A 57,671-nucleotide genomic window follows, 5' to 3' on the forward strand; every position below is an offset into this window, starting at 1 on the left:
ATTACATAGTCATGTCTGCTTCGTTTTTAAAGTGAATAATCAGAATGAAGCCTCAAGCATTAGGAACCCCCCACAGTTGCCAACTGCGATCCTGTTTCCTTTGGGCGCGCCTCTTGCTTTGGAACGTTCCGTATTTTCCATTGGAGCGTTTTGTTTAACTTCGCCTCCCATTTGTCCTTGGACTTCCACCCTGGGGCGGTCCCAGCCGAAATGCCGAGTTAATATCGGCTATGTCTACAAGATCAATCTTGCTCTCGCTTGCTTTCCATATCTCAAACGCTTCGTCCGCCTTGGGTCTCGTTGCCTTGCCATTACATCATCACCACCTCCGTAGAGAGTTAATAATTCTTCTAAAATGCCGATAAAACTATTAAATATAGGGAGGTCAATTATGAGTCAGGAGCGAGTAAAGGAAATCGAAAAATATTTAATGTCAAAAAAGAAGAAATCCCCAACCCCACACGATGTTAGTTTTGCTCGAACCCATTTGATGCTTATCAAGGACGAAATAGGAGATGAGGAATTAATAAACATAAAAATCCTCTACCAAAGTAAATTGGCTGGCTCTCCTTTCACTTCAAATCATTTAGCAATAATTGCCATGCTTGTTTCTATTATCATATTCATGCTTAGCACTCTTTCCTTAACATCTATAGTAGACAAGATATTTTTCGCAGTGGTTACTTTCATAATGCTTACACTTATGACTTATATGCAATTTTCGAATGTAAAAAACGCAAATAAAAATTTCGTGTACACAATTATCATAAATTTGATTGATGAGACTCTACTTAAGAAGTAATTGTATAGTTGTTCCAAATTCCTAACTGAACCTTGACGTCGACGCGGGAAAAGAGCTGCCTTAATGCCCTGCTATCCCTCGATGTATAAAACGGTAACCTTAGGGAATTAATGATTATGGTCACAAAAATAAAAAGGAGAGACTCACATGAAACGATCCGTTCACCTCGAAATTTTCGTAATGGGTGTAAAGATTGTCGTGTGGTTCAACTCTGAAAAATCAAGTTGAATTCGCCCGAGTAGGGGAAGTTTTTGCCCCTACTCGGTTTTAAATAAATATAATAAAATGAATGAGCCATAAAGTTGGCTCTTTTTTTATTTTACATTTATCGATGAGGATGTTTGTGTTGAAGCAAAGGCCGCCCCCGGCGCTTGCTTCGGCCGATTCGCTGAAAACTCGCCTACAAAAAACAAAAGCCCGGATTAGTACTTCGGACTTTCGATTGATCGACGTATGTGATTATGCCGTCTGGCGGCGGTTGTCCCCACTTGCATATTGTTGCGGTGACAGATGCACAAATCATATCGTTGCTGAGGTGTAGCGATTCGTTTCGGAAGATCGTACACTCCCAGGCTCGCAGCCCGTCGTCGCGGATGCCCGACCAAGTTGCCCACACTACATGACCGGCTGCCGTCGAAGGTCATGGTAACGGCCGGGGCGTCTGATCATCTGTACACCAACGTGCTGCCGTGTATAATGCCGATCGGCGAGAAGTGGCAAGTACGGTCACCTTTATGCGTTACTAGCCACGGACCGTAATCAAGTTTAAGGTCACTTTCCAAGTAAGATGGCTAAGCTCCACAAGCTCATTTGATGAAGAGATTCCAAAAGGAGAAGCTTTCAGCTCTAATGAAACCTTCCTTAGTGTTGAAGATAGTCTTGTCTTTAGCTCGAAATAATCATCAACAATACCCTTGATTTCATCACGCCAATCCATATCAAACACCGCCTTCCAACATCAATTCGATATCAGGAAGGACTTTCCTGCTTTACACACCACTGTTTGCTGCAGAACTGCTTCATCCCGGTCTATGACCCCCATATACAGCCTTTGCACTTCCTCGGCTGCTTCGGCACATATCGAGTGCCTCAGTTTATTACGTTTGCCGGCCATGTCTCCACTCATCCCGGTTCATCGCCGCACTCATGCAACTGTGCGTATCATTCCCGTTTTTCCCATGTTTATAACTACTACGAAAATCCTTCACATGGTGTTCAACTTGTGGTCATATTGTATCCAAATTATATCAGCTTAGGGTTCATGTACTGATAAATAACCCTTTCTGTTTAAATTTCAGATAGGTTAATATGCTTACGGCTGATTACTTCACTTAACAAGACCCCTTTTTGTTTTGCACGTAAAACTCCACATTATCTTGCGCTCAAAAAATCCCATCAAATTTATTACACTTACATGAGTTAACCCCTGCGCCGCTCCATCAAATTAATGCCGATCCCCATGCAGACCACGGCTATGATGCACAGCTTAGCCATCGACGGAAATATGTCCAGCCAACCTTTATCGTAAATCGCAATTCCCGTCAAAGCATTCAAAGCGTGCTTCAAGGGGAATATTTCGGATATTCCCAGCAGGAATGGATTCGTGATCGTCCCCGGCGGCATGTAGCCGCCGCTGATGAGGGGCATGATTGGAATTAGAGATGGAAACACCATGTTAAATTGCTCGGGAGTCCGTACAATTCCGGCGAGCAGCATACAAAAGGCCACGATGGTCAAAGTGTACAGCGCCACGACCAAGATCAGCATTCCAAAATGGTTCCCTATATTGAATCCAATAACATAACGGAACAGCAGCAGAACGACTAAAATTTGCACAAAACCGATCAACATGCTGTAGAGCAAATGTCCAAGGTACATCTCCGACTTGCGGATCGGTGATAATATCATGCGGCTCCAGATACCGGATGCTTTCTCCATCGTAATGGCGTTGACCTTGAAGCCAACCGTAAAGGCCGCGAGAAATAACGTAAACGTAAACAGCAGCTGCAGGCCCATGTCGTACTGGACCAGTTCACTTCCGTCGGTTGCTCTAAGCTGCACGGTGATCGGCGGCTGCTCCATATAGCGTTCGACCTCCTCCCGGAAGCCTTTCGCATCTTCAACACGTTCCATTGCTGCCCGCAATTGAAGCTCTTCCATAAATACGCTGTGTACATGCCGTTCCACGATCTCTACATTCGGGTTCTCAATGGACGCGATCAACCGATAGTCGTTCTCTGTCACTTGAAGCGCCGCGTCGGCCCGGCCCCCGCGCACGTCGGAACGCGCCCCTTGTTCGTCCTGCAGGAAAAATTCAATCGCATCGCCTTCATTTAAGAGTTCAATCCACTGCTTTGTTGTGGAGGACTCTACGCCATGCGCCGGAAAAACGCCGATTTTGATTTTATTGTCCATGCCAAACCCAAACAGCAGCGTAGCAAGTATGCTCAGACCGCAGAATGCGAGAACCATGATCGGAGAACGCTTCTCCTTCATCCATTGCGCCAAAAATATCGGATTCATCAGATACGCCCCCTTCTCGGAAACAGCCAAATGGCCAAGCCGACTGCAGCCAAAGCAAAAGTGGCAAGCTTAATCAGCGGCAGAGTCAGGCTTGTGTTCGTTTCCGTCTGCAGCCATTCCAGAAGCACTGCCAGAGACAGCCCGTTCGGCGTCCATTCTCCTGCGGCTTTTAGCCACCCCGGCAGCACGTAGATCGGCGCGAAGCTGCCGCCAATCGTCCCTGCTATTAGAATGACAAGAAAAGAAAGGCCGCTCGCCACGGAGTCTTTTTGCCGAAACACTAGGGCAGTGAACAGGGCAGCCAGCGCGCCCACACATAGTGAGAAAAGAACCAGTACACAGAACATGCCTAGCCAAAAATGCAGCGAACGCCCCGGGAATATGCCCAAAGCTAAATGCGACACCAGTAAAATTACTGCAAGCTGAAGCATAGATAAGCAGAAGGTTGAGCCCATTTTCCCTGATAAATACTTCACCGGATGCGAGCCTGTAAGCAGAATGCGCTGCAGGGTATGCTCCCTTTTCTCTGCCATGGCTTTCGTGGATGCTGCAGTGGATAACATCAAAGCAAACACGATGCTGATCGCCAAAGCAAAATATTGAAACGAGGTCACTGTCTCGGCTCCGGGTATGACCTCACGGCCGCCCAAACCGCCCACTTCGACCAAATCCGCTGAAGCTGCGGCAGCCAATTTCTCGCCCCCCACATGCTGCAATGCAGATTGGAAATTCATTGAATGCATAAGTCCTGTAATCAATTCCCTGAGCACATCGATCTGGAGCGAAGCTTCTCTGGCCGTCACTTGAAGCGCGGTCCCTTCACCTTCGTTCAGCAGCATTTTATGAAATGCCGCCAACGTAAATCCATCCGGAATGGTGATGATTGCCTCGATCTTCTCCTCCTCAAGCTGCCCGAGTGCCTCCTCGCTGCTAAGCTGCTGCACTTGAACGAGACTACCTACCTCTTCGGATTGGAGCAGCCCGGTTAAAGCTTGAATGGGCGACATCCACTCCGTATCCGGACCAAGGCCCAGCTCGCTCTGAATTTGCTGTACAGCGGCTGCTTCATCATCCAGGTTCACGAGAGCAACCTTCATCTCGAGTGATTTCGCCGGATTCTCAATCCAGCCCGGCAAAGCGAAGCCTAACACAGCAATCAGAATGAGCGGCATGACAAGCGAAATCGTCAGCTCTTTCCTATTCCTCCAAAATACAAGTAAATCCTTCTTCAAAAATGGGATCACTTTAAGCTCCCCCCTAGTCTCTTAACGTCCGCCCGGTCAGATGGAGGAAGACATCCTCCAAGCTTGGCGTCTGTACATGTATGCTAGTAATTTGGACATGATGCCGTTCGGCCGCTTGGACGACCTGGGACAACAGATTGCTTTGCTTGGCGGCAATCAGCTTGAGTCCGTTCTCCGTCTCATCGACCTGCCGGATCGGCGGAAGCAATCGCAGCTCCTGAACCAGCTCTTTGCTTGACTTATCAAGCTGCAGCAGCAGCGTGTCCTCCCCAGACAAAATCCGTCGCAGCTCTTCCTTTGTCCCTGAGGCGATAATCCGGCCATGATCCATGATGTAAATCCGGCTGCACAGCTGCTCGACTTCTTCAATGTAATGGCTCGTGTATAAAACCGTCGTTCCTCTCTCGCGATTCAATAATCTGACGGTCTCCAGGATGTGGTTCCGGGATTGCGGATCAATGCCCACCGTCGGCTCATCCATGATTACGATCTTCGGATCGTGCAGCAGGGCTGCGGCGATATTGATCCGTCTTTTCATTCCGCCGGAATATGTCTTAATCAGCTCCTTCTGCCGATCGCGCAGCCCGACGATCTCCAGCAGCTCCTGGATTTTCGTCTCCAGCTGTTTGCCCTTCAGGCGGTACAGACCACCGAAAAATCTCAAGTTCTCATAAGCGCTCAGCTCCTGATAAAGCGCGATTTCCTGCGGCACGACACCAAGCACCTGGCGAATAAGCTGCGGCTTGCCGATGACGCTAGTTCCGTTCAGTCTCACATCTCCCGCATTCGGTTTTAATAGAGAAGAAATCATGGAAATCGTCGTCGATTTCCCCGCGCCATTCGGTCCTAGCAGGCCAACGGATTCTCCCTCGTCCAAATAGAAGCTTACCTCGTCTACAGCGGTTTTCCCTTTGAATGTCTTTCTAAGCTCCAAGGCTTCAATCATTTCCCCTGCCTCCTTCAATTCCGCAATTCCGTATGCAAATCCTTAACTTATGGCTCAGTATACAAACAAAAAGACAGTGCTCACACTGTCCATCGTCATCAATTCACGCTCTACCCATGACTGCAGTCATATATGTAAAAAATACACTTTTATTCTTCATTATTTCTATACGACATTATGCCGGATCGCATAAATAGCAAGCTGAGTCCTATCGCGCAGTTCCAGCTTATCCATCAGCTGGCTCATGTGATTTTTCACCGTTCCGACGGACAGCCCCAGTTCCTCGGAAATTTCCCGATTACTGCGTCCTTCGCCGACAAGCTTGAGAATATCCAGCTCTCGCGGCGTGATGGCAGGATCGATGGAACGCTCTTCCTCCTCTTCAGTTCGGCGGAGCAGCCGTGGAATCACCTTGGCCGCCACGTCGTCCTGCAAAGATAATCCTCCAGTCATGCAGCTGTGAATAGAGCGAATCAAAGCTTCGGGCTCGGCGTCCTTGAGCAGGTATCCGCTCGCACCGCTTTTCAGCGCGTCCAGCGCATACTCATCATCGTTGAACGTAGTGAGCATCAGTACCTTCCGCTCAGGCCATCTGCTGCGAATAATTCGCGCCGCCTCGAGACCGTCCATAACCGGCATCTGGATATCTAGAATCACCAAATCGAACAAATGCCCTTCGTTCAAATCAACCGCCTCCCGTCCGTTGGCGGCTTCCCCCGTGACACGAAGCTGTTCATCTGTCTCTATCATCATTTTTAAGCCTTGGCGAACCATCGCCTGATCCTCGGCCAGTAATATTCTGATCATCCAGTCGTCTCTCCTCGGGTCATATATAAGTTTAGCGGCAGTACGCCGCTCACAATAAAACGGTCATGGTGCTGGAGGATCTCCAGCCGGCCTTGATGGCTCTCGATCCGCTCCCGCATCGATTGCAGGCCAAAGCCTTCACGAAAATGGTCGATTGGAGCGCCGGGGTTCGCAATCTCAAAGCGGAAAACGCTTCCCCCGGGCGCTTCAAAGGTGACCTCGGCCTCCCGGGACCTGCTGTGCTTCATAATATTCGTCAGAGCTTCCTGTACGGCTCGAAATACCGCAATCGACTGCTCATTCGTTAACGGCGCGGACATCGCCCCATGCTTGACGGTAAAATGTATTTTGATTAGGCTCTCCGCCTCCAGCTTGCGGATCAGCCTCATGATCGCCGGCAATCCGCCAGGCTCACTCCTCTTCAGAGCCTTGACAGCGCTTCTCGTCTCCTCTAGACTCTCCCGCGCTAGCTCCTTCAGCTGTCGGGCCTGCACCTGGGTCTCGCCCTCAGCCTGCATGCGGAATACTTCGAGCTGCATCAGCAGAGCTGTCAGCTTATGGCCGACCGAATCATGAATTTCCCGGCCAATCTGCGCGCGCTCTTCCTGCCGGGCCAGTTCCTCATCGGATGCAACGCGCCGCTTCAGTTTGCGGTACTCGCTTAGCAAGGCTTCGTTTCGCGCCTCCGCCTCTTCTCCCCGCTTCCAGCTTATGCGAAAGACAATCAGCCCAGCCGCGAGCATGGCCGCATACAAAGCGAGATAGACGGGAGGCAAGGATGGATATTGCGCCGCTCTAGGAGCAATGGCGCTTAGAACAATGATGATGCCTACGATCCAGGCATGTGCCTGCGGCAGTCTAAAAACAGCTTTTCCGGCGAGCAGAGAGAACACTAGGATCGTGTAAGGATTAGCCGTACCCGAAAACTCTGGCCAGAATACGGCACTCGCCACGATCGAGGCAGCGCTCAGATTGATCATTAGCAGGAGCGGTTTCGCCCGCAGAAGCGGAGATATGAAATAAGCCGCAAAGAAAAAGGCGCTACCCATCAATCTTGGAGCGAACATCGCCGTGTTCGAAGATACTTGCAAAAGGGCGCAAACCCAAGCTGCGCCTAATAAAACCAACCAAGCCCAATATGTACGCATAAACTGCTCCTAATTTGAGAAATGAATTATTTTAAGTTTAGCATACCGCCCTTCGAATGCAGAAGATCAAATATAAACGATGCAACGCAAAAAAGGGCTTGCGATCAAGCCCCTTTCCGCAGTCCCCTGCTTCTTTCTATATTCACTTCATTATCTGCGTTACGAACGAACTGTATGGTTCTCACGTGCCGCAATACGTCCGATATGGACGATGAGATGGTTCCGGCAGCGTACAATATTCTGCCTGCTCTTCCGTGTGCGCATAAGGATTCGCGAGCGCGCCAAGCAACCGCTCCATCACGCTGTAATCCCCTTCTGTCTCTGCCGCTTCAAGCGCCTCTTCTACCCGATGATTGCGCGGGATGACTGCAGGATTGCTGTTTCGCATCAGCTGATGTGAAGCTTCCTGCGTTTCCTCCTGCCTGCCTAATCTCGCCTGCCACCGCTGAAGCCACGGCTCGAATTCCGCGTCCTCGGCCAAGGACATCCCCTGCCATTGCCCAAAGGTTAAAGCCCGAAACGTATTCGTGTAGTCCTCACGGTGCTTGTGCATCAGCTTAAGAAGCTCTTTAATGAGCGTTTCATCCTCCGGCTCCGCATGAAACAGCCCAAGCTTCGCCCTCATCCCCCCCAGCCAGTGGCCATGGAACTGTTCCGTGAAACCAGCAATCGCCTCTTCCGCCAGCTTAAGAGCTTGCTCCTCATCTTCATGCAGCAGGGGAAGCAGCGCTTCAGCTAATCTGGCGAGGTTCCATGCGCCGATATAAGGCTGGTTGCCATAGGCATAACGGCCCTGACTATCAATGGAGCTGAAGACGGTCGCCGGATCGTAAGTATCCATGAAGGCGCAAGGCCCATAGTCAATCGTCTCTCCGCTGATCGTCATGTTGTCTGTATTCATCACCCCGTGAATGAAACCGACCAGCTGCCATTTCGCGATCAGCTCGGCCTGGCGGCGAATGACCTGGCGCAGCAGAGCCAGATAGCGGTTCCCGCCTGCCGTATCCTCTTCCGTTTCGGGATAATGCCTCTCTATCGCGTAATCCGCCAATGCCCGAAGCTCTTCGCCCTCTCCACGCTGCGCGGCAAATTGAAACGTGCCAACACGTAAATGGCTGGCCGCGATGCGGGTCAATATTGCGCCGGTCTGCTCCGACTCGCGCATGACGGGCTGCCCCGTCGTGACCACCGCGAGGCTGCGTGTCGTCGGGATACCAAGCGCATGCATCGCTTCGCTAATAATATATTCGCGCAGCATCGGCCCAAGCACCGCACGGCCGTCTCCACCGCGGGAATACGGCGTTCGTCCCGAACCTTTCAGCTGAATATCCACCCGCTGCCCTTCCGGCGTGATCTGTTCGCCGATCAGCACGGCCCGGCCGTCGCCCAGCATGGTGAAATACCCGAATTGATGCCCGGCATAAGCCTGAGCAAGCGGCAAAGCTCCTTCAGGAATCTCATTGCCAGCGAACACAGCCGCGCCTTCGCTGCCTTGCAGCATTTGGGCATTCAAGCCAAGGGCTGCCGCAAGCGTCTCATTAAGCACGGCCAGCTTTGGTTCGCGCACCGGCACCGGTTTTTGCAAAGTATAAAATATTTCAGGAAGCCGAGCGTAACTGTTATCCAAATTCCATCCTGCTTCTGCGATTGTTTTTTTCTCTGTCATCGTATCTCCACTTTTCACGTTAGTTATCGTATTCTAGCCGATCCAGGCTAAGGATGATTCCCCGTTTAGTTTGCTCCTATGCTCTGTAATGTATGTCCGTGTTTATAACAATCGAAGCGTACTATGTCGGTATTTTTAAATATAGCGCAGATTAGTACCAAGGGCAAAGAAAAGACCAACTGCCCTATTGAAGCCGCCATCTATTCCTTAAAAGCTACCCTCAACATAAAAACAAGCCCTTACGGGCTTGTTAACTTTGCTCAGTCACTGAATCCAACAACTGCTCCTGCCGCCCCTGAGCAGCAAAATACTGCTGGATCACATCCGCACCCCGCTGGCTTCCACCGCCATGGTGCAGAATCGACTGCATGGAGCGCACGCCCTCGCGAATTGCAGGAGCAGCGAGGATTTCCTCTGCCTTTGCTCGCAGCAGGCCTGGCGTCAGTGTCTCGAAGTCCTGTTTTTTGCCTAAGTTAAGCTCCTCGGCCCGGGCGGCTACTAGCGGTTGATCGGAGCTTTGCGGCACCATCAGGAGGGGAACGCCATACCACAGCGACTCCATCACCGAATTCATCCCGCCATGAGAGATGAACAGAGCGGCATGCTGCAATATTTTCACTTGAGGGACGAACGGATAGATTAAGAAATTATCAGGAACCTGCTGTGGCCGTGTCTTGGAGACCATAACTACTTTCCAGCGGCTGCCCGCAAATGCTTCCAAGCAAATATCATAAAATTGAGGATTGTTAATAATGCTGCCAAGAGAAATGTATATCGTGGGATATCCGGCGATCTCTTCGATCGGAAAGTCCTGATCCGTCCCCCTGTCCACGATGGACGGGCCAATAAATTCAAAGCCTTCTCCTAAATACGCTGAATCTGGCTGGAACTGCCTCGGGATCGGTGCGAGCATGAGCGGCTCGCGCTTCAGGAACATATTCGTGATGATTTCGGGAATATCTCCGTCAAACAACTGGGAAAAATAGTTGAATACAGGAGAGTCAGCCGTTACGGCAATCCCTGAGAAGAACAGCGCCCGCGGCAGTTTAAGCCGCTCCGCCACAGTGCGTCCCCACAGGCACATTGGATCACATATGACACCGTCCGCCTTCTCCTTTTGCACCTGTTCCAGCAGTTCGGAGGCTAGAGCTACATGACGGTTCAGATTGTCTACATAAAAATCTGCATTTCGCAGCGAAGCCGCCAAAGGCTGCTTATCTGGCTCCTCCATGAAGAAACCGAATTCCCGGCCAACGAGGCGAAGCTCGGCACCGATGCCCTCCACTTTTCCCGCAAACTCCTCTGTCGTGTAATACACAACCTGCTCGCCGCGGCGCACAAGCTCCTCTGCCACAGATAATGTCGGATTAATATGGCCATGATACGGCATCATGAAGAACAATAACTTCATTCCTGATCCTTCTCCTCTCCAAAATAGCTTTTATCTCTATAAACAGATTGTATGCAGTAAAATTTGTATTTTTCATGATTATTTTCCTCAAATTGGTTTTTACACAAAAAAAGGCCCTCACTCGCCTTATATACAAGGTGTGAGGGTATTTATGCTTTAAGCATTCGCTTTTCTTTTTTTTAATAAGAGTGACAGCGGTACGGCAAAAATAAGAACAGCGGTTGCCGCAAGGAACGTATCGTTCGAGCCGTAGAGAAAAGCGGCCTGTTTCAAAGTCTCGCCGACTTTCTCTCCGCTTAATTCTGTAAGATGCGCTCCCGTTCTGACCGCGAGAATTGAGCTGAAGATCGCAATCGCGAGCGCCGCAACAGCTTGGCGCAACCAGTTCGAGATCGATGTCGCCGAACCGACATGCTCTGCCGGAATATGGCTCATGGATATATTCGTCACCGGGGAAGTCGCAAGGCCTACCCCGATATAACGCAGGATCATCCAGACCATCACGTATCCGATGGAGGATTGCATCGTGAGTCGGCTGAATTCCCAGGAAGCGATGCAGAGCAGCAATACGCCGGCCACTACGAACCATACCGGGTCGAATTTGCCGTACAGCTTGCCCGTCGCCATCGTCACCAGAATCATGATGATCGCCCCTGGAAGCATGATCAGTCCGCTGGTGAAGGATGAAGCTCCCTGGGCCTCCTCCAGAAATAAAGGAATGAGAAATACACTGGAGTACAGTCCTACTGAAATGAGGCAATTCAAGAAGGTACCCATCGCATATTTCGGATATTGAAATACGCGGATATTCAGCAGCGGCTCCTTCGCGGTTAATTCCCTCCAAATAAAGGCCGCAATGCCTGCAAGGCCTAATAGCAATAAAGCGATGGCCGGAGCCGAGAACCAGCCCCAATCGCTCCCTTTGGTGAAATACATCAACAGGGAGACATTTCCAACCACGACGGTGACCAGTCCCCAGGCATCGAGGGAAACGCTAGCGGAGCCCTTGCGGTTAGGCAGGCAAAGCACAGCGCACAGGATGGCTATGATGCCTACAGGCACATTGGCATAAAATAAGGCCTTCCATCCCCATGCGTTGGTGATCAAACCGCCCAGAGTAGGCCCAATGGCCGGAGCGACCATGACCGATACCGTCCAGAGACTGATGGCCATCGACTGCTTTTCCTTCGATACGGATTGATAAATAATCGTCATCGTGGAGATTTGGATCATTCCTGCGCAGATGCCTTGAATCACCCGGAACGCGATCAGCGATCCAATATTCCAAGAGATGCCGCAGAGCGCGGAAGAAATCGTCAAACCGATCAATCCCGCGACATATAGTCTTTTGTACCCCGCCTTGGCCCCTAGAAACCCAACTACGGGAGCAATCGTGCCGATCGCCAGCATAAAACCCGTGACGATCCATTGGACGGAATTTATATTCGTATGCAAATCCTTCATGATCGAAGGAAGGGCGATATTTACAGTGCCCGAATTCACAAAGGCCAGAAAGTTCCCTAAAAATACGGCCAAAATAATAAAAGAAAATCCATCATTTTGTTTTTTGAATGCCACTTTTACATCTCCTTACGATAATCATAATAAATAATATAAATATAATCGCAAGTGATGTAAAATTATTGTTTTTAATGTTAACATAAGCTTAACTAATACAAGGGAGATTTCTGATTTATGAACCTTGAACAAATGGAATACATCAAAGCCATTGTACACGCCAAATCGATCTCCGTTGCCGCAGAGCAGCTTCACGTATCCCAGTCTGCCGTCAGCCAGTCGATTGCTGCGCTGGAGCAGGAACTGGGTCTTCGGTTATTCCAAAGATCCAGATCAGGCACCACCCCTACGGAGGAGGGACGAAGCATTATCAATAAAGCATTAATCATCGTCGATACGATGCAGCGCATCAAAGAGGATGCCCAAACAATCACCTCCTCCTATACCGGAGAATTAAAGATCGCCGCGATCTCGAGTCTCATGACTTTTTTGCCGCAGATTCTGTCCCGGTTTAATAAGGATTTTCCGCTGCTGAAAGTAACGATCCTCGAAATGGAGAGCAAGAAAATTATCCCCCGCATCAAACAGCACACGGTGGATATTGGCTATATCACAATCTCGAAATCACAGCAACAGTCATTGCCCGAACATATCCTCTTCAAGAAACTGGACTATGACGCGGATATTAAAGTGATCGTCCCCAAAGATTCGCCTTTTGCGTTCCAGAGCTCGCTTAAGCTTCAGGATTTGGCGGATTACCCGATCGTTATGTATGCCAGCCAATTTTGGGAAAACTTCAGTCATTCTTTTGCCGAGAAATACGGCCCCTTGAACATCCTTTTTTACAGTTCCAATTCAGAAGTCATCAAGAAGACGGTTGCCGAGGGTCTTGCCATCAGCTTGTTATCCGGCTACAGCTTAAATGATGATCCTTACGTGGAGAGCGGCCGCATCATTCCCGTACATTTAAGCGACAATCTAATCATCTCCGATCTCTCCTTCGGCTGCCTGATCTCCGAGCAGAATCCCCGCTATGCCGTCATCCAAAGACTGCTGGAAGATTACACGCACCTCAAATAACCCTGCAAAGTCCGTGCACGAAATGTCGGGAAAGCCATATCACTTATCTGCTAACGTATGGATCAAGGAGGTCATCCCATGGATTTGCTTAAAAGTATGAATGACGCAATGCAGTACATTGAAGAGCATCTGGCCGAAGATATCGACTTTAAAGAAGTCGCAATGCGAGCGGCCTGCTCGGAATATCATTTCAAGCGCATGTTTTCCTTCCTCGCAGGCGTTCCGTTATCGGAATACGTCCGCCGCAGACGGCTTACTTCCGCAGCTTTCGAGCTTCGAGACGGCGAAGCGAAGGTGATCGATGTGGCGATGAAATACGGTTACAGCTCACCGGATGCTTTTGCCCGTGCTTTTCAGAGCCTGCATGGCATCACGCCGTCTGAAGCGAGGCTGAGCGGACATTCTCTTAAAGCATACCCGCGTATGACCTTCCAACTATCCATTCAAGGAGGAAGCGAAATGAACTACCGTATAGTAAATAAGGATGCTTTCAGCATTGTCGGCTTGATGAAACGCGTCCCAATCGTGTTTGAAGGCGTCAATCCGGAAATAGCTTCGATGTGGGAAAGCCTGGATGCCGAATTAATCGGGCAGTTGAAAGCTATGTCCGATATTGAACCTAACGGGCTGATCAGCGCCTCGGCGAACTTCTCGGAAGGCAGGATGGAGGAAAGAGGCGAGCTGGATCACTACATTGGCGTTGCGACAACCCGGGCATGTCCAGATCATCTGGCACAACTTCCAGTCCCGGCCTCGACATGGGCGGTGTTCGAAGCGGTCGGACCGTTTCCAGATACGCTTCAAAATGTGTGGGGACGTATATATTCGGAGTGGTTCCCCTCCTCAAGCTATGAGCTCGCGCCGGGCCCGGAAATATTGTGGAACGAGAGTAAGGACGTTACATCTCAGGCGTATAAGAGTGAAATATGGATTCCAGTATTGAGAAAGTAACTGCCTACCTCTTATCTGGGATCGTTTCTATCCTCTCATCAATAACACGGGTCATATGGTGAAAGAGAATATATGTCTCTGAATCAAGAATCATTTAAGTATCCATTTTAACTGTTCAACTGATATAAGTGGATTTATAGTAGTTAGTTTCGGCAGCAAAGAAAGAAAAGTAGATTTAAATGTATTTCATGTCGTTAGAAGATGGTGGATGGCCATCATAGGCTGGATTCTTGATTTTATGTGCATAAAATCCATCTAATCCTCCGAAGTATTCGTTTAGAGCATAATTAGATACATGAATTCCATTTAGTGTTCGACTGCTTAGTGCACGACAGCTTTATTTAAGTTGAGCTAAAAAAAGGGGCGCCCCGCGGTCATCTATGATGACTGAGGGGACAGCCCCTTGTTCAATGCAACTACACTTCGATCATTCTTAACTCCTATGCGCCTATGCTTCTGAGCACTTAAGCGATATACCCCTTATCCTTCAAAGCCTCGTAAGCTGCGCTCTCTTGCTCTTCTTTGATTTGGTACTCCAGGGTTCCTTCGACGATTTTGGCACAGCGTCCGCCAAAGGGTTTGAGAGATTCTTTGATTTCCTTCAAATCGGCCGTTTCTGATAATGGATAACTAACTTTCATGCGCAATCCACCTCCTATAGAAGGGATAACAAAATAAGAGGGGCTGCGCTATGAGAAGGATCACATGACGTTATTTTAAATTGTTGATCGGAAACGGCTCAAGCGGGTCTGCAGGCGTGAAGCCTAATATTTGCGAGTAAAAATACAGCTCCGCTTCAAGTGACTTTTTAATGTTTGCCGCTATGCGAAAGCCATGCTGCTCATGAGGGTAGTAGAAGGCCGCCACGGGAACTCCGCGCTGATTCAAGGACGCCACGATCCCTTCCGTTTGCTCCGGCGGGACGATGGGATCCTCGAGGCCTTGAAAAAAGATGGCCGGATTCGTAATTCGCTCAGCATGGTATGCTGGCGAACGTTCCCGGTACAGATCCGCTTGTTCGGGATATGGCCCGATCAGCTTAAACGGATACTGTGCTTCCAGCTTATCGCTGTTCACCACGATTTTCTCCAAATCGGAGACGCCATAGTAGCTGGCTCCCGCCCGGCAAATCGTCGAGAAAGCCAGCAAGCACAGCGTCGTAAATCCGCCTGCGCTGCCACCGCGGGCCAAGATGCGCTCGCCGTCGATCCCTCCCCTCTGCTCCAGGAACTTAGCAGCGCTGATGCAATCCTCTTTATCGTAAATGCCCCAATTGCCATATAAGGACAGCCGATAATTACGCCCGTAACCCGAGCTTCCCCGATAATTCACATCGACGACGGCGAAGCCGCGGCTCGTGAAATATTGTATCTCCAAGTCAAGTGCAGTTGAGGCTGCCGACGTAGGCCCGCCATGACTCTTAATTATTAGCGGAGGCTTCTCTTGCTCTGGGATGCCAAAATCAGGATGATGCGGCGGATAGTAGAAGGCATATGCCGACTCATTCCCGCTCGTCACAAAGGTGATCGGCTCAGGCTTTGAGACATAAGGAAGTAACTTCTCATAATTCGTCAAAGAGGATTTAATCACCGTCTCCTGCATCGTATCCAGCGAGAGCTTGACGACGGAGAGAGGTGAATCATGGGCCCCTCCCAAAAAAGCAACGAAATTCGTCCCCGCGCGCAAATGACTGATTTCCGTGTATCGCGACGGAATGTCCGTAAACTTATTGCTGTGCAGGTCAATGACAGCAAGCCTCCAGGCTCCTTGTTCTACATAAGAGCAGATGATCCGGCCATCTGGGACGAAATCGTACTGAGCCATGCGCAAAGTCCATTGAGGCGCACCGAAATCCGCCGCTTTCTGGTAGACAGTGACCGCCTTATCGCCGTCCCAACGGTAAAGATTCCACCAATTCGTGCGATCCGAGATGAAGAACAGCTCCCCCTGCGGCGACCATTCAGGCTGAAAAATCGCTTCCTCGGTTCCGCCCGCAATTTGCTTCGCATTGCTTAGCGTGCCATCACCGTGTACATCGGCCACCCAGAGCTCACTTCCATCCCACGGCATACTCGGGTAGTTCCATGTAAGCCAACACAAGCGTTTGCCATCGGGGGATAAGCGCGGAGCCGCGTAGAAATCGTTCCCGTAGGCCAGCATTTCTTGCTGGCCGTTCACCGGATCGATCGATACGAGTGATTGCATTCCTTGTCCGTGGAGGGTTAGCTGCCCGTCCTCCCGGACGCTGATCAAGCGGCCCCGCTGCTGATCGTAGACGCCGTCGGCATAACAGACTGACAGCGTATCCGTTAGCGCCTCAGGGGTACTTCCCTCCTTCTGGCGGAACAGCCGCTGATCATGATATTTAGCATAGGGCGTCTCTCCTGAGCTGGCAACGAAATTAGAGAAGTAGACCGTCCCGCCCGAGAGTGTAAAAGACCCGCCCCCGTACGAGTTAACCAGCGTTCGAGCACTGTATCCCGGCAGAGTAACGTCGGACATATTTCCGTCCTCATCCGCCCTGACGATCACATATCGCCCCTGCTCCGTCGGTCTGGATTCGACCCAATAAATCGTATCTTGATCGACAAGAATCTCTTGGAAGGAAATTCGGCTCTGAGCGATATCCTGTGCTGTGATGGGAGACTTCCAGCTGCCGCAAGGCGACAATGTTGGCTTTGCCATGACTTAAACACCTCCTTGGATGTTCATAAACTATGGATTTACTTTGATATTCTCAATCGCCTTAAACACTGTCTCACGCAAAGCTTCAATCAAAACTGGAATGAAATTGCCTTCCGCCGTGTCGGTCAGGAACGGACTCATTGTCGTAGACAGCAGGAAATTGACCGGTTCATCGTCTCCGCCGTTTAATCCTAACCGCTGCTTATAAGCATCCACGAAACCATGGCCGTACGTGTTGGGATCAAATGCCGACTGCGTTATGAACATCGGTGTATTACTGACTTCATGTCTGTCCGGAGACAAGCTGAGCATTTTAAAGATTTCGAGGTTAAGCCGGTTCACGAGAGCAAGATCCGAGTTCAAGCCGTCTGCCGTCTTTAGATTGAAGGTATACGGTACGATAGACTGATCGGAGCCAAGCTGGCGGAACAGCTCCATCGTTTGCTCGTTTTTGATAATTTCGTCATTCGTTTTATCCACGATAAATTCCTTAATGTAGGCCAACTGTTCCTTAATTTCCTCCTCCGTTGCTCCCTCCCGCTCCGCCGGGATCCGGTGGAACGGAACTACGATAAAGGGATCATCCTCGCGCGTCATCGTTAAAATGGCAGCATATAAGCGTTTGCTGTTAAACAGTGTTTTGCCGAGCAGCTTGCCGTACCCGCTCTGATCGGTGCGAATGACCCGGTGGCTGAGGTAGACACCGGCAGCTGCCGCACCCGGCTTCGACCCTTCGATCCCGTAAATACCGACTGTCGGATCGATGCCCCCGTGATAAACGACCGGAGCCTGAAAACTGACTACATCGCGCATCGATGAATTGCGATAACATAAACCGCCTGCCGGGTAAGGAATATATCCTGCCTTATGCGGGTCAATCGTAATAGAATCCGCGTCCTTCAATGCTTCGTACTGCGCGGTGACGTATTCATTCATCGTCATGGCTGGCGTATAGGGCCGCTTTCCTGCCATTAGCAAGGTTTTGTAAGTATCGTCCCTTAGGATCGACGCGAAGTAGCCTCCCCAAGCGGCGTCCGCGTGGATGACAAATTCCAGCCCCCGCTCGCGGTATTCCTCTCGCAATTTGATCACGTCTGCAATCGGGTCAACGGCACTCTCTTCGGTACTGCCGATGACGCAGACGGTCATCAGCACAGGCTGCTTGATCGCTAGGCATTGATCAAGCCGTTTGCGCAGCTCGCTGATTTCCATGCGAGCATCCATATTGACAGGCACAGGAATAATGCTGCTGGCCCCCATGCCGAGCACTGCCGCAGATTTCGGCCAGGAATAGTGCATCGTGGATGTAACGAGGATGGCCGCTGGTTCCATCACATCATTTAAATATTTGCGCGAGAATTCTTCAAAGCCCAGCGTTTGCAGTGTATATTTGCTCAAAGCCTGGTTGACGGTCTCTGCCTCATCCCTGCCCGTTCCCTGGCTCAACACCTGCGCGATTCGGTCCGGCAGCGCGAGTACATCGTCCATTTTAAGATTTAATAGCGTCCATGTATCTAGCTCGGTCACCACCCCGCTCTGACCGCTCAGCAAGGGAATGGAAATCTGGCGCGCCGGTGCCAACTCCTCCTCGTTCTTCAACGCCTCAGCGGCGGAAATGACATAATATTTCAAATTTCTCGCCGCCCACATCGCCTCCAAATTGGCCACCGAGCCGTCGCAAGTAATATGACTCCATGGCCTGATTGCCCCCTGCTCTACTTCTTCGTCGGAAGGAATCGTGTACCCGAGCATCTCGCATAGATCATCCCCCGTCAGCATTTCCAGCACGGTCGTTACGGGTGAGGATTCCGCAGCTACATTGTTCTGGTTATACAGCATGGCCGCAAAATATCCGAGCAGCCCTGGCATCGTTAAATCCCAGTTCATATGAGCCTGATAACGGTAGCTGTAAAAAGGGACCGACCCGCTCAGTTGCTCCAGCAGCTTGCTATAGTTCTCGGTCAGTACGTCAACACTATTTTTGTATGCAGGCGAGTTTTTGATCTCGTCCGTTATATAAAGCGGGTCATCTGGAAAATATTCGCGGCGGTCGTTGCAAATCTGCTTCACGGCCTGCTGGATCAGATCACTAAATAATTCCTCGTTTTCGGCCTTCGGGCCGATAAACCAGCTTTCCAGAGCGGAACTGCCTGGTCCTGCCAAATCCAATCTCTCTTGCTCGTTCTGCGATTCCAAATGCTGCTCTAATTGTTCGGCAAAGAGCTTTGCGCTGAGCTTCGTCTTTTTACCCATGCGTGCTTCACTCCATTCTCGAATATGGTTACATGCCGTGGTTAATCTCTTCATCATCAAACCAAATGCTCTTGCCCATACGGATGGCATACAGCGGAGATTGTCCCTGGAATTGCACATGATATTCCGGAACAGTCAGAGGATTTTCTGCAAAGGGAGTACTGCCCGGGATGTGAGGGAAATTGATCAGGCTGCCGATTTCCAGCAGCTCAGGATGAAGCCAGTCCGGTGCCTCGGCGAGTTCCATAATATGATGGAAGTCTGGAGCGATCGAAAGATATTGGGAAATGTATGCATTCTTGCCTTGCCCAAATAGAATATAGGTTAAGCTTTTGGGGTAATCAATATTTTCGGCAAAGTGCCGGAAATGGACGACTCTTTCAATGGCAACGGTAACATTATGAATCACAGGGATGTCCTTGGCCGGGTCTTGCGGCACGCCGCAGAACACATCGGCAGCAAATGAAGTGATCTGGCCCAGCCCGATCTGCGCCAAGGTAAATAAATTCGTTTGCACGTTTCCAAGAATAAAGGCTTTGTCAGGGTTTTGCCGGCTTGCTTGGACGTAGGTATTCATGGCATCGGGAGGAAGACTTGCCTTGAGGATGACTTGATATCTGTGGTTTTCCATATGAAACATAGGTAAATGGTCGAGAAAAAGCTCCTCCGTTCCCATCATGACGAACCCATGAAGATCCGGTGTATTCTCGGGTGACTGCTCATGGGCGTGCGTACCGTGGATTACAGTCCTGTAGTACATTTCATGAATTACCTCCTTCAAATTTGATGCTTTATTGTAATTAAATACCATACTATCTATTGTAATCCAACGGTCCTGCTATGCCTACTATTTTTTCCAAGTGAGGATTGCCTCATAGCAAAAAGCCTTCCAAATCCATATTCCATGGCCGGAGGGCTTTACGTTATTAAGTGAAATATTCTAGCTTTGCCTTTGGAAAAAATTTCTCCATGTAGCCTTGAAGATGAGTTTTCAAATCCGCTTCCTCTTCTTTAGGATAAATATACTTGCCAATGCCGTATTTACCCCATTTATATCTTCGCTTATGCTCGTCCAATTCCAGTTTGGTCATCGGGTAATTTTTCTCAATAATCCGCTTCGCCGGCTTCGTAAATCGATGCTGAATGAATTCGAACGTAATATCCTCCCTTGCATCCTCCGGCAATTCGGCATCCAGACGCTCAAACATGTGGTAGTAGCCTTCTTCCCAACCTTCATGCAAATAGATCGGAGCTACGATAAAGCCCAGCGGGTACCCGGCTCTTGCCACTTTGCCAGCCGCCTCGATTCTTTGCGCTAAAGGCGATGTTCCGGGTTCAAAATTGTTGATGACATAGTCGGCATTAACGCTGAAGCGAAAGCGCGTTTTGCCGTTATGCTTCGCATCAAGCAAGTGATCAACGTGATGAAACTTTGTAACGAACCTCAATTTGCCGTATTCGGATTGGCCGAAATGCTCAATGGCCCGCTTGAGCGTATGTGTCAGATGATCGATGCCAACGATATCGGAGGTACAGGAGGCCTCAAATCGGGTCGGTTCAGGCGCACGCTCCTCCATATATTTATCCGCAGCCTCCAAAATCTCTTCCACATTGACATAGGTGCGGATATAGGGCTTGCTGCCCATCGTCGTCTGCAAATAACAGTAATGGCAGTGTCCCATACAGCCTGTAGCAAAGGGGATTGCGTACTCCGCCGAGGGCTTGGACGTGTCAAACTTCAGTGTTTTGCGGATGCCCACGACTAGCGTAGACTTCGCCACCCGATATCTTTGAAAATCATTGTCTCCCGGCAGGTTCCTGACCTGATTATGCGAAGTCGTATAGCGGATTTCGACGTCCATATTAGCGAATTTATCATACAGCTCTTTACCGAGCGGATATTCCAAGGCATCCGGTTCGAAGTAGACGAGCTTCGGCGTAAATGGCTTGATCATTCGAAGCTCCCTTCCGAAGCAGTCCCGAAATAGTATTGATAGGCCTGCTCCGCCTCCTCTTCCGTGGCATACACGGCCATTTCCTGAGTGAGCGGGTAGTAGGTTTCGTATAGGAACATGGCTAACTCCTGCGGGTTATCCGGGTTATTCACGACCGCGGCCTGCTGAATATGGGCCACATCCTGCGTATGCGGGTTGCGGTAAAAGACATAGACGATATCTCCAGGCTTATAGGCTTCAGACTGTTGGTTGATTTCCATGCCATCCCCTTCTTTTCAATAAAGTAGTCAGAACTAATCCGAGTTATTGTTAAAATATTCCCGCGAGTCCTCATTATTATGTACTACAACCAAAGAAAAAGAAGGCGCCCATGTCTTCTAGACCTGGACACCTTCTTGAAGAAGGATATAACAACTTATACCGGTTTTGTGCTTATCTTAATGAGACTCACTGAGGTGGCGTGTTACCAAGCAGCTTCCATGGCCCATATTGTCCTGTAGTGCCTGGCTCTTGGCCTTGCGTCCACCACAGCGCTTCCCAGAACTGTCCGTTATGGGACACGACGTCACCCGTATTGTAGATTCGGATCGCATTCCAGACCAAATATTCGCCGAAACGATTCGGATCGCCAGGGAATCCTGGCTGTGGAGTCGTCGGCGCATTTGGATTGATGCTCAAATTCACGTCCATGACTTGATAGAAGGCGTTTGGCGTATCCGCGATATCCCAGACAGCGACAATTACGTAATAGCCTTGGCGGTCGTTCGGAATGAAGCAATCATTGTAGACATCGTCCGGCGGAATCGCTCCATCGTCGATGTATCTGCAGAACAGCTCCAGATCCGAGCGCTTAAGCGGCTTGTTCGGATCCCAGCCTTTCTTGGTAATATAATAATCCCAAGTATTCGTGCTGTGGTTCGCCACGATTTTCCAATGGAACGTATGCTCCCCGCCCGTCATATTCACTTTCTTCCAGCGCGTGGATGTCTGCTCGTCCAGCTCAAGGAATTTACCGCCACTAGCAATTTGCCCGTCAGGTACGCCGAACTCAGGGAAATCCCCTCGTCCTTCAATACTGAAAGGCTCATAAATAATTCTGCCGCAGTTCACGTTCTCTCCCTTCGCGCATAAATCAGCACGGCTATCGACCACATGTCCGTGCGCGGAAGCGCTATCAGCAAATAGCGTGGAACAGGCCAGCATAACGAGCATCGTTCCCGCAGCGACCAGGAACATTTTAACTTTGGAATATTTACGATCTATCATAACCTCGGCTGTCATTTCATCTTCCTCCTTTAAATTTGGATAGGATAGGATTGCATCACGTCCGACTCTACTACGCTACTAATTTCTTAAACCACCTCTTTCAAACATAGATTTGCTGGTTCCCGCGCTTGACAAGAAACGGCGTCCTCCTTTCTTCAAGCTTTTATTATCAAGTCCTGAAGAGAAATGTCGATTTCCTTGAGGTTGCGGTTCAGGAATTGATGACAGAGATTAGATAATAAAGAATAGAATACTGGTACGTTCATTAAGGAGATACATACGAGGTATCCATTTGATAGATGGAATATTATGGATTTATTTCATATTAAATTAAAATACTATATTTGTCAATTTTATGACAAATATAGAAATATAATTCTAATTTCATATAAAAAAAGCACCTTTCGGTGCTTGGGGCTAAGAATTATAGGGATTGCGAACATATTCTCTACTAAAGCTGCCGATGTTGCCGAAATAAATCGAGATGAGCTTAGCCGGGTCGGTGGCTAATTCTCCGCCTTTCAACTGACCGCCGTCGTCCTTGTCATCCCAGGCCCAGGGAGCATTAGCGCCGCCCGTGCCGTTATTGCCGTTGAACGCCCCCCAGCTGGAGAAGGTTTGCGGATCAAACCTGTGATCCCACATCCCATTAGGCGCAAATATATCTACGAGCTTATATTTTACATCGCGATCATTGCCTCCCTTTGGCACGCCGGCAACATCTCTGCTCGGATAATAATAGATCACATCGGTATTCGCATAGCTGGTTCCGTCCCATGCCTTGATCCCATGACCTTTAGCTTCCTGGAACGTTACCGGATGATTCATCCCGTCATAGCTGAGATAGCGAACCGTCCCGTCTATCGTCTCCTGGCCGTTCGTGTACGCGCTATCGCTAGGCTTGAACGAGTAGAAATCCTTGTGGAATACCGTTACCATTGCCTCCAGCCGGCCATACTCCGTGCCATCTTTGCGAACAACCGTCAGAACGCCCTCCAAATCATTCTCATGCTCATCGAGGCCAAAGAAGGGAAAATCCGTCCAATCGCGGGGATGATAAAAGGCGTATAAGATAAACCAGTGAGTCGAAGTTTCCACGATCGAATAATAGGCTGTACCTTTGAGGCGGCCGGGATCAACGGATTGGTTCTCCCAATTGTTCGAGGTGTTCCAATCGCCATCAAAATCGATGGCCGTCAGATAATCTGCGTCATAATCGCTGCTATCCGTATCCTGAATGTGCACCGGCGCCCAGCGGTAAGCCAAATCCAAATCACTCGCCGCCGCCGCCCTTCCGGCCGGAATTATCGTGTTCGTGAGCATGAGCGCAAACATCAAGACAACTAAAAATATGGCCCTGCCCCGCTTTCCCCGTCCAAGCTTCTTCTTATTCACAGAATAGTATGGTTGATCATGATTGACCCGGTTCATTTCGTTCATTTGTTTCTGTCCTCCTCCTCATCTTTTATCTTACTTGGTTACCTTCACACAAAGGATGTTAAACCATTTTTGTAAAATATATACAGTTATATTATTTTTTCTGATGGCTGTTTCCGTAATAAATTCCGTCGATGATGCTTAATTTTGTAAACTAGTAAGCCCCAGCCCGGGGATTAACGGGAATTCCGGCTCGAAACGGAAATCGGTGCTTGACCAGAGGAGCAGATGCGCGGGCGTAAAAGCGGGCGTAAGTCGCGGGGGGAAAAATCTAATGGTTGTGAGCGACGCTATTTGGGTAAAATTGGGGGTTTACAAAATGTAACGGTTGCCAGAGGGCCTATTTCCCGTTTTTTCATAGGCAGAGGGGCTGATTCGACCAAATAAGCGCGCATACAACCGTTAGAAAAGAAACGTCCGTTTTTGGGGCCAATTAAGCGCTATGACAACCGTTAGCGTAGCAATGCTCCAAACATGGTGGCTCGTTCGAGGCTACCCCATTGGTCAAGCATCGATTTCTAGGTTGAGCCGAAAATCCTCCAACTAATCACTTGTTAATTGCGAGCTGATGTTTTATATTGACATAATAGTAGGTCAAAAATAAAAGAGGTGAACGGACGAGATGACCCCACGCACGAAGGAACAGAATGAAGAGATTCGGCTGCGGCGTCTAGCGCAAATCCGTAAAGCGGCTGCCGATGTTTTTTTGCATAAAGGGCCATTACTGGAGATCCGCGATGTGGCCGCGTATGCGGGACTCGGCTACGGCACGGTATACCATTATTACAGCAATAAGGGCGATTTGCTCCACGATCTGCTATGGAACGCGTTGGAGCGGGCCGGGGGATGGCTAGATGCTCCACTGGAAGAGCCGGCTGTTGGCCCCGTTGGAGGCTCCGCTAACGCCCTGCTGAAGATTCCGGCAGAGATTCCGCTGAAGGCCCCGTTGAAGATTCCGGCGGAGATCCCGCTGGAGGTCCCGCTAAATGCGAAGGTTACTCTGGAGGTCCCGCGCGCTTCATCTGCAGAAAAGACTCCGGTGGGCGGGCATTTCGGCTTGGCTGCTGCCGCGGACACCGGGAACTCGGCTGCCGCGGTTTCCCGAAGCGGAGGCAGCGAAACGGATACTGCTGCAGAGCCTGTCCCCCTCGCCGCCGCCTGCATCCGGCTGCTGCAGCTCTGGGCGGAGGATCACGCCCTGTACCTGCTGTATAAGTTGGCCGGTGAGGACTTTGCCTCGCTGCCTGAAGCGCGCTCGGCCCCGCTCTCGGCCGCCTTTCACCGGGTAGTGCTCGCGCCGCTGGCCTCGCTGCTGGAAGCCGAACGTGCGGCGGGCGGTGCGGCTGACAGTGCTGCCGCTTCCGGCGGAAACGCGGCTGAGCCGCCGTATCGGCTACAGCGCGCGGAAATGCTGCTGGCCGCCTTGGTCGGCTGCGCCTCGCTTTCCCTTCACCGCGGAAAGCTGCACGAGGAGGCCAGGGATATCGCCCGGTTTTTAAAATTATAGAATTGATAAGGAGCGGATAAACAAAAGATGATCATTTTAAAATCACCTAGAGAAATCGAAGAGATGAAGCCGGCGAGCCAAATCGTCGCGGACTGCCACCGCGAGGTGGCCAAACTGATCGAGCCTGGGATCACTACCCGGGAAATCAATGACTTTGTCGCCAGACACATCAGCAAGCTGGGCGGCAAGCAGTTTACGAAAGGATACAACGGGTTTCCCGCCGAAACTTGCACTTCGATCAACGATGTGGTGGCTCACGGCATTCCTTCGAATCGGGCGCTTATGGACGGCGACTTGCTGAAGCTCGACATCGTCGTGGAATACGGCGGATGGTTCGGCGATTCGTGCTGGTGCTATGCGGTGGGCAAAATTCGGCCGCAGGATCAAAAATTAATGAAGGTGACAAAGGAATGCTTGGATCTGGGGATCGCCCGAGCGCTCCCCGGGGGCCGGCTCGGCGACATAACATCGGCGATTCAACAGCATGCGGAAGCGAATGGATTTTCGGTCGTACGCGATCTGCTGGCGCACGGCATCGGGCGGAGCCTGCATGAGGAGCCGAACTACGAGCATATCGGCGCAGCCGGCAAAGGCATTCGGTTAAAGGAAGGCATGGTGCTTACGATTGAACCGATGGTCAACGAAGGTACGTTCCGTATCACGATCGACGACGATCGGTGGACGGCGAGAACGGCCGACGGCAAGTTGTCGGCGCAATATGAGCATACGATCGCAGTCACCCCGGACGGACCGCTGATTTTAACGGCCCAGTAAGACCAGAGGCGAACGGACTGGATGGCGTCATTTTAAGAAATAAGTCGCAACACGGCCTCCTTTGGCCTAACAAAAGTTCGTAATCCGAAACGACGAAAAAGCACCTCCTCTATAGCTGTTTTCAGCCGAAAAGGAAGTGCACTGTTATACACTTTGTTTATCAAACCGGTTCAGGTGGAGCCTTGTCCGCTACAACCGTTAAAACGATACCATGCTCCAGCAGCGCCTTCAATGCACAGAGCACCATTGTAAATCCGCCCATCGAGTCTAGGGCATCCTGTACAGCTTGATCACCGTCTCCCTTAAATCCAGAATTCGTAACACTAACGTAGGTTTCGCTATCGCTAAATGGGGTAAATATCCATTCCACAGAATTGATATCGGGCGGCGACCAATTCAGCAAAATACGGCGGTTTGGTTCTATTTCCAACACATCCACATCTGTCCCGACGCCATACATTTCCCATTCCCAGCGGATACGCTTGCCGGCCACAAGCCTTCCGCTGCTCTTTGTAAACCAGAATTTTGTAGTGATCGAAGGGTCGGCTATTGCCTCAAATACCTCTTCCACCGGACGTCGAATCAACATTCCAGTACGAACAACAGGTTCCTCCTTGATATGCATGATCATGCTCCTCCCTTCAGCATTAAGCTTATTTCCAGCCTCCCCGGTCTCCCGGCTTGCCATACACTGCACCGGGCGACAGCAATACTTCGGCATCTTTTTTTTCGAGTCCACTAAGACAGCATTCCTCGTGAAGCTTTCAAAGGTCTATCTAAAAGTCCAAAAATGTTCGCAGCGCGCCGTCGAGTTCGCATTGTTCATCCGCTACTACCCAGCTCTCGGGAATAAGAAGATAGCGGCAGGCACTGCTCTGCAAATAGCTGTAGATGATTTGTGCAGCATCGATATCTTCCCGGGTAACCTCGGCAGCTTCCAATTCAATGTCTTTCGTAAAGTAGCCGAGAATCAAGACTTTGACCCTCCGCTGCAGCGATTCAATGTCCGCTGTGGAAGCCACAGAGCATTGCTCGCTGTGCAGCACGACGTTCCTCTTAATCAGAAATAATTTTATCGTATCTTCGTCTAAGTGCTCATAAACAACGATGCTGTGATTCTCTTCGGCGAACTCGATCACTTGCCTTTTACTTAAGAGCAAATTCACCGCCTCCATGCCATCCCTATACTTTGCGGCCTGCTCAAAATCGAAACGCTCGGCGGCGTCGAGCATATTGCGCTCCATTCCATCATATAAACTGCGGTCTGCCCCTTGAAGCAGTGCAATGAATCGATCCATTACTTCATCGAATTGCCGGGCGGTTTCGCCGCCAAGACACTTGCCAAGACAAAGGCCAATCGAATAGTTCAAGCAGGGAATATTGGCCGAAGATGCGGTTGGTGGGTGATTGCAGGCGATTTTACAGCATTCCTGAATCCTTTCCACTGCATTTGCAAGGCTGGTTCTGCCTGCCGTATAGGGGCCGAAAAAACACGAGCGAGCGTGACCGCCCTCATCCAGCGTATCCGTAATTTCCAGCCATCGCCAATCTCCCTTTTGCCGCAATAGAATATAACTATAACCTAGCGGATTTTTCATCTTGCGGTTATACATCGGCTTTATTTCCTGTATAAGCCTGCATTCCAGCATGAACGCCTCAAATTCCGTATCAGTAACGATATGCTCCAGATCTTTGACATGCTGAACCAACTTCTTCACTTTTGGGGAATGCGATTTATTGTTGTAAAAATACGATTGCACTCTTTTCTTGAGACTTTTGGACTTGCCAACGTAAATGACCGTCCCCCGCGAATCTCTCATGAGATATACTCCCGGCGACAGAGGCAGCTCTAATATCTTTGTCTTCATTCGTATGTCGATCCTCTCAACGAATCTATCAAGCATGACGATTTCTGCTCAAATCAAACATACCATATGCACATCAAAAAGCACCACATTCACCCGGTTGTTCCAACTCGAATGAACGTGATGCTTCTATTAAACTGCAGCCTTTTTTAACCCCACCCCGGGTTGTAATGATTGTAGTGGCTGGCTGTCATGCCTTCGCACCAGACCGGCGGCCCCAAAATAACGGATTCCCGAATTGGCGCTACGGCCCGCGCATAATCCTCTTCGTTTACACAATACGCGCCCTGCACGACCTCTTTGGGCAGGAAACGCAAAAAATCCGAGCCATACACAATATCGGGAGTAGGCTGATCGAAGATCGTAAGGAGGTGTGCATGATCGCTTTCCGTGATAATCCAGTGAAACCACCCTTTTGGAAGCAAAGAGATTTGCCCGGGCTTTAAATAGTAGGTCATCAATCTTTGCGTAAATGGATTAAACACGGAAGTAATTACCTCACCGCTGATGACGTATACCAGCTCGTTGACATTCGTATGCCAATGCGGCTGGACAACGATGCCTCTGGTTAAATGAATATTGAAAAACCCGGTTTTTATCGCGGGAAGCTGTTCACCGAACACTTGGGTAAGATAATTATGCGGGTCGCGCTGATAGTTCAGCACTTGATTGGAGTCAGCCGCCAGGCGCAGATTCGGATCTTGTAAAATTGGATCGATCATCGTGATATCCTCCTTGAATGGGTAAACGTCTATCCAATGTATGCCCAGGAGGTGCAGTTTGCTACAAGTGCGCGTGTACCAAAATAGGAGCTGATCTCCAGCGTACCGGTCAGATACGCCCCACCCTCCCGCCAAAAGTCGCATTTGCTAGTTATACTTCTGTTCGCCATACAAGCACACAAAAAAGGTGCCATTACGGCACCTAAGCTGTATATACTTTCTATTGATCATCGTTATTTTCATCTTCATCGTCATTATCGATGTCGAGTTTCAATTGCTTCCCGCTCGAGAATTTAACCTTGAGTTCCAGCTCTTTGACTTGATCTTTGTTGATATCCAGCGCTGTCATCAACTTTTCTGCGGCTTCCTTGCTGCTCATACTGTCCTTTAGGCCAGCTTCGCCCAGCAGCTTCTCCACGTACTGAACGGCTTGCTGGCCCTTGAGCTTCTCCTTGTCTTTTTTGGCGTTGATTTCAATCTCAGCCTCAGCTGCTCCCTTTTTCTGCTTATACTCCAGCTTTATTTTTTGCTTGCCTGTCAGTTCAGCCTCAAATTCGAATTCTACAATCGCGCCAGCGTTTTGTTCAGGGTTCGGCTTCACTTCGGTTTTCTTATCCTTATCTTTTACCTTATCTTTTACCTTATCTTTTGCCTTGTCTTTTTCCTTATCTTGTTCCTTATCCTTATCCTTTGAAGCTGCTTCTTTCCCAGCCACAAGCTCGGCTTCCACGACATTTCCATCTTTCACTATTAATTTCACTGTATCGTTGACGGCAATTTGATTGGCCAAAATCATCTTATTGTAGTGCTTCACAGGCAGTTCAGAAGAAATTCCGAAGGATAACAGCTCTTTGTTTGCGGCCTCAATTTTGATTTGCCCATTGACGGAGTTATTAACGCTGTCCGTTGCTCCAGCCGCAAATTGAATCTCCTTTACTGTGCCGCTAACGGATACAGCTCCTTGATTCTGAAGCAGCCCGTCATTCGTCCGATCCAGCAATGCCGCCATCTCAGCACGGGTTACGTTCTTGTTCGGCTTGAACGTACCGTCGGGATAACCGCTCACGATGCCCTGGGCTACGGCGATGTTGACGTAACCGACAGCGCCTGCCGGAATAGCCTTCGCATCGTTGAAGTCAGGAATCTTCGTCATTTGACGCAGCGCTTCCTCCTCAAACCCCAAAGATTTGACCAACAGGCTCGACACCCAAACGCGGCTAGCTGGTTTATCCGGTAAAATCTTGTCCTCAGCCGCATCAAACAGTCCGCGCTCCAGCGCTACAATGACATAGCCTTTGGCCCATGGATAACGCTTATCCAACTGATCCGCATCTTTGAAATGAAGCTTCGTATCGCTGGACTTCGCTTTGGCTTCGCCTTCAAGACCCATCAAGCGAACGGCCGTAACGATAGCTTCAACACGGGTTACCGGCTGGTTCGGACGGAAGGAACCGTCCTCGAAGCCCTGCAATACTTTTTTCGATTGCATTTTCGTTATGTATCCCGCAGCCCATTCTGCTTCTTGAATATCATTGAATTCCCGCGCCATAATTTGGCCAGATTGTCCAAAGACAAGAAATGCGGCAAACAGTAAACAAAGCAAACCCTTTAATTTCTTATTTTTCATGATTTCCATCCTCTCCAATGATGATTATTTCAAAGCCATTTCTTGGATCGTCCTTAAGGATACCTTAGTCTGCCGCTCCACCTCCATGACGCTGGCCTGAGGATGCTGGGCAAGATAGTCCTTCACCTTATACACATCTTCAAGCTGGAGCTTCAGACATTCACTGCATAAATGGGTTCGCTTCCACACCATCAGAGCCCCACATTTATCGCAATTGATCAGTGCCATTTACAACCCTCCATTCCAACCGTTTTCCGTACATCTGTTATTACGAAGGTTGGCGTCTTTTTATGGGGGGCGCTTCAAAACTTCTTAATCATCATCGTTGTCGTCGTCATCATCGTTATTGTCTTTCTTGCCAGTTTTGGCTGGCTTCTTTGCTTTTTCTTGCTTCTCTCCCTGCTCCTTCACCTTATCTTTATGAATTTCTTTATCTTTTTCTTTTTCTTTATCTTTTTTCTTATCTTGTTCCTTTGCCTTCTTATTTGCTTTTTCCTGTTCCTTCTTCTCCTGTTCCTTCTTTTTTTCCTCTGCCTTAATCTGATCCTTCAGCGGATTTTCAAGCTCGAACTTGAACTTGCCGCCATTCGAATATTCAGCCTCGAACTCCAATTCGAGCCATTCATCCTGCTTCATATTCAGCGCCGATATGAGCAGGCTGAGCACCGTCTTCCGGTCGCTCTGCTCATTCAAATCCAATTGCTTAATAAGCTGCTCGGCAAAGGTGACGGCTTGCTGACCCTGCCGCTTCTCCTCATCCTGTTTCGCTTTTCTTTCAAACACTGCTTCTGACTTGCCATCCTTGTTCTTATAATCGAGTTTGACTTTTCCGTCAGCTGCCAGCTTCACCTCAAACTTCAACTTCCGGACTTCAACCTTTGAACCTGCTTGCGGCGATTTGTCCGCCTTCTCGGCGGCAGGCTGTTCCTGAGCTATGACGGCGGATGTATCCGGCTGCTGTTGTGCTGGCGCATCGGAAACTCGTTCATGCTCCCCTTGCACGCCGCCGCTGTTGTTGATTGTACCGGCTGAACCTGTCGGTTCGCTCTGAGCGCTGTTAGCGGAAGGGTCTTTATCCATATTGCGTTCTGGCTCAATATCAAACAAATCCTGCGGATCAACCCCTGCCTGTTGAAGCGAGCTCAATATCGACTGGCTGCGCAACTGCTCCTCGTTTAAAGGAACACCTTTCTCCGCTGCCAACTCCTTAACGATATATTTATTCAATGAGAGCTGTTCTTGCTTTGCCTTCTCCCATTGCTGCTCATTCACCGAAAATACTTCAACATTATAGTTCTTGTCCTGAACGGTAATTTTCTGCGGATCAATCGCGTATGCGGCTTCTCCAACACCAACGATCGACAGCCAGATCCATTTTTTCCCCGATTCTGTATCCAGGTAACCTTGCTGCTCTGCCTTGGCAAAAATGATTTGCAGAGCTTCGTAGACATCCTCGTTCTTTAAATCCTTCCCGGACAGCAGCAGCTTGGCGTCCTCGTTTAGCAGGCTCACTTGATCAACCAGCCCGCGCTTATTAACAATCAGCTCCATACCCGGATTAATGTCGACAGCTACTAACGTTACAGACTGCTCGGCACCCTGTAAGTAGTTGAATATAAACACGGCGCCCAGCAGCAGCACCAGAGATGCGGCATAAATCCACTGTTTTTTCAAATAGCGCATATAGCTGCTCCTCTGCTGCGGCTCACCCGCTGCTGGGACGGAGATTTTCTCCCCCAACCCCGGCATGACCGGCGGATGCGGCAAGTTTCGGAAGGTCCCATCCTCGCAGAGCACAACGATACAACGTTCTGTTATTTTCATTACGGTCCCTTGAATCATTATCACTCCCCTACATCCGCAAATGAGACGGTACTGCGAATATGCGCAAATTCCCCGTTGGAATAAATAAGAACGAGCGCGATCAAATACTTGCGGTTTCTTTCTAATGTTTTACGGCTTACCTTAAAAAAATCAAGCATCTCCTTCATGGGCAGACGCTTTGTTGTATGTAAAATATCAATCCAATCCGCATGCCCGCTAAAGTGCTTGGCAATCTGAATGAATTGCTTGCGCGTATCCCGGTGCTTAGGGGAACAGTCCTCTAGTTCCTCTAGGGATACACCGTATTCCTGCAGCGCTTCATCATAAAGCATAAGCTCTTGCGCCAATTCTAACGCGGTTTGCTCCCGTTCGTATGCCTCCATCGAACTCGCGATTTCCAGTGCAGTTTGCTCGAACTCGTCATGAGCCTCGTCGTAAACGATGCTTTCAGAGCGCATGATCTTTCCTTGCCTGCGAAATTCATCTACTAATCGATTGCGGATCAGCATAAAGGCGAAATTATCGAATGATTTGCCGAGCGTCTCGTTATACCGGTCAATCGCTTCGTTAAAGGCGATCAGCCCCACGCTGGACTCGTCATGGTTCCACCCGATTTGCCGCTTGCAGACATGAGAAACCGTACGAAGTATAAACGGACGATAATGTTCGATGAACATATCCCTTTCCGCCGCGTTCCCCTCTTCTTGGACTTTCTTTAGAATCTGTTCTATTGGCCTGTCCATCAATAGTCATCACTTCCTATTACGTGTATGTCATAGCTGTTTATGGGGGTGCTCAAAAACCAATATAAAATATATATCGTGATAAATGCCCAGGATCATAAATCCTTGTTGGATATGCAAAAAAAAGCCCCACGATGGGGCGAGGCTCTTTAAACTCGAATGTAACTCACCAGACTTTCCATAATCCATTCGCCACTGCGTTCCAACTGCCGAAGCCCGGCCGAGGTGGACCGTATTTGCTCATGCAGCACCTCCGGACCGTCGGTTCCCAGCAGAAAGCGGCTCATAAAATGCAGAAACACATCGATTTGGCGCAGCCGCAAAAGCACCGGAATTGCTTCGAGCTCTTCTCCCGTTAGGCGAACCCGGCTGCCAAACCCCTGACAGAACTGGCTTACCGCCTCCCGGTCTTTGTCCTCACCCTGACCGAGCAGCCCTGAAATAATGACAGCCGGCTCCATCGCTCGGACATCCTTCGTGCAGAACTCGAAATCGAGCAATGCCGTTACCTGCGTCGGATCATCCTCATTTACTAGCAAATTGGAATAATTGAGATCCCCGTGAATGAGCTGCTGCGGCAGCTTCTCCAGCCCGTGCAGCTTCTCAAGCAAGTCCTGATAGGCCAGTCCCAACTCGCCGAGCGGTTCCTGCAAATCCAAGAACGGCGGGGGCGGCTGCTTGCAAAACTCCAGCACGACATCGCGGCTGCATATCGGATAGGACTGTGGCAATTCATAATACGGCCGATAAGATGGCCGTATTCCAGGATCAATTTCCGCCAAATGCTCCATCATTTCTCCAGCTGCTTCCCCAAATGATAGAGCCGCTATGCTCTCATCTCCTTGCGGCCTTGTACCTTCTATGTACTCAAACATACAAGCATACCGTCCGGTTCCGTCAATCAGCCGAACCGTCGTCTCCCCGGAAATCGTGCAAACGGGCCGCGGAACCCGGTAACTCAATGTATGCTCAACGTTCAGCGCTTGCAGCACCGTATGTTCAAACCGAATCTTCTCTATATCCTGATGCGTTTCATAAATCCGCAGGACGCTGCGGCGCAGCCCGCCTTCGACAAAGTAAGTCGTATTATTCCAGCCGCTCGCTCCCTGGTGCATCTCCCCGCGATATTCCGGCGGATACTGTTCAAGTATCGATCTCAGCATCTCTCTTTCCTTTCCCTGTCTTGAGCTTGAGTTGTTCAATATATGAAATCAAGTTATCTACTTTCCAATTAGATTATACATTATATTATACCCTCTCAGCTTATAGGGTAATGTGAAAACACCAAGAAACCCCGCAGCTTCTTACCACAGTGCTACCGGGTTTCTTGATTTGTATCTGGAACCATGCTTAATTATTTGAGCAATTCCTCCGGAGTTTCGCCTTGATAAATGTACAGGAAGCTAGCCGTGGAAACAACAAACGCAGCGAAGAGAGACAACATGGAAGCACTGGCATAGGCTACTTTTTTCATCATTCTCACCTCCTTAGTTTGGTCAACAGCATCGACTGGGCAACAAAGGAAAGGCTAAGTACGGGTGACATGATTAAAAAATTGGAGCATACGATCAGCACGGAAATCAATTTAAGCAAGGGATAATATTGAACAGGAATACGCGTCTGCTGCTGTATTCTGGATGGGGCAAAAATGAGGCAAAGCATCGCGGCGATCGCATTTAGGATCACTACATAGGGAGCGCTAAGCTCGATGAGGGAGAGAATGGTAAATAGCGCAGTAGTCGAGAGCACGCATTTCATGCCGGAATTCAGATGGATACCGCCCGAGACCTGCCGAAGAAGAGCGAACGACACGAGAATAACCAATGCTTCATGCGTCCTGCCGGTTAGCGCCGACAGCAACAGTGTCAAGGTGATAATCAGAGCAGCATTCAAGAGCAAGGCGATGGAATACCGCAGAACGGCTATTGAGGCTGGATGATCGGGAGCCGTTCTCTTGATTTGAACAGCAATTCGATTAGCCATCATATTGATCATGATCCTTCTTCTCCTTCCTGACCGCATAATATAGAAAAAAGGAGAGCGTAATCGAGAAGAATAATAAGTTAGACCATATCTCATTCCGGTAAAGAATAATCGTAAAAAATATCAACACAATGAAAATCGTAGAGCTGACGATCAAATCCTCCCGCCTGAATCTGACTTTCTCGAAGCTCCACGTAAATCCGATCCCAATCCTATAGAGCAGCCAAGATATAAGCCCGATCGTAATCGCGCTGGAGGTCTGCAATGCATACCCGTAAATCAGGACACTTTGCGGTTCGATAATCGAGTCGAAGACGATCGACACGATCATTGTCTGCAGCAGACTGAATGCCGTATAACCGGTAAGCGTTATTACGGCGGCCCCGACCAAGGGCTCCTTGACAACGGTCGCTACAAAAAATATGAACAACATAATATTGGTAATCGGCGCTAAATAATAGAGGGATAGCTCGCTGCGCAGCAAGTAGCTCTGCAGCGACATCAGCAGGATAACGAACAAGGCCTGCCAAAAATATGGGAGCGGATTAATTTTGAAGATCGTCATCATGAGCGCGAATATGCCTAGACCCTCGATAGTTGAGAAAGTCATAAAAGCGACTGATTCCATAACCGAGATCACCCTTTAGCGATTAACACTTTCCTATTCTTTTGATGGTCGCCTTCTGTGACCTCAATCTACTATTCTGGAAACCAATAATATACTTGGGAAATTATGGTCTACCTATGTTAATTAAGAATATACGCTATCAAAATCTATTTTTCAAGATTATTTTGCTAGAACAAGCAGATTTGAGCCATTATACCCGGGGCTATACTTTTTGTCCTATGAAGTGAATGATATGGAACAAACAGTAAATAACAACTTTTTTTTTCGATTCCGAAATAGCGTGCCGGAAGAGCGTCATATTAAACAAGGCCGTGTACCGAAATTTCGGTTCACGGCCTTGCTTTTGCTTCAATGCCATTATTGACCCATTAGATGCTATACCCGTGCTGCTCCGTTTCCGAAAAGCGGTCAACAGCTGTATGTTCGCCCCTAAGCCTCCCTACTCCTTCACACGCGTGATGCTTTTGCGGCCGTCGATGCTGACGGGAACCTCCCCGTCAACGGTTACCCTGCGCACGACCCGATGTTGATCGCCATAGTCATTGATTGCATAATGCTGGGTCGCGCGGTTATCCCAAATGACGACGTCCCCGGCGGACCAGCGCCAGCGTACTGTATTTTCCAGACGGGTAACATGGCTTTGCAGCAGGTTGATAATCGCTTGGGAATCGGCCGTAGACAGGCCGACGATTTTTTTGGCGAAATGCCCCAGAATTAGCGAACGCTCCCCCGTCTCTGGATGGACATGGACGACCGGATGCTCCGTCTCGTACACCGTGGACGTAAACACCTTCTTATGATGCTCGATCGCCTCCTTCGAGACATTATCGCGCTGGGCGGCATAATCATATTCGTTGGAATGCACAGCCCACAGGCGGTCGGCAAGATTCTTCAAGTCCTCCGGCAGATGCTCATAGGCCGCGGCCGTATTCGCCCATACCGTATCTCCGCCGGAAGCGGGAACCACGACGGCCCGCAGGATCGAAGCCTTTGGATAAGCGTCCACGAACGTCACATCCGTATGCCAGGAATTCGCCCGCCCGCCATGCTGCGAATCGAGCTCCAGTACATAGTCCGTCCCCTGCTTGATCGGCACCGTCGGATGGGCCACCGCCTCGCCGAACAAACCTGTCAGCGCTTCCTGGCCCGCATCGTCGAGATGCTGCTGCCCGCGGAAGAAGATGACTTTATAACTGAGCAGTGCTTCTTTGATCGCCGCAATCGTCGCCTGGTCCAAATCCGGGGTTAGAGTAATCCCGCGAATTTCTGCGCCGATCCGGCCTGCCACCGGTACCACCTCAACCGTCGTTCCTTCAAACACTTGGCTTTTTCCTACCGTACTCATTGGCATTCCCTCCATCAGATTATTGGATCATACCGCATGCTTACAAATCCAGCGTTCTCCTAGCCTAACCCATTTGTGCATCGTTTCGGCTACACCTAGCATCCCGCCAATCGGGATACGAGCGGCCTAGCAGCATATGGATTGGCAGGCCGCTCTAGCCCGTAATGCTCCCGCAGAGTACGTCCCGCATACTCAGTGCGGAACAGCCCTCGCCGCTGCAGCTCTGGGACGACCTGAGAGGCAAAATCCTCCAGGCCACCAGGCAAATACGGCGGCATCACATTAAAGCCATCACTCCCTCCTTGGGTGAACCATTCTTCCAGCTGATCCGCGACTTGCGCCGCGGTTCCGGCAAAGGTGCGATGTCCGCGCCCGCCTGCCAAGCGATGGATCAATTGCCGGATCGTCAGATTTTCCCGTTTGGCCAAATCGGCCACAAGCTGAAACCGGCTCTTGTTCCCATTGATCGCTTCTATATTCGGCAGCTCAGGCAGCGGCCCGTCGAGCGGAATCCCCGACAGATCCACCTTCAGCATGCTGGATAACTGATTCAAGCCATATGCAGGAATCGTCAATTCATTGAGTTCCTGCTCCTTCTCTTTAGCCTCCGACTCTGTCTCGCCGATGATTGCGGAGATGCCCGGCAGTATTTTCAACTCGTCGGGATGCCGTCCGTACTTAGCCAGCCTAGATTTGACGTCGCTATAGAACCTCTGCGCCTCCTCCAGCGTCTGCTGGGCCGTAAAGATCGCCTCCGCATACTCGGCGGCAAATTCCTTGCCGTCCTCGGAGGAACCGGCCTGCACCAGCACCGGATACCCCTGCGGGCTTCTCGGCACATTCAATGGCCCTTTGACTCTAAAATGCTGTCCGGTATGGTTCAGCTCGTGCACCTTCCCGCCGTCCGTAAATTGGCCCGTGCCGCGATCAATGACGAGGGCATCGTCTTCGAAGCTGTCCCACAAGCCCGTGGTCACCTCCAAAAATTCTCTTGCCCGCTCATACCGTATACGGTGCTCTAGATGTCCCTCGCGGCCGAAATTGCTCGCTTCGATTTCATTGCCCGACGTAACGATGTTCCAGCCGGCGCGCCCCTGGCTGATATGGTCCAGCGAAGCGAACTTGCGCGCAACGTGAAACGGCTCGTTATAGGTGGTCGACACCGTGCCGATGAGGCCGATTCGCTCAGTGACCGCCGCCAGCGCCGAGAGCAGTGTAAACGGCTCGAGACCAAATGAGGACACGCCGTATTGCACGTTTTTGCCGACGGCGAGAATATCGGCCAGAAATAACGAGTCGAACTTCGCCTGCTCCGCGATTGTGGCCAGTCGCTGGAAATACCGGATATCCGTAATCCGCTCAGCCTCGGTATCCGTACGCCTCCAAGCCGCCTCGTGATGTCCCGCATTCATGATAAACACATTCAGGTTCATTTGCCGCTTGGTTTTCCCCATATTCCTCATCCTTTCATCGTTTTATTGTTTATTCGCTATACGTTTGCTTCCAGGATGTCAGCTTCCGCTCCAAATGAACAAGCAAGTAGTTGACAACCAGGCCGATGACCGAAATGGTCAAAATGCCCGCGTACATTTGCGGAATCTGGAAGCTGAACTGCGTATACTGCACGAGATAGCCGAGCCCGGATTTCGCGCCGACCATCTCCGCCGCGACCAGCACGAGAATCGAGCTCGCCCCCGCCTGGCGGATGCCGACGAAGATCGTTGGCACCGACGCGGGGAGGATGACTTTGCGGAATAAGCTTACCGGTGACAAGCCCATTGAGCGCGCCGATTTGATCAACAGGGGATCGACGTTCCGTACTCCGCTAATCGTATTCAGCAGCAGCGGAAAGGCGCAGGCGTAGAAGACAATGGCGATTTTCGACGTCTCTCCGAGCCCTAGCAGCAGAATGAAGACAGGAAGAATGGCCAGCGCCGGCGTGTTGCGGAACATTTCCAGCAGCGGATTTAGGAATTCCGCCACCCCTTTCCACCAGCCGATGGCCAAGCCGAGCGGTATGCTAACGGCAACTGCCAGGAAGAACCCGCCGATCGACCGCATTAAACTGGCGAGTAAATGATCGGCAAGGTCGCCCGAGAGCAGCAGTTGCCACCAGGCGGAGACCACCGTGCTTAATGGCGGCAAAAAGGTCACATTAACGATGCCCAGACGCGGCGCGAATTCCCACAGCAGCAGAAAGGCCACAATCGCGATGGACGATTTGATGCCGCGGTACAATTTGCCGACAGACCATTTTGCGAGACTAAGCTTGCGCCCTGGCGCCCTCTGTTCCGCCTCGAAGCGAACCAACGCCTCTCCCGTACTTGAACTAGCCACATCAAGCCCCTCCTTTATTTTTTAATGGGTGCTCTCGATAATGAAGGCTGCTGGATTTCTCCTGTTCCTGCGCACGCTGCACTTCATCCTTCAACAAATCCCAAATGTGATGGCGCAGCTTGACGAACTCGGGGTGAGCCCGCAAGTCCTCCTCCGAGGATCGGCCCTGGAATGGCACCTCGATCACTTCCTTGATCCGCCCCGGCCGCGAGCTCATGACCGCGACCCTCTGCCCGAGATAGACGGCCTCCTCGATCCCATGCGTAATGAAAATAATCGTCTTCTTCGTCGCCTCCCATATACGCAGCAGCTCGCTCTGCAGTGTCTCTCGGGTCTGCGCGTCCAGTGCGGCAAACGGTTCATCCATCAGCAGCACCTCAGGATCGTATGCGAGGCTTCTCGCTATCGCGATTCGCTGCTTCATGCCTCCTGACAGCTCATGCGGGTAACGGTTCTCAAAGCCGGACAACCCGACGAGCTGTATATATTCCAGCGCCGTTTCCCGCCGTTCCTTTTTGCCGATGCCCTTCGCCTCCAAGCCGAATTCCACATTGGCCAGCGCGGTCTTCCAGGGGAATAATGCATATTGCTGAAAAACGATCCCCCGGTCCAGATCAGGCCCGACAATTTCCTTGCCGTCCAGCAAAATCTGTCCGCTGCTTGGCTTCGTGAGCCCAGCCAGCAAATCGAGCAGTGTCGATTTCCCGCAGCCGCTCGGACCGACGATGACCATGAATTCTCCCTGCTTTACCTCCAGATGAATGTCCTGCAATGCAGAAACCGGCTGCGATGATTCCAGCAGATGCCCAAGATTACGCTTAATCCGAAAAGCCTTATGCACGTGCTGGATACTAATTTTTGCCGTTGTCATCAGCCTGCTCCCCTCCGTCCCGGTATGGATTGAATTCATTCGTATAAATCCGGCTTCCGTCAACCTCGCCTTCCCGGATCGTGCCGTCTTTCACCAGCCAATTCACCCAGGTCTCAAATTCCTCGGGAGCGATCAATCCTCCGGTACCCGCTACACCGGTACTTTTCCAATATTTGATGCTGCTGTCATCCTCTTTCCGCCCGCGTTCCTTGATGATCTTTGCGTAACGGGCTCTGACCTCTTCCGGCGGGGTCGTTCTGGCCCACTCGATCGCCTTGGCCGTCGCCTCGACGAACTTGCGCGTTGCCTGCGGATTGTCCTGGATGAACTTGTTCGTTAACACATAACTCCCTGCGCTGAAGACGCCAAACAAATCTTTATCTGTGAATAGCGGCTTAATCCCGCCCCGTTCAAGCGCCTTATCCCGAAGTACCCCGCCTAAGGTGGCAACATCCACCTGGCTCGCCCGAAGCGTCTGCTCCCCGGTCACCGGCGGCACGACGACTAGCGTCACCTGCTCGATCTCCGCCTCCGTCAGCCCCTCCCGGCGCAAATACTCCTTAATGACAAATTCATGGTGCGCTCCGAGCGTATTCACCGCAATCTTCTTCCCGATCAAATCCTTCGCGGATTGAATCGGGCTATCGTCCAGCACATAATAGCCGGACCATGTATTCTCATCGATGCCGTAATAGGAAATGACTGGCGTAATCGGCGCCTTGGCCGCAACCAGCTTCACGATGGCTCCATTAAACGCCCCGCCAAAATCGATGTCTCCAGTGACCACCGCTTGAATATCCTGCGGCCCGCTAATCGTCGTACCGATGAACTTCAGCTTGAGCGGGGCCAAATATCCCAGATCTTCGGCGAGCTCTGGAAAAGTGACGCCCCCCACGCTGCCCTGATAACGCAGCTCGGTTACCTCCAAACCGTCGGGATTTTCCGAACTTGCCGCAGATGTCGCTTTATCGCCGCACCCCGCGAGCAGAACAACTGCGAGCAGCCATGCCACCGCCAAGCTTGCCAATTTGAGAAATGAACGAATCATGAATGACAACCCCCTTTAATTCTTGATAGTCATGCGAATCAGACAGTCTGTAGCCGCCAATTTTAGCAGATGAGCGAAAAAAAAGAGACGCACCCATCTGCTGATGGCGGTCTCTCCGGAGGTCCGGTCGAAGGGTTTATTGTTAAATCCCTATCTGATTACTTAGATTTATTGAACATACTACCTTCCCATTTGCCTTGTGTCAATTATTTTTTCACAAAATTTTCATGTTTTCAACGCATTAATGAAGCTAATTCTTCGCATTGACAGCCCCTGTACGAACTGCTACGATAAGACTCAATTTAGAGTCATCCCGTTGGAAAATCGACCGGACATCCGGAGACATCGGCTGCAAATAGAGGCAGCCCATGTCTCTTTTTTATTTGTTCATGGCAAGTTTGAATCATTTACGGCAAGGAGTGATTGCATTGAGACAGCAGCCTGTGCTCTACGTCCTCATCCTCGGCTCATTCATCTCCGTCTATAACGTCTGCTCCATGAACGTCGGCCTGCCGGCCTTTATCGAAATTTTCGATTCCGATCTGGCAACCGTTCAATGGCTCATGACCGGCTTCACTTTAGCGACCGGCGTAATCATTCCACTTAGCGGTTATTTGGGGGATCGATTCAGCAATAAGCAAGTGTTTCTGTACTCGATTGCCGGATTGATGGTAAGCTCCGCGCTGTGTGCGGCCTCCTGGAGCATTTATAGCCTGATCGCCTTCCGCATGCTGCAGGGCGTGTTTTGCGGAATCATCCAACCGGTGACGCTGACGATTATTTTTCGGGCTATCCCAAAGCATCAGCGCTCCATCGCCCTTAGCCTCTGGTCGGCCTCCAGCATTCTCGGCCCAGCACTTGCGCCCACGATCAGCGGCTGGCTGCTCGGGCATAACTGGCACTGGATGTTTCTCGTCCTCATTCCGGTAAGCATCCTGACCTTATGGATGGGCGTGAAGTGGATTCCCCGCGACCCGCCTTCCGCTTCGAGCCCGCTGGATCGCCTGGGAATGATGTATGCGATATGCGGAAGCCTGTCTCTGCTGCTCTATTTCAGCAACATTCACCAGTGGGGCATCTGGTCCTACCGCTCCACCTTTGTGCTGATCCTTGGCCTCGTCTCCACCCTGTTATTCGTCCGGCACGAATTACGGGTCAAAGCGCCACTGCTGCATCTGCGTCTTTTTCGCAATCGAATTTTCACGTCAAGTATACTAGTTTCGGCGATTCTGATCATCGGGTTGTATTCGGGCATTTATTTTATCCCGTTGTACTTGCAGGAAATCCACCGGATGTCCCCTTTTGAAGTGGGACTGCTGCTGCTCTTGCCATCCCTAAGTTCGGGCGTAGCGACCCTGCTCGCCGGTGTCTTATATCCGCGGGTCGGGGCTTTCCGCCTTGTCATTACCGGGGCTGTTCTCATCGTTCTGGCTTCCTGGCAATTCAGTCATCTGGCGCTCGATACGAGCCTGGCCTATGTCGCTGTCTGGATGGCTGTCCGTTACATCGGCATCGGCCTGTCGATGACCCCGGCGATGAATGCAGGGATGCATGCCTCTGCGGCGGAATGGTATAGCCACGCCTCTGCGTTAATCAACTGGCTGCGGCAAATCTTTGGCGCTCTGGCCCTGGGCCTGTTCACCTCGCTGTTCTATGCGCGTCAGAACCTCCATACCGCCGTGCTGCAGCAATCGGCCGCCAAGTCCAGCGCTGAATGGATTCACCTGTCCGCCTACACTTTAGGCATTGATGACTCCTTTGTCTTTGCCGCCCTGCTCGTGCTATTGAGCGTGCCCCTTGCCCTGCTGCTGCGGGAGAAGCGCAGAGATAAGAAGGGTAGGGAAAATAGAGAGGAACCGTCCCTGACCACTCCGGCTCAGACCCGGGTTTAAGCTCCGGCTGCCAATCTTCTTTTCACATTAAAAAAGGACACCCTCGCTCTGAAGAGGATGTCCTTCTTGCCTTTCTACCTTATGGATTCGGCAGCTCAATTCGTACCCTATGCTGCTCCTTGGACCAGTTGACCTTGGCGCCCAGCGCCTCGGCAATGAAGCGCAGCGGCACCATCGTTGTATAGTTTTCGTTGAACGGCTTAAGGTTGTTTGCGACCTTTTTCCCATTGATTGTTGTGTCCAGCGTATAGAGATTTATGACGATATTCATGCTTCCTTTACTAACGGTAACGCTATTCGTTTGGTTCATCCAGGTCACTTTAGCGCCCAAATGTTCAAAAACACCGCGCAGAGGAACATAGCTCACATTGTTCACGAGTGCCGGCGGATAAGTGAAATCTAGCTTCTCCCCGTTAATCTCAACGTGAATGGAATCCTCGACGAGCTGCGGCTTGGATGGCTTGCTTGACCCGCCGTAATAATTCCATTTCATCACTGTACCGTCGCTTAGCAGCGCATACTGCTCCCGCATAGTCGTATTCGCCAGATCAATAGCATTATGGATCCCCTCGACCTGAACGGCCGTATACTCGCTCGCATCCATGTAACTGTCCCATACCCATACCGTGCCATCCTGCTTGATGCTGCTAAACATCATTAAGCTGCCCCCTTCCAACCGCGTGAGTTGGTCAGCATGCTTCACTTTTGTGGGACTTAATAAATCGCCCGCTGTAGGGTATGTTTTAGAGCTTTTCCAAATGGCAACCGTGCCATCTTCCAGCAGTGCTGCAGCCTTCTGACTGCCTGTCGCAACAGCTATTGCCTTACTCATCGCATCGCCTTGTACTGTAGTCGGTTCCCATTGGCGATCAGGATTCATGTCCGTCACTGCCGATCCGGTGATCCAGACTTGGCCATCCTTGTCTAGGGCACTGACCGTCAAAAAACCTGCGGCAATGTCCTGGATAACAGGAACCCCCTCCAGTTTCTCTGGTACAGATGACGGTGTGTGTACACTGTTCTTTCTTCCCCACTGCCAAACCGTCCCATCCGCTCCAAGAGCCAAGCTCTGACTACCGTCCGCTGAAATAGCAACAATATTGTCCAAACCTGGCACTTGAACCGGTTCAAGTACAGGTTGATATGAGGTCGTACCGATGCCAAGCTGACCATCGCTATTATCTCCGGTGGCCCACACCGTACCATCCTTTCGCAAAATCAGCGCATGCATGTGCCCGCCCGCGATAGCTTTCACCTCGTCAATATGCATCCGCACCGGTGTCTTGACTGGAATGATCGAGCCGTTGCCCAGCAACCCCCGGTCTCTTATTCCTCCCCATGCCCAAGCGGTCCCATCCTTCTTAATCGCATATACAGCATAGTCCCCAGAGGCGATCGCTACGACATCCGACAACCACTTGCCTTGCTGCGCCGGTAGCGCGCTTGGGGCCGCCTGAACGGTATGAGACATGAACAAGGTCAGAGACAATAACATTCCTACCACAATTGCTCGACTACTGACGAGTTTTCCACGCATGGTTCTCATGAAACCTCTCCTCTATTTGCATTAATTACTTGCTATGAGAACTAAGACGCGGACTTCTCACAAAAAGTTTCTGCAAGCCCAAACTCAATTTCTTCAATAAAGCTACTCTTTTCCGTCCCATACCTCGATCATCATGGAGGCCCCCAGCTTAAAGCCCTGGACGAACGTCGCCATATTGTGGAGCGAATGCGATTCCCCCTGCAAATCCAGCATTGCTTCAAGCTGCCTGAAATCCTCTTCCGACAGCTTCTTCTTCCACATTTGCATCATCTCCGATATTTGGCGGTTTAATGCACGATATTGGGGATCATCGGAAACAATCTGCTCGCTCGGATACAGCTTTCCGTAATAGAGTTCTTCCAAGAAGCTTTTCACTTAGCCGCCTCCTTTCTATCGCAATATTATACTCCAAAACTTCCAACATGAGGGATTTTAGCGAAACTATCGCTAAAATAATTTCAATAAACAAAAGCCGCCTTTCAGCGACTTAGTTTATACAAGCAATATTGATTTAAAGATACATTTTCTGCGGCTGCTCGTTCGGATAAATGACGATGCAAGCTCTTTGGAACACGAAGATTAAACTTACCGCTGTATTCAACTTCTCCTTCAGGCTCAGGGATAGGGTCGCCAAAATCCATTATATGGTGCTATATAGTACCATATTTCAACAACCTTTATTTCTTTGCCCTAGGAGAATCTCTAAAGCATGAATTAAAACAATCGGAACTGCAAACATACGTTCCTATAAATAATATACTAGAACCTCAAAATAATCTCAACACTTAAAATCTAATTTAAAATTCAACATAATTTATTTTCATTCCGCCAAATGCTACAATAAGGAAGTCAAGCATCATCCTAATCCAATAAGGAGTGTGGCAAATGGCTGTTGATGTGTATTTCAATTTTAATGGGAACTGCCGCGAAGCTGTAGAGTTCTACGCCGATGTATTTAACACCGAAGCACCGCATATCATGACCTTTGGAGAAGCGCCGCCGAATCCGGAGTACAAGCTTCCCGATGAAGCAAAGGATTTAGTCATGCACGCCCGCATCAACGTCAAAGGAAGCAACGTGATGTTCTCCGACGTGTTTCCAGGAATGCCTTACGTTCAGGGCAACAACATCACTCTGGCTTTCGTCAGCACCGATCTGGATGAAATCAAGTCCGTGTTCCATAAACTGAAGGAAGGCGGCACGGTGAACATGGAGCTGCAGGAGACGTTCTGGAGCAAATGCTATGGTAGCGTCAAGGACAAGTTCGGCACCGAGTGGCAGGTCAGCCACGACAGCGGCGAAAACGCCCTGTAACTGTAACTATCGACTGAACGAGCGAACAAGCTCACATCAAAAATAATGTAACATAAAAACAAACATCCCATCACACTGTCTAGTGTAATGGGATGTTTTATTGTAAACCGCAAGCGATGCAATGCGATTACCAAATATTCGATTCCTTCACCCTTTGGTCCAGGAACGTAAAGTCATCGTCACGCAGCGGCTCAACGGTTCCCTTTTGGTACCCCTTGCCCTTCGTGGAGAAGAAGTCATGCGTACTCGTCTCCGTGCGAATTCCGTTCAGCACCACCGGGTTGATCTCTTCCTCTTCAAAGACCGGCTCGATGCCCAGGTTCATTAACGCTTTGTTCGCGTTGTAACGGATATACTTCTTCACCTCATGAGTCAAGCCAATCGGATCGTACAGCTCCTCAGTATATTCCAGCTCATTCTTGTACAGATCCATCAGCAGGTCGTTCACGAACTTCTCAGCAATCTCCTGCTCCTCTGCGCTCAATTGCTGGAAGACTTCCTGCGCAAGTAGGCCGACGAACACGCCGTGCACACTCTCGTCACGGATGATCAGCTTGATGATCTCCCCGCTCGCCACCATTTTCCCTTGCCCCGCCAAATACAGCGGATAGAAGAACCCGGAGTAGAACAGGAAGCTCTCCAGGAAGACCGAGGCGACCATCGCCTGATACAGGCTCAACTGCTCCCCCTGATCGATATTCCGATAATAGGAATCGATTCGATGCGTCTTATACTGCAAATACTTATTGCTGCGCACCCATTGGAAGGTTTCGCTGATCATCTCGCTGCTGGCTACGGTCGTAAAGATCGTACTGTAGCTCTTTGCATGGATTTCCTCCATCGCCGCCTGGAAAATCAGGATCGCCTTCTTCTGCTTCCCTTCCACATGCTGCGCAATTAGCGGCATGCCGACGTTCCCCTGCTCCGTATCGAGCAGTGTCAAGCCGCCCAATACCTTCATAAATGTATTCTTCTCCGCGCTGCTCAGCTCGGTCCAGGACTTCAAGTCCTTGGATACCGGAATTTCCGTGTCCAGCCAAAATTGCGACGTATTTTGCGTCCACAGCATTTCCGTATAATCCGTTTCCGGCGCGTTCCAGTTCACCGCATCGAACTTCGTCATTCTTCGTTTTCCTCCTAGCTGTAACTCTAACATACGAGCAGTTTATCCATTTAAATCACGCAGCTGATGCACTCTTCGATCGTTCTTTTTCTCGTCCGAGTGTAATAGAGAGTTTTCAGCCCTTTTTTCTGCGCATAAATATAGTATTTTGCCAAGTCTCTCGTCGTCAGGTTATCCTTCACATATAGGATCGTAGAAATCGCCTGGTCGATGTGCACCTGTACCTCGGCAACGAGATCAATCAGGTTGAACATATCCATATCGTAAGCTTCTTTATAGAAGAAGTAATTGCTCTCGTTCAGGAATGGCATCGGGTAAATCGTCTTGGAATCTCCGTATTCCCGCTCTTCAATGCGCTGGGTTATCGGCGCGATCGAAGCTGTCGACGACTGCAAATACGAAATCGAGCCAGTCGGCGCGATCGCTAGGCGGTAAGCATGGTACAACCCGTGCTTCATCGTCTCTTCTTTCAGACGGAGCCAGTCCTCGCGTGTCGGGATATGATGGCCTGCGAACAGCGCCTTCACCTTGTCGGTACGCGGCGAATAGTCAATCTCCTCATAACGATTGAAATAAGCTCCGCTCGCATATTCGCTATGTTCGAAGTCCTTGAACGTCACTTGTCTCTCCCGGGCAATCATCATGGAGCGCTCGATCGAATAGAAGTTCAACATCATAAAGAACGTGCGCGCAAAATCTATCGCTTCCTTGGACTCATAAGGAATATGGTTCAGCGCCAAAAATCCATGCAAATTCATCGCTCCGAGGCCGACAGAATGCAGCTCCCGGTTCGCTTTGGCCACAGAAGGTACGATCTCCAGTTCGGTACGGTCGCTGACCTCAGTGAGGGCGTCCATCGCCAGATGAACCGTCTCGCGCATCCGCTGGTTCTTCATCACATTCACGATGTTCAGCGAGCCCAGGTTACAGGAAATGTCACGCTGGATCACATCCTCCTGGTTATAATCGTTGATCGTGGACACTTCGCTCAGCTGCGCGATCTCACTGCACAGATTGGAGAACTTCACGCGCCCGATGTTCTTCAGGGCATGCTGCTCGTTCGTGTTATCCACATACATGATGTAAGGATAACCCGATTCCATTTGCGTTTGCGCAATTTTGATGATCAGATCGCGCGCCACGATTTTCTTCTTCCGTACTTTCGGGTTGTTCACGAGTTCATCGTACATCACCGTCAAATCCATATCGTCCAGATGGATGCCGTATTCCTGATGGACGGTATGCGGATAGAACAGATACATGTCCTTATCCTGCTCTACCAGTTCGAAGAACTTGTTTGGCGCCACGACGCCAAGGGACAACGTCTTGATGCGGATTTTCTCGTCACTGTTGATTTTCTTCGTATCCAGAAACTCATGAATGTCCGCATGGAACAAATTGAGGTAGACGACGCCGCTGCCGTCCCGCTGACCCAGCTGGTTGGCGTAGGAGAATGCATCCTCGAACAGCTTCATCACGGGCAGTACGCCGCTCGCCTTACCGTCAAGGCCTTTGATTTGCTCGCCGGCCCCGCGGATTTTGCTGAGATTGAGGCTGACGCCCCCGCCGATTTTGCTAAGCTGCAGCGCGGAATTAATCGCGAACCCGATGGCGTTCATCGAGTCATCTACCTCAAGCAGGAAGCAGCTGACGAGCTCCCCGCGGCGCTTCTTGCCCGCATTCAGGAATGTTGGCGTAGCCGGCTGATACTCCTGGGAAATCAGTACATCTGCATAATCTCCGGCTTTCTTGATGTCGCCGTCACCAAGGAACAATGCCGTAACGGCAATTCGATCCTCGTATCGCTCTAGGAACTTCGAGCCGTCATTCGTTTTCATGGCATAGTTGTTGTAAAATTTGAAGGCGCTCATAAAGGATGGAAAACGGAATTTGCGCGCATACAGATCCTCATACAGCTTCTTCACATCGGCGAACTCGTATTTTGCGAACAGCTCCGCCTCGTAATAATCATGCTCGATCAAATAGTCGATTTTCTCCTTCAGATCATGGAAGAATACCGTATTCTGGTTCACGTAATCGACAAAATAGCTGCGCGCCGCCTCCAGATCCTTATGGAACTGGAACTGCCCGTTCTTCTGCACCATAATTTCATTATTAAGCTGTATCCAATTGGGTATTTGCGTTTGCGAAAGTGGTTGAGTTGGCGTTAGTGTAGTCAATTTGCTTAACCTCCTGTATAAATCTCTCGACATCCTTTTTGGTGCCGCTAAGCTCGAATTTCATCAATAAAGGGACCGAATACATCTCCGCAACCTGATCTCCAGCCAGTCCGTAACGAACGCCCCAGTTCGTGTTGCCGCTTGCGGCAACGCCCTGCAGCAGTTCTCCGTTATCCTCAAGAAATTTCAAAGTAGTCTGAGGAACCTGACCGAAGCCTGTCGTATATGTAATGAGTACAAATGGCTGGTCAACGACCAAGCCGTCTCGAATCTGGATATGCTCCACATCCAACTTGCTAACGAATCGTTTGACGTTACCCGTCTTCGAATCAAAAACAACGAGCATTGCTGTTCCCTCCCGCAAAGAAATAGCCCACCCGCAGTAGATGAGCCATCGGCAGTCATCATTCAAATTGGAGTAATTCCTTATCTCCCAAGCATTACACTATATATGGTGTATGTTGTCTTTAAACCACACCAAATATAGTGCGTGTTTGTAATATACCTGTTTTCCTTAAATTAATCAAGAGGTATTTCCCCAACAAAAAAAGCTGTGACCCCCGCCTGTTCGCGGTACGCCACAGCTTCAGCGATTTAACCTTTTACTTTTGTCAGCAAATAGAGGAAATATGGTGCCCCAATGATGGCAACAACGATGCCTGTCGGGATTTCCGTAGGCTGCATCAGCCAGCGCCCGATCGTATCGGCAACGATAACGAGCAGCGCCCCGGTCATGGCCGATGCCGGCAGCAGCAGCTCATGCTTTGGTCCAACGAGCCGCCTCGCCAAATGCGGAGCGATCAGGCCGACGAAGCCGATGCCGCCGCTTACTGCAACCGAGGAGCCCGCCAGGCCAACCGCCACGGCCAACAGCAGCAGACGCTCCTTCTCCACAGGCATGCCAAGCCCTGTCGCCGAATTCTCCCCCAGGTTCAGGACGTTCATTACCCGGGCTTTATAGAACGCCAAGGGAAGCAGCACGACGATCCATGGCAGCAGCGCAAGCACGAATTTCCAGTTGGAGCCCCAGATGCTGCCTGCCAGCCAAGTCGCCATAAACTGATATTTCTGCGGATCAAGCTTTAGCGTCAGCACGATCATCGCCGCGCTAATTCCAGCCGCTACGCCAATCCCCGTAAGAATGAGCCTTGTCGGCGACACGCCTTCATTCCGCTTATACGACAGCGCGTAGATGAGCGCAGCCGTCAACCCCGCCCCGAGCAGCGCAAGCACCGGAAGCAGGAATACAGAGCGAAACGATGTCGTTGGAAAAAAGGATACATACAGCATCACCATCAGCCCTGCGCCAGCGTTGATGCCAAGGATGCCCGGATCCGCCAGCGGATTGCGGGATAACCCTTGCAGGATACAGCCGGAGACCGCTAGTCCTGCACCGATGAGCACCGAAATGACAATGCGCGGGAGCCGAAAATCAAACAACACAAGCGCCTGCTTCTCCGTACCCATGCCGAACAGCGTTTTGATGACATCCACTGGCGACAGCCGAATGAACCCTGTGTTCATACTCACAATAAAAGCGCAAACGATCAAAATGCCCAATATCGCCATCACCAAGATGCCGCGCCGCATTCTGCGTTTTCCCGAAGTCGAATTTACTGCCTGTACAGGTTCCATCTATAACTCCCTCCTCTCTTTGCGTGCCAGATAGAGGAAGAACGGAACGCCGATTAACGCGATAAGAGCGCCTAGCGGCGTTTCCGCCGGTGCATTGATCATTCTTGCCGCCAAATCGGCAAACACGACGAGCAGGCTGCCGAGAATGGCCGAGCAAGGTATGATTGTCCGGTAATCGACGCCGACCAGAAACCGGGTCAAATGGGGAATAATCAGTCCGATAAAACCGACGGAGCCGACGACAGCCACCGACGATCCCGCCAGAATGAGTACGACCACCGTCCCTGCCAGCTTGACCAGCCCCGTGCGCTGCCCAAGACCGACGGCGACTTCTTCCCCCAAGCTTAGCATCGTAATCGACCGGGAGAGCATCATCGCGCCGAGCAGCGCGCCCCCGACCCAAGGGAGCATGATTTTCAGTTGAAACCATTTCGTGCCGGCAACTCCGCCCGCATACCAAAAGGCCAAGTCCTGACCAACCCGGAAATACAGCGCTACGCCCTCGCTAAGAGCTACCAGCAGCGCGCTGACCGCTGCCCCGGCCAATATCAGGCGCACAGGAGTAACCCCTCCCTTTGCCAGCGAACTGATCCCGAAGACGAGCCCTGCACCTGCCCCCGCACCGAGGAAGGAATATAAAATGAGCATATTAAATGATAATCCCGGTAAAAAAGCAAAGCACAGCGCCAGCGCAAAGCCTGCGCCTGAATTAAGCCCCAGCAGCCCGGAATCCGCCATCGGATTGCGGGTCATTCCCTGCATAAGCGCGCCGGCGACGGCGAAGCTCGCACCGATCATGACTCCGCCAAGTACGCGGGGCAGACGTATTTCCTGTATAATCTGATGCTGCGTCAGCTCTGGATTGTAGCGAAAAACCGCCTCCCATACCGTTACAAAATCAATGTCCGCCGCTCCGAATGAGACCGATAGCATAATGCCGAAGATTAAGGCGGCAATCCCCCCGAACAGGATCAAAGTGACAACAAGCGGCCTTGTCCGCCTCTTCAGCACAGGTAGACTTCCCTCCGTCTGCGTTGTTTCTAACATTTCAGCCATATGTAGTTCTCCCTAAACTGTTTCTATAATTAAAAATAATGATACTGATAATCGTTCTCATTATATGTCGTACGATAGGCATCGTCAAGGTATCGACTGTTTTTGAATCGTCACGATCGTTTGTCCGCCGCTGCGTTCAATATCCAAGCCCCATCTCATCATGGCCGCCCGATCCTGCATCATCTTGATGCCATAGCTATGGCTGCCAGGATTGCCGTTCATGTCGAAGCCCACCCCGTCATCGGTGACGGAGCACTGCCATCCCCCGTCAATGAGAAGTCCTTGAATCCGCACCTCTTTCGCGCTCGCATGCTTATGGATATTAAGGAGTGATTCGCGGATCAAAGCAAGCAGCTCGATTTTATCGCGAACCGATAATCGCTCTTCCGGAATATCCCAGCTTATTCTAATATGCAGATCCGATTCTCTCTTTAGCTCCTGGATCAAGCTATCGATACCCTGCATCCATGATACGGAGTCCGGCGCCGCCGGATGGCGCAAATTCGCGATCGCTTCACGAACATAGGTATTCGTACGATGAATATTGTTCTTTAACTTCTCAAAAGTTACCTGGTCGTTCACTTGCGCCTTCTCGATCTTGCTCACTTGAGCATTTAAGAGAAATAAGGATTGCGCTATGCCGTCATGAATCTCCCGGGCGATCTTCTCCCGTTCTTCCAAGGCAGCCTTAAGCGCCTTTGCCTCATTCAGCTCCTTCTGGATTTGCTCCATCATCTTGAACAGCTGCGTCAGCAAGAGAACCGACACCAAAAATACGATGGCCGGGGACAGCCAGTTCCCCAGCTCCATCGATATTACAGATAATAAATATTCATGCCTCACAAATTCCCAGATGCCGATCGTTATCGTAGGAATGGCAAGGATTAACCATTTGACTTGCTGATAGGACATTCTCATATTTGCCTCCAATCTGGCCTTGCCGCGTTCTTCTCTAACTATAATAACAGCTTGCAAGGAAGCTGCGGAATAAAAAGTCAGCATTAAGCAAATCTTTATATTACCTACAGATTCCAATAAGGAGGAGCCCAGCGCATGTCAATATGGTTAAGACTGCTGCGGAGACAACGCAAGAATAATAGCCCCATTCAACTCCCAAAGCATGTACACAAGGCGTTACCTGCAAATTTGTCTTCAGACAGCGAAGCTTCTCCTTCCAGCAACACAGGGCGGCAGGATGACCGCGTGCCATGGATGAAGCAGCAGCTCGCTAATTGTTCGGATATCGTCTTTCGCCAATTCAAGGTTAAAACAGGACGTCGTTGTACCTTGGTCTACTTGAGGAGCACGGCAGACCAGACGACGATTCAAGACGTTATACTGCGCAGTCTGCTGGATTTTAGCGGATCGGAGAACAGCGACCTTATTCATTACCTGTTTGACGACCAAGCGATTTCCGTCTCCGAAATCAAAATCGTCACGGAGACGAACGAGGCTATTACCACCGTCCTTAGCTTCGGAATCGCGCTTATTATTGAGGGTGAACCTAGGATCATGACTTTCCCTTCCGCTTCTTCCTTAACTACACGGGCGATCGAAGAAGCCCCGAACGAATCGGTCATCCGCGGACCGAGGGAAGCCTTTAATGAGAGCCTGGATACGAATCTATCGCTGTTGCGCAGAAGATTGAAGAGCAAAAATTTCAAGATAGAGGAACTTAATCTGGGCTCCGAGACGAATACGAGATTCGTTATCGCCTACATGGAAGGGATCTGCAAGCCAGAGCTTATCCAAGAACTCCAGCGAAGACTGTCCTATCTCGATATTGATGCGGTTTTTGGAACTGCGACCTTCGAGGAGGTCATCGAAGACTCGCCCTTCTCTCCATTTCCGCAGGTTGAATATACAGAGCGGCCTGACATCGTCAGCGCATCGCTGCTGGAAGGACGCATAGCGCTTATCGTCGATGGAACTCCCTCCGCGATTATTGTTCCAGTCACCATAACTATGCTGATGCAGACAGCGGAGGATTATTTTCAGCGGTACATCGCCGCCACTTGGATTCGCTGGGTCCGCTACCTGTTTCTTTTTGTTTCCCTGCTGCTGCCGTCTTTGTACATTGCCATTACTACGTTTCACCCGGAAATGATTCCTTACAAGCTGTTGATAACCGTCGCTGCGGCAAGAGAAATCGTACCCTTTCCTGCCTTTGTCGAAGCATTCATGATGGAGCTTTTTTTCGAAGCGCTGCGGGAAGCCTCCGTTCGTATTCCGAAATCAATTGGCCAGGCTGTGTCGATTATCGGCGCGCTTGTCATTGGTACGGCCGCGGTGCAAGCAGGGATCGTCTCGGCCGCCATGGTCATCATTGTCTCGCTGACCGGAATCGCGTCCTTCATTATCCCGCACTTCGATCTTGGACTGTCGTTCAGGCTGCTCCGCTTCCCGATCATGGCTTTAGCCTCAATGTTAGGTTTGTTTGGCGTCACCTGCGGGCTGATCATTATTTATATTCATCTGTTAAACCTTAAATCATTCGGAGTGCCTTATTTGTACCCACTCACGCCGCTAGCCAAAGCGGATTTGAACGATACATTATACCGCGCCCCATGGTGGGCGATGAAGAAACGGCCTGTAGCACTAACCCGCAACGATACACGCCTGAAGAAAAATCCCCGCGGCTGGGAGAAGCAAAAGGAGGAGTGAGCATTGGATAAGCTGAGAAGCAGACCGTTTCTTGCCATACTATCTGCGATTATCATCTTGACCACAAGTGGCTGCTGGTCGTCTGTAGAGCTCAATGACCGGGCGTTCTGTAGTCTGATGATGATTGATCTAACGGATGATGGACAATTCGAACTGACTCTCGGCTTCCCGCTTCCGAACCGCATGATCCCCGGACAAGTCGGAGGGTCTGGCGATTCAGGCAAGGATCCGTTCGCCTTTGTTACGAAAACGGGGCAAAATTTGCCGCAAGCCCTGCAGGACATTCAAAGCGACATATCAAGAAGAATTACTTTCGGGCAAACGCGTATTGTCGTCATCGGCAGCGCCCTGGCGAAGCATGGCATCGATCCTGTATTGGAATTTATCAGCCGGCGTATCACCTTCCACATTAGCGCCAATCTATTCGTAACTCCGGGAAAGGTACTGGAACTTGTGGAAACCCCAACGACATTCGAGCGCTTCGTCTCAGTTATTCTAAAATCCTATATCACCCATCGTCTGACCATTGATGCTACACTTAGGGACGTTCTTCTTGCCAGATACGGCTCGGGGGATGTTCTTGTACCTATGCTGTCTTTCAGCAAAGCCCCGGAAAGAGTAGTCAAGAAGGAGAAAAGCGAAATATGGCTCGGCGTTGACGGAGCGGCAATGCTTGTCAAAGGACGAATGATCGACAAGCAGTTGAATAAGGAAGAAATGAAAACCGCCTTATTGCTCTATTCCAACATCAAAGAGATGACGTTTCAAATTGAGTCTCCTACCGACGGTAAGGAGGTCATTTTCAACGTAGACGACGTCACCACGAAGTTTATAGCCGAACTCAAGGAAAACAAGCCCGCTGTTCGCTTGGTAATTAGAGGGACGGCATCAATCCTGTCCTCCGACTCCAAGCTCGATCTTCAGAACGATGAAATGCTTATTCTTCTGCAAAGAGAGCTGAACAAGGAAGTTAGAAGCCGGATTATGCAACTGATCCAATCGACGCGCACCGCTAAGGCTGACGTCTTCCAAATGGGAAATTACTTTAATTGGAAGCACCCTGACGTGTGGAAAAAATTTCGATCGAACTGGAATGAATTTTATGCCAATGGGCTGGATATTGAAGCTTCAGTAAACATTAGAGTTCGCGGAACCGGTGAAGCTTACCGGTCAATCAGAACGGAATGGGGAGAAGGCACGTGATTGTGATTGCCCTTGTTTTTGTTCTAATTGCACTGTATGAATGGTCCGATTGGCGCAAGCGTCATAATGGCACGACCAAGCTGTGGAAGCTTGTCACGGTGATTGCCGTATTGCTCGTTTTGCTGGAGGCTCATTTCCTTGTTAAGGACTACTGGAACTTCGAAGTAGGACTACACAGGCTCTACCGCTATTTGAGCCGCTGGCTGTAGACATGCCGCATTGATCCCGGGAGGAAACAACTGATGGAGAAGATTACTCGACTGCAAATATTTTCGGTTTATAATCTATACATTTTTACGGTGACCATCGCCTTCTTAACGGGCCTGTACATCCAAAACAGCCACTACTCCACACCCGTGAGCATAATTATTGGAGCCGTACTCAGCATCCTTCTTCTGTACCCTGCCTACAAAGTTACCGTACGTCGTCCGAACGAGACGATCATCCAATATGGCGGCAGCATTGTGGGCAAAGTGCCGCATGCTTTTTTTATTCTGGTTGTTGCCGTAATGAATCTGCTCCTCGCCGCGGTTAATCTTCGTGAGCTTGAGAATTTTCTCATTCAAGTTTATTTGCCGGGAACTCCGTCATGGGTAATCGCGCTGATGTTCGGATCCTGCGTTGCTTACTGCGTACGTTCCGGGGTCACGACCGTCTTTCGAGCAGCTTTGGGCATTTTTTTTATTAGTTCTTTAGCTTATATCAGCACTCCTTTCATGGTGACGCAAGCCATGCACATTGAAGTACTTCCGGCTCTTATCAACCATTGGGACTTTAAGCAGATCGGCATGACCGTCTACGATTCCGTCGTTATTTTCGGGGAGTTTTCCTTCCTGTTTCTGATTATGCCTTACATTAAAACACCGAAAAAAGTCTATCGAACTATGGCAATAACGATCCTATCTTCCACCATTATTATTTTGTCTCACGTGATACCGATCCTGATGATTCTAGGTCCGCAGCTGGCAGCCAATCTGACTTATCCCGACCTGGATCTCGTCCGTTCCCTGCGCACCGGGTCCTTTGTGGAAACATTGGACCCCATTTTGATCGTCATGTGGCTGACCAGTCTGTTTATTAAAGTCTCCTTTATGGTATTCATCGCTGTCTACAGCATATCACTGCTCGTGAAACTGCCGGATCACAAACCGCTCGCCCTTTCATTTACGGCATTTTCCTGTATTCTATCCATGCTTCTGGTTCGCTCCCAGGTCGAGCTGGATTTCTTGCTTGTCAAGGGGTTGCCGCCGCTACTGATCTTTACTGAATTTGTGATTCCAGCGATCTACTGGATCGTAAGCGGAATACAATCCCGTAAAAATAAAACGAAGAGTGCTTAAGCATTTCGCTTAAGCACTCCTCCTCCATCAATATTCGCATGATGATACCGGTTAGTTCGCCCATTCTATCCAGTACTCGCCGATCGGCGTCATGACCAAATACCAGTCATCCCACTTTTTACTGGCCTGAACGATCATCGGAGCAAGTCTGCCCTTCTCTGTCGTCCGGTCGAATGGCTGCTCATAAAAGCCGGTTTCCTGTTTAAGTTCTATGGTGGCATCCACCACTTCGGCAGCCGTACCGAGCCGCGGATGGGGCTCATAAATCCATCCTGTACCATCATCGGTTTGAATTTTGTACCAGTTGCCTACCTTCGCCGCTGCTTGTAAGGTTTGCGGGCTTACACGGGTTGTCGCCTTAGACAGAAAATTCGGCTCGCTGTATACGTCCCGCGCCTCGGTAATCGTCAAAGCACCCTCTTCCAGCGGCTGCTCGGCCCGGTTGCGATTGCTGCTCAGCCACAGTCTGTAGCCTTCGTCCGCAAGCCATATGCCGATCCCTTTATTTCGTTTCCATTCCTCAGCAAAAGCGGACAGCGGCAAATGCGCTTCCCCCGTCTTGATGCCGATTTCCGGCGTAAAGGCGGGACGCCCGAATGTACTGATGAACCAGTCCGTATATCCTCCACCGGAAGGATTGCTTGTCGGCTGAACCAGACTATACCCCGTTTTTGCGGCAAAGCTCTGGGCCAGCTTCCGATCGCGCTCCAGGTTCGCGGGAGCGGTCTTATAGTTCCAATACAAAATCCGTC

At 50.3% G+C, this 57,671-nt stretch carries 55 protein-coding genes (1 of these 55 only partly in view); 11 read left to right on the forward strand and 44 right to left on the reverse strand.

All coding sequences use genetic code 11. The annotated features are described in order from the left end of the window. The first annotated feature begins 391 nt into the window (after positions 1-391). The gene (locus tag ACYUJT_RS11000) at positions 392-802 is read left to right on the forward strand and encodes a hypothetical protein (RefSeq protein WP_460321741.1); all 411 of its coding nucleotides are present in this window, start codon (positions 392-394) and stop codon (positions 800-802) included. Between the two features lie 742 nt (positions 803-1,544). Here ACYUJT_RS11000 and ACYUJT_RS11005 read toward each other — a convergent pair. From ACYUJT_RS11005 to ACYUJT_RS11050, 10 genes are all read right to left on the reverse strand, one after another. Continuing rightward, positions 1,545-1,739 (reverse strand): hypothetical protein, encoded by a 195-nt coding sequence (locus tag ACYUJT_RS11005; RefSeq protein ID WP_460321744.1) that lies wholly within the window; start codon positions 1,737-1,739, stop codon positions 1,545-1,547. Positions 1,740-1,760: 21 nt separating this feature from the next. Beyond that, positions 1,761-1,928, reverse strand: coding sequence for a hypothetical protein (locus ACYUJT_RS11010; protein ID WP_460321747.1), 168 nt, complete (start codon positions 1,926-1,928; stop codon positions 1,761-1,763). A 293-nt stretch (positions 1,929-2,221) separates the two neighbouring features. After that, positions 2,222-3,325: an ABC transporter permease gene (locus ACYUJT_RS11015; RefSeq protein WP_460321749.1), complete on the reverse strand. Its 1,104-nt coding sequence runs from the start codon at positions 3,323-3,325 to the stop codon at positions 2,222-2,224. Then, the gene (locus tag ACYUJT_RS11020; protein WP_460321752.1) at positions 3,325-4,569 is read right to left on the reverse strand and encodes an ABC transporter permease; all 1,245 of its coding nucleotides are present in this window, start codon (positions 4,567-4,569) and stop codon (positions 3,325-3,327) included. Before ACYUJT_RS11020 ends, ACYUJT_RS11015 begins: the two co-directional genes overlap by 1 nt. Before the next feature lie 13 nt (positions 4,570-4,582). Beyond that, positions 4,583-5,515 (reverse strand): ABC transporter ATP-binding protein, encoded by a 933-nt coding sequence (locus ACYUJT_RS11025; protein ID WP_460321754.1) that lies wholly within the window; start codon positions 5,513-5,515, stop codon positions 4,583-4,585. 165 nt (positions 5,516-5,680) lie between these two features. Beyond that, positions 5,681-6,322 (reverse strand): response regulator, encoded by a 642-nt coding sequence (locus ACYUJT_RS11030; RefSeq protein ID WP_460321757.1) that lies wholly within the window; start codon positions 6,320-6,322, stop codon positions 5,681-5,683. Continuing rightward, positions 6,319-7,470, reverse strand: a complete 1,152-nt coding sequence (locus tag ACYUJT_RS11035) for a sensor histidine kinase (RefSeq protein ID WP_460321760.1) — start codon at positions 7,468-7,470, stop codon at positions 6,319-6,321. The genes ACYUJT_RS11030 and ACYUJT_RS11035 overlap by 4 nt, the downstream gene beginning before the upstream one ends. Positions 7,471-7,651: 181 nt before the next feature. Next, positions 7,652-9,136 (reverse strand): protein adenylyltransferase SelO, encoded by a 1,485-nt coding sequence (locus ACYUJT_RS11040; protein ID WP_460321762.1) that lies wholly within the window; start codon positions 9,134-9,136, stop codon positions 7,652-7,654. Between the two features lie 250 nt (positions 9,137-9,386). Continuing rightward, positions 9,387-10,547 carry a nucleotide disphospho-sugar-binding domain-containing protein gene (locus tag ACYUJT_RS11045; protein WP_460321765.1) on the reverse strand — a complete coding sequence of 387 codons (1,161 nt, stop codon included), beginning with the start codon at positions 10,545-10,547 and terminating at the stop codon, positions 9,387-9,389. 156 nt (positions 10,548-10,703) lie between these two features. Continuing rightward, positions 10,704-12,125, reverse strand: coding sequence for an MDR family MFS transporter (locus ACYUJT_RS11050; protein WP_460321767.1), 1,422 nt, complete (start codon positions 12,123-12,125; stop codon positions 10,704-10,706). 117 nt (positions 12,126-12,242) lie between these two features. Between ACYUJT_RS11050 and ACYUJT_RS11055 the strand changes: the two genes are divergently transcribed. Together ACYUJT_RS11055 and ACYUJT_RS11060 are read left to right on the forward strand one after the other, a co-directional pair. After that, positions 12,243-13,145 (forward strand): LysR family transcriptional regulator, encoded by a 903-nt coding sequence (locus ACYUJT_RS11055; protein ID WP_460321770.1) that lies wholly within the window; start codon positions 12,243-12,245, stop codon positions 13,143-13,145. Between the two features lie 78 nt (positions 13,146-13,223). Next, positions 13,224-14,096 carry an AraC family transcriptional regulator gene (locus ACYUJT_RS11060; protein WP_460321773.1) on the forward strand — a complete coding sequence of 291 codons (873 nt, stop codon included), beginning with the start codon at positions 13,224-13,226 and terminating at the stop codon, positions 14,094-14,096. A gap of 464 nt (positions 14,097-14,560) precedes the next feature. Here the strand turns inward: ACYUJT_RS11060 and ACYUJT_RS11065 are convergent, their stop codons facing one another. The 8 genes from ACYUJT_RS11065 to ACYUJT_RS11100 form a co-directional block, all read right to left on the reverse strand. After that, entirely contained in the window at positions 14,561-14,737 is a 177-nt protein-coding gene (locus ACYUJT_RS11065; RefSeq protein WP_460321775.1) for a hypothetical protein, read from the reverse strand. A gap of 70 nt (positions 14,738-14,807) precedes the next feature. Further along, on the reverse strand, positions 14,808-16,781 hold the full coding sequence (locus ACYUJT_RS11070; RefSeq protein WP_460321778.1) for a S9 family peptidase: 1,974 nt from the start codon (positions 16,779-16,781) through the stop codon (positions 14,808-14,810). A gap of 30 nt (positions 16,782-16,811) precedes the next feature. Continuing rightward, entirely contained in the window at positions 16,812-19,034 is a 2,223-nt protein-coding gene (locus tag ACYUJT_RS11075; RefSeq protein ID WP_460321780.1) for a pyridoxal phosphate-dependent decarboxylase family protein, read from the reverse strand. A gap of 28 nt (positions 19,035-19,062) precedes the next feature. Then, positions 19,063-19,794 (reverse strand): hypothetical protein, encoded by a 732-nt coding sequence (locus ACYUJT_RS11080; protein WP_460321782.1) that lies wholly within the window; start codon positions 19,792-19,794, stop codon positions 19,063-19,065. Between the two features lie 166 nt (positions 19,795-19,960). Further along, positions 19,961-20,989, reverse strand: coding sequence for a spore photoproduct lyase (splB, locus tag ACYUJT_RS11085; RefSeq protein WP_460321785.1), 1,029 nt, complete (start codon positions 20,987-20,989; stop codon positions 19,961-19,963). Next, positions 20,986-21,249, reverse strand: a complete 264-nt coding sequence (locus ACYUJT_RS11090; RefSeq protein WP_460321787.1) for a transcriptional regulator SplA domain-containing protein — start codon at positions 21,247-21,249, stop codon at positions 20,986-20,988. The genes splB and ACYUJT_RS11090 overlap by 4 nt, the downstream gene beginning before the upstream one ends. A 187-nt stretch (positions 21,250-21,436) precedes the next feature. After that, positions 21,437-22,270, reverse strand: coding sequence for a lytic polysaccharide monooxygenase (locus ACYUJT_RS11095; RefSeq protein ID WP_460321790.1), 834 nt, complete (start codon positions 22,268-22,270; stop codon positions 21,437-21,439). Between the two features lie 402 nt (positions 22,271-22,672). Continuing rightward, positions 22,673-23,695: an NPP1 family protein gene (locus ACYUJT_RS11100; RefSeq protein WP_460321792.1), complete on the reverse strand. Its 1,023-nt coding sequence runs from the start codon at positions 23,693-23,695 to the stop codon at positions 22,673-22,675. A gap of 619 nt (positions 23,696-24,314) precedes the next feature. On the opposite strand from ACYUJT_RS11100, the gene ACYUJT_RS11105 reads away from it, so the two are divergent. Beyond that, complete coding sequence (locus ACYUJT_RS11105) at positions 24,315-25,199, forward strand: TetR/AcrR family transcriptional regulator (RefSeq protein ID WP_460321795.1); 885 nt, start codon at positions 24,315-24,317, stop codon at positions 25,197-25,199. Positions 25,200-25,226: 27 nt separating this feature from the next. Further along, positions 25,227-25,973 (forward strand): type I methionyl aminopeptidase, encoded by a 747-nt coding sequence (gene map / locus ACYUJT_RS11110; RefSeq protein ID WP_460321797.1) that lies wholly within the window; start codon positions 25,227-25,229, stop codon positions 25,971-25,973. 160 nt (positions 25,974-26,133) lie between these two features. On the opposite strand, the gene ACYUJT_RS11115 is transcribed toward map, so the two are convergent. The 16 genes from ACYUJT_RS11115 to ACYUJT_RS11190 form a co-directional block, all read right to left on the reverse strand. Then, positions 26,134-26,604 carry an SRPBCC family protein gene (locus ACYUJT_RS11115; protein WP_460323264.1) on the reverse strand — a complete coding sequence of 157 codons (471 nt, stop codon included), beginning with the start codon at positions 26,602-26,604 and terminating at the stop codon, positions 26,134-26,136. A 145-nt stretch (positions 26,605-26,749) separates the two neighbouring features. After that, positions 26,750-27,877: a GIY-YIG nuclease family protein gene (locus ACYUJT_RS11120; protein WP_460321799.1), complete on the reverse strand. Its 1,128-nt coding sequence runs from the start codon at positions 27,875-27,877 to the stop codon at positions 26,750-26,752. 110 nt (positions 27,878-27,987) lie between these two features. After that, positions 27,988-28,560, reverse strand: a complete 573-nt coding sequence (locus ACYUJT_RS11125) for a cupin domain-containing protein (RefSeq protein ID WP_460321802.1) — start codon at positions 28,558-28,560, stop codon at positions 27,988-27,990. A gap of 220 nt (positions 28,561-28,780) precedes the next feature. Then, positions 28,781-30,187: an S-layer homology domain-containing protein gene (locus ACYUJT_RS11130; RefSeq protein ID WP_460321804.1), complete on the reverse strand. Its 1,407-nt coding sequence runs from the start codon at positions 30,185-30,187 to the stop codon at positions 28,781-28,783. Positions 30,188-30,211: 24 nt separating this feature from the next. After that, positions 30,212-30,415, reverse strand: coding sequence for a hypothetical protein (locus ACYUJT_RS11135; protein ID WP_460321807.1), 204 nt, complete (start codon positions 30,413-30,415; stop codon positions 30,212-30,214). Between the two features lie 84 nt (positions 30,416-30,499). Next, positions 30,500-32,029: an anti-sigma-I factor RsgI family protein gene (locus ACYUJT_RS11140; RefSeq protein ID WP_460321810.1), complete on the reverse strand. Its 1,530-nt coding sequence runs from the start codon at positions 32,027-32,029 to the stop codon at positions 30,500-30,502. 2 nt (positions 32,030-32,031) lie between these two features. Then, positions 32,032-32,754 carry an RNA polymerase sigma-I factor gene (sigI, locus tag ACYUJT_RS11145; protein WP_460321812.1) on the reverse strand — a complete coding sequence of 241 codons (723 nt, stop codon included), beginning with the start codon at positions 32,752-32,754 and terminating at the stop codon, positions 32,032-32,034. 149 nt (positions 32,755-32,903) lie between these two features. Beyond that, positions 32,904-33,917, reverse strand: a complete 1,014-nt coding sequence (locus ACYUJT_RS11150; RefSeq protein WP_460321814.1) for a phosphotransferase — start codon at positions 33,915-33,917, stop codon at positions 32,904-32,906. 191 nt (positions 33,918-34,108) lie between these two features. Next, complete coding sequence (locus ACYUJT_RS11155; protein WP_430691829.1) at positions 34,109-34,228, reverse strand: cyclic lactone autoinducer peptide; 120 nt, start codon at positions 34,226-34,228, stop codon at positions 34,109-34,111. A 5-nt stretch (positions 34,229-34,233) separates the two neighbouring features. Further along, positions 34,234-34,749 (reverse strand): accessory gene regulator ArgB-like protein, encoded by a 516-nt coding sequence (locus ACYUJT_RS11160; RefSeq protein ID WP_460321817.1) that lies wholly within the window; start codon positions 34,747-34,749, stop codon positions 34,234-34,236. Continuing rightward, positions 34,730-35,365: a hypothetical protein gene (locus ACYUJT_RS11165; RefSeq protein WP_460321820.1), complete on the reverse strand. Its 636-nt coding sequence runs from the start codon at positions 35,363-35,365 to the stop codon at positions 34,730-34,732. The genes ACYUJT_RS11160 and ACYUJT_RS11165 overlap by 20 nt, the downstream gene beginning before the upstream one ends. Before the next feature lie 439 nt (positions 35,366-35,804). After that, a complete protein-coding gene (locus ACYUJT_RS11170; RefSeq protein ID WP_460321823.1) occupies positions 35,805-36,710 on the reverse strand; it encodes a TauD/TfdA dioxygenase family protein in 906 nt (301 codons plus the stop codon). A 95-nt stretch (positions 36,711-36,805) separates the two neighbouring features. After that, positions 36,806-38,164, reverse strand: coding sequence for an LLM class flavin-dependent oxidoreductase (locus ACYUJT_RS11175; protein WP_460321826.1), 1,359 nt, complete (start codon positions 38,162-38,164; stop codon positions 36,806-36,808). Between the two features lie 28 nt (positions 38,165-38,192). Then, positions 38,193-39,047, reverse strand: coding sequence for an ABC transporter permease (locus ACYUJT_RS11180; protein WP_460321829.1), 855 nt, complete (start codon positions 39,045-39,047; stop codon positions 38,193-38,195). 1 nt (position 39,048) lies between these two features. Further along, on the reverse strand, positions 39,049-39,918 hold the full coding sequence (locus tag ACYUJT_RS11185; protein WP_460321831.1) for an ABC transporter ATP-binding protein: 870 nt from the start codon (positions 39,916-39,918) through the stop codon (positions 39,049-39,051). Next, positions 39,899-40,966, reverse strand: a complete 1,068-nt coding sequence (locus tag ACYUJT_RS11190) for an ABC transporter substrate-binding protein (RefSeq protein ID WP_460321833.1) — start codon at positions 40,964-40,966, stop codon at positions 39,899-39,901. Before ACYUJT_RS11190 ends, ACYUJT_RS11185 begins: the two co-directional genes overlap by 20 nt. Positions 40,967-41,355: 389 nt before the next feature. On the opposite strand from ACYUJT_RS11190, the gene ACYUJT_RS11195 reads away from it, so the two are divergent. Continuing rightward, a complete protein-coding gene (locus ACYUJT_RS11195; RefSeq protein ID WP_460321835.1) occupies positions 41,356-42,858 on the forward strand; it encodes a DHA2 family efflux MFS transporter permease subunit in 1,503 nt (500 codons plus the stop codon). 79 nt (positions 42,859-42,937) lie between these two features. On the opposite strand, the gene ACYUJT_RS11200 is transcribed toward ACYUJT_RS11195, so the two are convergent. The 3 genes from ACYUJT_RS11200 to ACYUJT_RS11210 all read right to left on the reverse strand — a co-directional run bounded on the left by ACYUJT_RS11200 (position 42,938) and on the right by ACYUJT_RS11210 (position 45,045). Next, positions 42,938-44,404: a stalk domain-containing protein gene (locus tag ACYUJT_RS11200; protein WP_460321837.1), complete on the reverse strand. Its 1,467-nt coding sequence runs from the start codon at positions 44,402-44,404 to the stop codon at positions 42,938-42,940. Between the two features lie 102 nt (positions 44,405-44,506). Next, the gene (locus tag ACYUJT_RS11205; protein ID WP_460321839.1) at positions 44,507-44,779 is read right to left on the reverse strand and encodes a DUF6809 family protein; all 273 of its coding nucleotides are present in this window, start codon (positions 44,777-44,779) and stop codon (positions 44,507-44,509) included. A gap of 104 nt (positions 44,780-44,883) precedes the next feature. Next, positions 44,884-45,045 (reverse strand): toxin-antitoxin system HicB family antitoxin, encoded by a 162-nt coding sequence (locus ACYUJT_RS11210; RefSeq protein WP_460321842.1) that lies wholly within the window; start codon positions 45,043-45,045, stop codon positions 44,884-44,886. A 244-nt stretch (positions 45,046-45,289) separates the two neighbouring features. Between ACYUJT_RS11210 and ACYUJT_RS11215 the strand changes: the two genes are divergently transcribed. Further along, positions 45,290-45,718 (forward strand): VOC family protein, encoded by a 429-nt coding sequence (locus ACYUJT_RS11215; RefSeq protein WP_460321844.1) that lies wholly within the window; start codon positions 45,290-45,292, stop codon positions 45,716-45,718. A 127-nt stretch (positions 45,719-45,845) separates the two neighbouring features. Here ACYUJT_RS11215 and nrdF read toward each other — a convergent pair whose 3' ends face one another. From nrdF to ACYUJT_RS11245, 6 genes are all read right to left on the reverse strand, one after another. Next, complete coding sequence (nrdF, locus tag ACYUJT_RS11220; protein WP_460321846.1) at positions 45,846-46,841, reverse strand: class 1b ribonucleoside-diphosphate reductase subunit beta; 996 nt, start codon at positions 46,839-46,841, stop codon at positions 45,846-45,848. Positions 46,842-46,891: 50 nt separating this feature from the next. Then, on the reverse strand, positions 46,892-48,946 hold the full coding sequence (nrdE, locus tag ACYUJT_RS11225; RefSeq protein ID WP_460321848.1) for a class 1b ribonucleoside-diphosphate reductase subunit alpha: 2,055 nt from the start codon (positions 48,944-48,946) through the stop codon (positions 46,892-46,894). A gap of 10 nt (positions 48,947-48,956) precedes the next feature. After that, positions 48,957-49,367, reverse strand: coding sequence for a class Ib ribonucleoside-diphosphate reductase assembly flavoprotein NrdI (gene nrdI / locus ACYUJT_RS11230; RefSeq protein WP_460321851.1), 411 nt, complete (start codon positions 49,365-49,367; stop codon positions 48,957-48,959). Between the two features lie 248 nt (positions 49,368-49,615). Beyond that, positions 49,616-50,656 carry a FecCD family ABC transporter permease gene (locus ACYUJT_RS11235; protein ID WP_460321853.1) on the reverse strand — a complete coding sequence of 347 codons (1,041 nt, stop codon included), beginning with the start codon at positions 50,654-50,656 and terminating at the stop codon, positions 49,616-49,618. Beyond that, positions 50,657-51,712 (reverse strand): FecCD family ABC transporter permease, encoded by a 1,056-nt coding sequence (locus ACYUJT_RS11240; RefSeq protein WP_460321855.1) that lies wholly within the window; start codon positions 51,710-51,712, stop codon positions 50,657-50,659. An 84-nt stretch (positions 51,713-51,796) separates the two neighbouring features. Next, complete coding sequence (locus ACYUJT_RS11245; protein ID WP_460321858.1) at positions 51,797-52,630, reverse strand: sensor histidine kinase; 834 nt, start codon at positions 52,628-52,630, stop codon at positions 51,797-51,799. 135 nt (positions 52,631-52,765) lie between these two features. Between ACYUJT_RS11245 and ACYUJT_RS11250 the strand changes: the two genes are divergently transcribed. The 4 genes from ACYUJT_RS11250 to ACYUJT_RS11265 are packed head-to-tail and all read left to right on the forward strand — an operon-like array spanning position 52,766 to position 56,919. Beyond that, complete coding sequence (locus ACYUJT_RS11250; protein WP_460321860.1) at positions 52,766-54,376, forward strand: spore germination protein; 1,611 nt, start codon at positions 52,766-52,768, stop codon at positions 54,374-54,376. Between the two features lie 3 nt (positions 54,377-54,379). Then, positions 54,380-55,579 carry a Ger(x)C family spore germination protein gene (locus ACYUJT_RS11255; RefSeq protein ID WP_460321862.1) on the forward strand — a complete coding sequence of 400 codons (1,200 nt, stop codon included), beginning with the start codon at positions 54,380-54,382 and terminating at the stop codon, positions 55,577-55,579. Beyond that, positions 55,576-55,788, forward strand: coding sequence for a hypothetical protein (locus ACYUJT_RS11260; RefSeq protein ID WP_460321865.1), 213 nt, complete (start codon positions 55,576-55,578; stop codon positions 55,786-55,788). The genes ACYUJT_RS11255 and ACYUJT_RS11260 overlap by 4 nt, the downstream gene beginning before the upstream one ends. 33 nt (positions 55,789-55,821) lie before the next feature. Continuing rightward, the gene (locus ACYUJT_RS11265; protein WP_460321867.1) at positions 55,822-56,919 is read left to right on the forward strand and encodes a GerAB/ArcD/ProY family transporter; all 1,098 of its coding nucleotides are present in this window, start codon (positions 55,822-55,824) and stop codon (positions 56,917-56,919) included. A gap of 51 nt (positions 56,920-56,970) precedes the next feature. Here ACYUJT_RS11265 and ACYUJT_RS11270 read toward each other — a convergent pair whose 3' ends face one another. Continuing rightward, positions 56,971-57,671, reverse strand: partial view of a M14 family metallopeptidase gene (locus tag ACYUJT_RS11270; RefSeq protein WP_460321869.1) — the 3' end only. 724 nt of this gene lie beyond the right edge of the window; the window shows 701 of its 1,425 coding nt (coding positions 725-1,425); its start codon lies off the right edge, out of view; the stop codon is at positions 56,971-56,973.

This window comes from Paenibacillus sp. YSY-4.3 (genome assembly GCF_054767475.1).

Excerpts from the sequence above, each read along its gene's own strand:
- ACYUJT_RS11000 (WP_460321741.1), top strand. The coding sequence starts at position 392 with ATGAGTCAGGAGCGAGTAAAGGAAATCGAAAAATATTTAATGTCAAAA.
- ACYUJT_RS11005 (WP_460321744.1), bottom strand. The coding sequence starts at position 1,739 with ATGGATTGGCGTGATGAAATCAAGGGTATTGTTGATGATTATTTCGAG.
- ACYUJT_RS11010 (WP_460321747.1), bottom strand. The coding sequence starts at position 1,928 with ATGAGTGGAGACATGGCCGGCAAACGTAATAAACTGAGGCACTCGATA.
- ACYUJT_RS11015 (WP_460321749.1), bottom strand. The coding sequence starts at position 3,325 with ATGAATCCGATATTTTTGGCGCAATGGATGAAGGAGAAGCGTTCTCCG.
- ACYUJT_RS11025 (WP_460321754.1), bottom strand. The coding sequence starts at position 5,515 with ATGATTGAAGCCTTGGAGCTTAGAAAGACATTCAAAGGGAAAACCGCT.
- ACYUJT_RS11030 (WP_460321757.1), bottom strand. The coding sequence starts at position 6,322 with ATGATCAGAATATTACTGGCCGAGGATCAGGCGATGGTTCGCCAAGGC.
- ACYUJT_RS11035 (WP_460321760.1), bottom strand. The coding sequence starts at position 7,470 with ATGCGTACATATTGGGCTTGGTTGGTTTTATTAGGCGCAGCTTGGGTT.
- ACYUJT_RS11040 (WP_460321762.1), bottom strand. The coding sequence starts at position 9,136 with ATGACAGAGAAAAAAACAATCGCAGAAGCAGGATGGAATTTGGATAAC.
- ACYUJT_RS11045 (WP_460321765.1), bottom strand. The coding sequence starts at position 10,547 with ATGAAGTTATTGTTCTTCATGATGCCGTATCATGGCCATATTAATCCG.
- ACYUJT_RS11055 (WP_460321770.1), top strand. The coding sequence starts at position 12,243 with ATGAACCTTGAACAAATGGAATACATCAAAGCCATTGTACACGCCAAA.
- ACYUJT_RS11060 (WP_460321773.1), top strand. The coding sequence starts at position 13,224 with ATGGATTTGCTTAAAAGTATGAATGACGCAATGCAGTACATTGAAGAG.
- ACYUJT_RS11065 (WP_460321775.1), bottom strand. The coding sequence starts at position 14,737 with ATGAAAGTTAGTTATCCATTATCAGAAACGGCCGATTTGAAGGAAATC.
- ACYUJT_RS11070 (WP_460321778.1), bottom strand. The coding sequence starts at position 16,781 with ATGGCAAAGCCAACATTGTCGCCTTGCGGCAGCTGGAAGTCTCCCATC.
- ACYUJT_RS11075 (WP_460321780.1), bottom strand. The coding sequence starts at position 19,034 with ATGGGTAAAAAGACGAAGCTCAGCGCAAAGCTCTTTGCCGAACAATTA.
- ACYUJT_RS11080 (WP_460321782.1), bottom strand. The coding sequence starts at position 19,794 with ATGTACTACAGGACTGTAATCCACGGTACGCACGCCCATGAGCAGTCA.
- splB (WP_460321785.1), bottom strand. The coding sequence starts at position 20,989 with ATGATCAAGCCATTTACGCCGAAGCTCGTCTACTTCGAACCGGATGCC.
- ACYUJT_RS11090 (WP_460321787.1), bottom strand. The coding sequence starts at position 21,249 with ATGGAAATCAACCAACAGTCTGAAGCCTATAAGCCTGGAGATATCGTC.
- ACYUJT_RS11095 (WP_460321790.1), bottom strand. The coding sequence starts at position 22,270 with ATGACAGCCGAGGTTATGATAGATCGTAAATATTCCAAAGTTAAAATG.
- ACYUJT_RS11100 (WP_460321792.1), bottom strand. The coding sequence starts at position 23,695 with ATGAACGAAATGAACCGGGTCAATCATGATCAACCATACTATTCTGTG.
- ACYUJT_RS11105 (WP_460321795.1), top strand. The coding sequence starts at position 24,315 with ATGACCCCACGCACGAAGGAACAGAATGAAGAGATTCGGCTGCGGCGT.
- map (WP_460321797.1), top strand. The coding sequence starts at position 25,227 with ATGATCATTTTAAAATCACCTAGAGAAATCGAAGAGATGAAGCCGGCG.
- ACYUJT_RS11115 (WP_460323264.1), bottom strand. The coding sequence starts at position 26,604 with ATGATCATGCATATCAAGGAGGAACCTGTTGTTCGTACTGGAATGTTG.
- ACYUJT_RS11120 (WP_460321799.1), bottom strand. The coding sequence starts at position 27,877 with ATGCTTGATAGATTCGTTGAGAGGATCGACATACGAATGAAGACAAAG.
- ACYUJT_RS11125 (WP_460321802.1), bottom strand. The coding sequence starts at position 28,560 with ATGATCGATCCAATTTTACAAGATCCGAATCTGCGCCTGGCGGCTGAC.
- ACYUJT_RS11130 (WP_460321804.1), bottom strand. The coding sequence starts at position 30,187 with ATGAAAAATAAGAAATTAAAGGGTTTGCTTTGTTTACTGTTTGCCGCA.
- ACYUJT_RS11135 (WP_460321807.1), bottom strand. The coding sequence starts at position 30,415 with ATGGCACTGATCAATTGCGATAAATGTGGGGCTCTGATGGTGTGGAAG.
- ACYUJT_RS11140 (WP_460321810.1), bottom strand. The coding sequence starts at position 32,029 with ATGATTCAAGGGACCGTAATGAAAATAACAGAACGTTGTATCGTTGTG.
- sigI (WP_460321812.1), bottom strand. The coding sequence starts at position 32,754 with ATGGACAGGCCAATAGAACAGATTCTAAAGAAAGTCCAAGAAGAGGGG.
- ACYUJT_RS11150 (WP_460321814.1), bottom strand. The coding sequence starts at position 33,917 with ATGCTGAGATCGATACTTGAACAGTATCCGCCGGAATATCGCGGGGAG.
- ACYUJT_RS11155 (WP_430691829.1), bottom strand. The coding sequence starts at position 34,228 with ATGAAAAAAGTAGCCTATGCCAGTGCTTCCATGTTGTCTCTCTTCGCT.
- ACYUJT_RS11160 (WP_460321817.1), bottom strand. The coding sequence starts at position 34,749 with ATGATCAATATGATGGCTAATCGAATTGCTGTTCAAATCAAGAGAACG.
- ACYUJT_RS11165 (WP_460321820.1), bottom strand. The coding sequence starts at position 35,365 with ATGGAATCAGTCGCTTTTATGACTTTCTCAACTATCGAGGGTCTAGGC.
- ACYUJT_RS11170 (WP_460321823.1), bottom strand. The coding sequence starts at position 36,710 with ATGAGTACGGTAGGAAAAAGCCAAGTGTTTGAAGGAACGACGGTTGAG.
- ACYUJT_RS11175 (WP_460321826.1), bottom strand. The coding sequence starts at position 38,164 with ATGGGGAAAACCAAGCGGCAAATGAACCTGAATGTGTTTATCATGAAT.
- ACYUJT_RS11185 (WP_460321831.1), bottom strand. The coding sequence starts at position 39,918 with ATGACAACGGCAAAAATTAGTATCCAGCACGTGCATAAGGCTTTTCGG.
- ACYUJT_RS11190 (WP_460321833.1), bottom strand. The coding sequence starts at position 40,966 with ATGATTCGTTCATTTCTCAAATTGGCAAGCTTGGCGGTGGCATGGCTG.
- ACYUJT_RS11195 (WP_460321835.1), top strand. The coding sequence starts at position 41,356 with ATGGCAAGTTTGAATCATTTACGGCAAGGAGTGATTGCATTGAGACAG.
- ACYUJT_RS11200 (WP_460321837.1), bottom strand. The coding sequence starts at position 44,404 with ATGAGAACCATGCGTGGAAAACTCGTCAGTAGTCGAGCAATTGTGGTA.
- ACYUJT_RS11210 (WP_460321842.1), bottom strand. The coding sequence starts at position 45,045 with ATGGATTTTGGCGACCCTATCCCTGAGCCTGAAGGAGAAGTTGAATAC.
- ACYUJT_RS11215 (WP_460321844.1), top strand. The coding sequence starts at position 45,290 with ATGGCTGTTGATGTGTATTTCAATTTTAATGGGAACTGCCGCGAAGCT.
- nrdF (WP_460321846.1), bottom strand. The coding sequence starts at position 46,841 with ATGACGAAGTTCGATGCGGTGAACTGGAACGCGCCGGAAACGGATTAT.
- nrdE (WP_460321848.1), bottom strand. The coding sequence starts at position 48,946 with ATGGTGCAGAAGAACGGGCAGTTCCAGTTCCATAAGGATCTGGAGGCG.
- nrdI (WP_460321851.1), bottom strand. The coding sequence starts at position 49,367 with ATGCTCGTTGTTTTTGATTCGAAGACGGGTAACGTCAAACGATTCGTT.
- ACYUJT_RS11235 (WP_460321853.1), bottom strand. The coding sequence starts at position 50,656 with ATGGAACCTGTACAGGCAGTAAATTCGACTTCGGGAAAACGCAGAATG.
- ACYUJT_RS11240 (WP_460321855.1), bottom strand. The coding sequence starts at position 51,712 with ATGGCTGAAATGTTAGAAACAACGCAGACGGAGGGAAGTCTACCTGTG.
- ACYUJT_RS11245 (WP_460321858.1), bottom strand. The coding sequence starts at position 52,630 with ATGAGAATGTCCTATCAGCAAGTCAAATGGTTAATCCTTGCCATTCCT.
- ACYUJT_RS11250 (WP_460321860.1), top strand. The coding sequence starts at position 52,766 with ATGTCAATATGGTTAAGACTGCTGCGGAGACAACGCAAGAATAATAGC.
- ACYUJT_RS11265 (WP_460321867.1), top strand. The coding sequence starts at position 55,822 with ATGGAGAAGATTACTCGACTGCAAATATTTTCGGTTTATAATCTATAC.